This is a genomic window from Bradyrhizobium sp. Ken51 (genome assembly GCF_055807435.1).
Map to the genome: position 1 here is coordinate 57,672 of NZ_JBVVPB010000019.1, position 56,812 is coordinate 114,483.

Consider the following 56,812-nt stretch of genomic DNA (forward strand, 5'->3'; position numbering starts at 1 on the left):
TCCGGATCCACCATTGCTGTCGCTAGGATCCTGAGCCAGGGCGGGACCGGATAGACATACCAGAGCCGGCAAGAGCATCAGACAACAGTACGATCGAACCACATCGGCAAAACGTCGCTCTTGCGCCGTCCCTTTGGCGCGAGCTCGGAAAATGAACATCGTCATCCCAACCGGCCGCTTTGATCGCTACGGCAGTATGGAGCGGACGTAATAGCTTGTCCAATGTGGCTCTAATGTCTGATTCCAGCCCATCGCTGCCGTTGATGCGACCCCGCTGAATGTCGGTTGATAGGGACGGACCGGAAGCTTGCGGGGGTGGGCAAACTGGCGCTCCTGAGCCAGACGTCGGGTAGCCCGTTCTTACCTTTGTCTACCAAGGTCGCCGGCCGGTCTAGGGATGACGCTTACACCTTCGTGTCGTCGCAGTTTCGATGGCGACCAGCAGGGATCCAGGTTGCAGCGGCTTGGTAAGGAAAGCCGCGCACCCGGCGGCTTCGCAGCGTTCGCGAGCGCTGGCCTCGTTGTGAGCCGTGATGACGATGGTCGGAATCCAGATCCCTGAGCGAGTGAGTTGGTGCTGAAGCTCAAGGCCGCTCATTTCGGGCATCTGCAGGTCGACAATCAGGCACACTGGTATTCCGAGCGGCAGGCTGGCCAGAAAGTCCCGAGCGGAGGCGTATGTCCTAGCCTTGAGCGCGCGAGCCCTTAACAAGCGCTCGAGAGCCCTCAGCACGAAGGGGTCGTCATCCACAATCGCGATGCAGCCCGAGTTGTCTCCCATAGCGACACTATCGGCGTCAAGGTTGTGGGCTGTCGAGTTGGCCCTTGGACCAACATCACTTTGGTACCACTCGGCACTAGATCCGCGCTTTTTCTGTCAACCTTACGAGGTCCGCTACCGAGCGTACCCCGAGTTTCATCATCACCCGCCCGCGGTGCACCTTGATCGTCTTCTCCGCAGTACCGAGGTCCCCCGCGATCTGCTTGTTGAGGCGGCCGGCGACTACCTCGGTCAGAACTTCGCGCTCCCGCGGTGTCAGCATCGCGAGGCGTACCTTGATCTCGTCGATCTCAGCAATAGCGACACGGGTCGTCGCATCCTGTTTTTCGGCTCGTGCGATCGCAGTCAACAATTCTGTTTCCTTAACCGGCTTGGTCAGGAAGTCGATCGCACCCGCACGCATCGCGCGGACGCTGGTCGGTATGTCGCCCTTGCCAGTTAGGAAGATGATTGGCCTTTGCGAACCTGCTGCAGTCAAGGTCTGCTGCAACTCTAGCCCACTTAACCCCGGCATCGACACATCAAGGATCGCACAGCCGGGTACCGACCCATCGTGTTCGGCCAGAAACATCGGCGCAGACGTGAATGCCTTAAGGCTGAAGTTTCGCGCCCGTAACAGCCGCGACAACGCATTCAGCACCCTCGTGTCATCATCAACAAGAAAAATCGTGAACGCCGGATATTTCATTCAAGCCTCCGCAAGGACTTCTTGCGTTGGGAGCAATATGGTGGCGACGACGCCACCAGTACTGTCATTGGCCACGACAATCTTTCCTCCATGCGCTTCAATGATGCTGGAGCAGATCGTCAATCCAAGTCCAAGGCCATGGTTTTTTGTGGTGAAGAACGGCTCGAACAATCGGCCTGCCTGGGCAACCTCAATCCCTGGCCCCCGATCTCTGACAAAAACCTCAATGCATCCCTGCGTTGCCCGGCTGGATACCGTGATCATCCGCGTCCCCTCGGTTGAAGCCATCGCGTCCATTGCGTTCACGAGAAGGTTTAAGAGAACCTGCTGCAATTGGATGGCATCGCCTAAGAGATGAGGCAAAGCGGCCGCAAGATCCATGTTGACCACAATGCGGCGATCGATCATTTCGCTCCGAAGCAACGCGACCGTCTGATCGATCAATGCGTTCATACTGACAGATTCCAGTTCCGCCTGGCCCTTTTTCAGCAGGTTTCGCAGCCGATGAATGACTTCGCCCGCCCGGTTGACATCTTGCACAATATCCTGCAGCGCGTCTCCAACCTCCGCGACGTTGGGGGGATCGTCAGCCAGCAGATAGAGCGCCGCCTGCGCGTTCGATAAGATCGCCGTGAGTGGCTGGTTGACTTCGTGCGCGATCGCGCCGGAGAGCTCACCCAGAACGGAAACCCTCATCAAGTGCGTGACTTCCTGTCGTTGCAACTCCGCTTCGGCCTCGACGGCCTTCTGTTCGGTGACATCAACGAAGATTCCGCTAAATCGGTTCGGAGCTCCATGATCGTCTGGGCGCACACGCGTCCGGATGCTGATCCACCGGACCCGCCCTTCTGATATAACACGAACTCGCGTTACGGCAGGTTCCCCGGGATTCCTAATTTGGCGGATCGCGGCGAGTGCGACATCGCGGTCGTTAGGGTGTACGACCTCCAAAAACGCATCGCGAGTAAGCGGCAGGTCACCCACGAGTCCGAACATTGCTCGGCAATGCTCAGTCGTCCACATTTCGTTGGTACTTCCATCAAACTGCCATAGGCCCACATTTACCGAAGCCGCGGTGAAGCTCATTCGCTCCTCGCTTTCCTTGAGCGAGATTTCAGCTTGATGGCGCCGGCGTCGTTGGAACAGCAATGCGACGACGAAGGATGCCTGCAATCCGACAATCAAGATCGTGCTCAGTACGAGGTAGCGATGCTCACTCCAGAGAGTCGGCTCCTTGAAGAGCACAATGCTGCCGAGCGGAAGGTCACTTTCTTTGAGGCCCCACTTCTTCATAGCCCGCGCGTCAGTACGGAAGGCGGGCTTGGGATTGGATTTTGGAGGTACCTTTGTCACCTCGGTACCCGAAAGTATATCAAGCGCCATGTCAGCGGCAGTTATGCCCAGAGATTCGAATGTGTCTGTGTACCCTCCAACGATCCCGGCGCCGATATAGGTATCGAAGATCCCGTAGACCGGAGCGGCGGAAGCTTTCGCCACAGCGGCGGCCACGTCTCTTGGGATGAGGCGTTTGCCTTCGCGATCTGCAAAAAAGGTAAGAATCATGACAATGCTGTCTCTTGGCAGCTGCGAAACATCGCGGAGCAATTCCGCGTATGTGAGGTTGGACCAGTAGAGCACCTCAGGCCCGGCATTTTGGCTTTCGATCGCCGTGCGTGCGATTTCACGCCAGCGGAGATCAACGGCATCGGTCCCGCTAATCACCACTAAGCGACGTGCCTGGGGCTGAAGCCTTTCTGCAAGCTCAAGTGTCTTTCCGGGGTAGGAGTTATTGATCACGCCGGTGATGTCCGGCGGCAGCTGCAGCGCTTCGTAAGTCGACCGGGTGACATCCGAGAATACGACGGGAACCGCCGGGCCGACCACGTCGCGATACTTCAGGATGAAAGGTATCGCCGAGACGCCGATTACGAACAGAAGGTCAAAATGTACGCCGTCGTATTTTTCGCGAAGGAAATTGGCCATTCGTGAGGCGTGGGCCTCATCCGGACGTCGGGCCAAATCCAAATATTCGGCGTCGATTTCGATCCGCTCGGCAGAACGTTCCAGAAAGCGCTTCCGGACCGCATCCGAAACCATTGCAGTAGCCGGGAACGTATAATTGTATGAGTGAAGAACTAAGACCCGCCGCGATGCATCTTCAGCCTGAGATTGCGCGATGAGAATCCAAGGCGCGAAAAAAATCAGCAAAAATACGCCGCGCCAAAAGCGCGCGTACCTAGCAGCCGGCCAATCACCCCGATCGCAGGCTTTCACGGAGTTCGTCCATTCGAAACTTGGGCGAGAATAGAGCATTCCTTCGGGAACTGATGTGACAATCCTGAATTCTATTGCTTTTAATGCAATTTTCGGTCCGGTGGTCTGTTTTGTGAGGCACTCTTGGGTGGCGCTTGTTAGCGAATATACATCAAAATCGCTGCAGCTTCCAACGAGGGAATGTAGCCTCTAACTGAACGACTACCACGTTACGTTCAGCCGAAACTGTCCTTTGAAATTGTAGACCGGATAGTTCTTGATGATCGGAACGCCGACCTCGAAGGAGGTTGCGACATTGTCGGACAGCTTTTTGCCGACGCGGACATCCAGCGGCAAAAACAGACGGCCAGTCTGCCCGGTGATCGAATCCCCGAAATTGAAGCGGATGTCCTGGCTCGGGTAGAAGGTGACGGACCATCGGTCGGGAAGACCAAGGTTTAACGCTGGACCGAATTGCAGGTTGCTAATGTTCCTTCTGGTCGGATCGCCGGCGACGCTGACGTCGTATCGAAAGATTGGTTCGAAGTAGCTCGACGAACTGATTTCCGGCAACGCGACCCGAAAACCCACGATCGGCATCACGCGCCACTTTCCGGAGCCGAGAGGGTCTTCGCCTGTCGGAACGAACATTCGAGCTCCGAACCCGACCGCCCAGCGCTTGTCCAGATCGTGGATGACGGCCGCCTGAATGTCGGCGTCTCCGATGCCGTACAGATAGTTGCCGGTCGGGTTGCTTGAGTTGATCCTATTCCTGGCGAGCAGCGGCAGATCCGCTCGTGTGACCACGCTCCAGGTGGGCGTCAGATAGAACGCATGGTCGTAGCGGAAGTTGAGCGTCTGCGTCGTCACGTCGCGAGTGCTTCCCGGCGCCATGCGGTATTCGTACTCGAGTTGGAACAGGTTCTCGGGCGGGCGGAAGAAGTCCAGACCGGAGGTGTCCGCGATCGGTGGCGATGACTGCGCGACGGCCCCGACGGGCCACAGCAGGAGCGCAATAGTGGCGGCGCCAGATGCCATGTGTTTTCGACGGCAGAGGTCCGCGGTCGTTCCGTAGCCGGCTCGTTCCGACTTGCCACTCGAGAGCTTCGGTTCGCATTCGCTACCCATCAACTCGCTCACGCGTTTGTCCCTCCGCCTCCGCTGCAGCGACCGCCCGGCTCCCGCCATTCCGGATGATCGCTGGCGTGACTGGGCTCTATAATCCTATCCGCCGAACTCGAGCTTCGGGGTCTTATACTTGCCGTCCACCACTGACTCGCCGGGCATGTAGACGCGAAAGGCGGTCCAGAACGGCGCGGTCGGAATGATCAACTCGTTTGCGTGCTTTCCCTTGCCGAATTCGTTTTCGGGAACGAAGTAGATGTCGAAGGTCTTGCCGTCGGAATTGAGCTTGAGTTCGGTGTTGCCGATGGTCGAGCCCTTGTCGGTCTTGAGATACTGGTCGTCTCCGTAGACGGTGACCGAGTAGAAGCCGAGCTTGGGATCGACTTGATCGGGCAGGTTGTAGGTGGCCTTGTAAGCCTTGCCCATCTGAACGTCGTGCTTGTCCGTCAGGTAGACGGCGTCCTTGTCGGGCAGCAGACCTGTGGCGATAGCGACACCCCGGTTCTTTGCCTCCACCGACACGGGATGATCGAGAGTGCCCATCGTCCCCTTCACGCCCTCGCTCTGGGCTTCGGCGACATACGTCTCGCGGACCTTCTGGAAGGACTTCATGTCCCAATTCGTGACCTTGAAGGCCTTCGGCTTGTACCCATTCAGATATTCAATTTTCAGCCGATCCTGGTACTGGTTGACCTTCTTGACGTCTTCCGGATCCTTGTCGTTGATCTGCATACGCACGTTGGCATAGAAGAAGTCGGTGGATTTGTCGGCGGGTACCACGTAGCGGCCGGGGCCGTAGAAGACCTTGTAGGTCACGTGGTCGTGGTTCATGACGTGCAGCGACATATAACGGCCGTCTTTCTCCGGCAACGTGATGGCCACGTCGCCTCCGCCATCGAGCACGGCGAATGAGTAGACCGTATCGCGGTTCATCAGCGGTGCCGGCTGCTCCGACAGCGCCATCGTCTTCCGATGATGGTGCCAGGCGTTCGTGGCGCCTTGCTCGACCTCCTTTTGCATGGCGAGATCGGTCATGGCACGTGCGAAGTTCTCTTTGGTCACGCCCACGGGACGGTCTTGAGCTACCGCCGCGCCCGTAAGAAGCGCGCACCACAGGCTGAAGGCAGACAGATTAAGTTTCGCTCTCATGTGCTCACCTTTCTAGACAGGTTGGAGTGATAGAATCGAAACGGCGTGCCTGGAGGGCAGGAGACTAGCGTCGCGGCATTCGCACGCGACGGACGCAGTTCTGCACCCCACTTTCGGTTCGCCGAACTTGCCGCCCATCGACACGCCCTCACAAAACGTAGTTCAACCAGGATTTCATTCGCAGCAGGATGCGCCGGATCGCCGCGACCGGCGCCCAATGATCGCTATAGAGCGCGACCTGGGCGGTGGTGCCGGCGGGCAACTGATAGGAGGAAAGATCGTCGACGATGTCGATGTTGACCGATGCCAGTCCTTGGGATTTCGCCCGGTCCTCGGGGTTCAGCAAGGTGCCCGAGGCCTGCAACTGGCCTTGCGATACCGCGTCGATCAGCGCGTTGACCTTGCCGCGGAACACGCGGCCGGGAATCGCGTCGAAGGCGATCTCCGCTTCGGCGCCCGGCCGCAGGCGCTGGACGACCGTCTGCGGAAAGGAAGCCGAGAAGGTTCGGTCGTCGTTGTGGATGAAGACCATGGCGGGCGTCGATGCCGCCATCATGCCAGGACGCAGGAAGAGCTGCGTCACGTATCCGTCGGTCGGAGCGAACACCGTGGTCTGGTCGAGATCATACTGCGCGTCGCGCAGATCGGCCGATAGTCGAGCCACCGTCGTGTTGACGCCGCCGATATCGGAGGTGAAGGCGAGCCGGGCACGCTGCTCGACCGCCTGGGCTTCGGCGACGGTCTGCCTGGCGGCGTCGAGATTGCGCTGCGCGGTGTCGAGCGCCGCCTGCGCGATATCCTTGGCCTGAAAGAGCTGGTTCTGCCTGTCGTAGTTCGCCTGAGCCAGGGAAAGCTGGGCATTCGCCTTTTCGAGGCCGGCCGACGTCTGGTCGAGCGACGCCTTGAGCTGCTTGACGCCCTGCTCCGCCTCCGCCAACGCCGCCTTCTTCTGCTCGACCACGAACTGGTAGGGGGCCGGGTCGATCCTGAACAGCGGATCGCCCTTCTTCAGCGCCACGTTCGGCTTGACCGCGACCTCCACGACCCGCCCCTTGACCTGCGGGATGACGGGCGTGGTGAAGAAATAGAGCCGGGCGTCGGTGGTGAAGGGGTGGTTGTAGTTCATTCCCGCCAGCAGACCGCCGACCATCGCAACGCCTCCGATTCCGGCAGCGGTGATGGTCCACTTGTTGAGCGGGACGCGCAGGACCCTGAAAATCGCGACGCAGATCGCGGCATAGATGAGCAGGAGCAGGACCGCCATGCGTCAACTCGATTGATGAGATTGCTGCTCGAGCGCTGATATGCGCTTCTCAAGCTCCGCCGGTGCTGCGGCGGCGCCCGACAGGCCCCAGCCCCGGTCCGGTCGATAGGCCATCGCCCAGATCCACAGGAACGGCCACAGGGCGCCAAGCGTGAACAGGCTGACCCAGGTCGCTGCGCCGATGGCATCCTGATGTGGGTGATCGCGCCGTTTGGCGATTTCGTAGGGAATGCCCCAGACGGCGACAACCCCGTAGACGACCAGCAGCAACACGAGGATGAGGATGGCCAATGCGACGTAGTCCAGCGTCATGGGTGATGAATCCCTGCGTATCGCCCGCCGACGATGCTCCGATTGCTACTGGCAATAGTCCCAGAAGCCCTGTGTTCGGGACGGGTCGGTGTAGTACCAGCACATCCCTGGCGCGGGCGCCGCCCCCGCCCAGGCGGCGGCGGTCGCTGCGCTCACGAATCCGATCGCCGCGCCGGCGGCGATCGCGCCGCCTCTCGGCCAGTGGTAATAGCCGGGCCGCGCCCAGCCGCCGCGTCCTCGCGCGACCGTGGTGCTGCGAACTGCGACATTGCCCCGCGGTCCCCGGACAGCGGTTCGCCCGTGATAGGCTCCGCCGCGAGGCCCGACGGCGGCGCCGCCGCGATGGACCACCGCCCCGCCTCGAGGCCCGACCGCTGCCCGGCCGCGGTGACCTGCAGCGCGGACTTCGATGAGATTGGGCGATCCTGCGGCGTGTTGCCCGATCGCAAACTGGCTTAGTGGTGCCACCGGTACGGCGCCTGACGGCCTCGTAGTGATAAACATGACTGCGAGGATCGAAGTCGTCAGCCTGGCTATTCGTCGACCGTAGCTCATGTTGAACTCCTCGTTCGATCTCTTGCGTATGCTTTCGGCTCCATCGCCTCCGCACCGCGCAGATGCGGAGCGCGATGTTACACTGCGGGCTAGGGCGTCACGATGTTGAACCAGAACTCGAAGTCGTCGAGAGCGGCGACGACCTGATTGAGCTTCGCCCGGTCTCCGTCGATCTTGACCGTCCCCGACGAAATCGCCTCGTCGAGCTTCGTCTGCTGAAGGATGATCTTGTTTAGAGTGTCCCTCGACAGGGTCAGACTCGCATCGGCCTTGTCCGACTTCATCTTTGCCGTGTGGTTCAGAACTCCGTTCTCCAGCTCGACAAAATAGGTGCCGTCCTGGCCGAAATCGAAGTTCAGCTTCGCCTTGGCGCTGCCTGCCTTTTCGGCGTTCAGACGAACTCCGAGGTAGTCGAAGAACAGATCGGCGGACATCGCGCGCACCGTATCTGGGCTCGCGGTGTTCGGGGTCGGCAGCTTCGCGACCCCGTTGCGCAGCTCCTGAGCGCCGCTCAGATAGAAGTTGCGCCACGGCCCTGACTCGGCCTGGTAGCCGAGCTGCTCGAGCGCGTCGGCCTCCAGGTTCTTGGCGGCCTGGTTGTTCGGATCGGCGAACACGACATGGTAGACCACCTGGGAGACCCACCGGTATTCGCCTTTGTCGTAGGCATGCTTGGCCTTCTTCAATACTTCATCGGGGCCGCCCATGAATTCGACGTACTTCTTGCTTCCTTCGACCGGGGGCAATTCGTGCAGAGTCGCGGGATTGCCGTCGAACCAGCCGAGATAGAGAACGTAGGTCGCTGCGACGTCGTGGTACACGGACCCATAGTAGCCACGGTTCGCCCAGACGTTTGCGAGGCTGTCCGGCATCTTGAAGGTGTCGGCGATCTCGCGCATGGTCATGCCCTTGTTGACCATGTGCAGCGTCTGGTCGTTGATATAGCGATAGAGATCTCGCTGGCTCTTCAGGAGCCCGGTCACCTTGTCGTTGCCCCAGGTCGGCCAGTGGTGCTGGGCGAAGACGACTTCGACTTTGTCGCCCCACATGACGAGGGCCTGGTTGAGATACTTCGACCAGGGCAGCGGCTCGCGGATCTTGGCACCGCGCAGCGAATAAGTGTTGTGCAGGGTGTGGGTCGCGTCCTCGGCGCTCTCCATGGCCTTCTTCTCCTCGATGAACCACATCATCTCGGAAGGAGCTTCGGAGCCGGGCGCCATCAGGAATTCGTACGTCAAACCGTCGATTTTTACCTTTTGACCTGTCTCCTTGACGATGTCGGTCGGTGCGATCAGCGTCACGGTCCCTGCGGACGTCGTGGTGCCGAGGCCGGCGCCGACCTGCCCTTTCGGATCGGGCTTGAGCAGATTGCCGTACATGTAGCTGGCGCGCCGGCTCATGGCGTTGCCGGCCATCACGTTCTCCGCCACGGCGGCTTCCAGGAAGCCTTCCGGAGCGTAGATCTTGACCTTGCCGGCCTTGACGTCGTCTTCGGTCGTGACGCCGCGCACGCCGCCATAGTGGTCGACATGGCTGTGAGTGTAGATCACGGCCTTGACGGGCTTGTTCCCGCGCTTGGAGCGGTAGAGATCGAGCGCGACCTTCGCCGTCTCCGCCGAGACGAGCGGATCGACGATCGTGATGCCTTCGCTGCCCTCGATGATCGTCATGTTGGACAGGTCCTGATTTCGGACCTGATAGATGCCTTCCACTACCTCGAACAGGCCCGAGATGTTGATGAGCCGGGATTGCCGCCACAGGCTGGGATTGACCGTGTCGGGCGCGTTGGCGTCCTTGATGAAACCGTACTGCTGCGGATTCCAGATCGCGTTGCCTGCGCTTCCCTTGATCAGTTCGGACGGGAGCGGAGCCAGCAGACCCTTGTTGGCGGCGTCGAAGTCGGAGGTGTCGCTGAAGGGTAGTTGTTTCAGTAGAGCCGAATTGGCCTGCTTGGTCGCGTCGGTCGCGTCCTTGCGTTGGTCTTGGGTCTGCGCTGCGGCGCCTTGAAGGAAGCCAGCGGCCAAGATGCCAACGATCGATAGTTTCGCGAAAGAGTTATTTCTCATACTGCGTCTCCGGTCAGTCTTCTTGTGAATTGTCACGCTCAGGCTTGGGGTCGCTTAGATGCGATAGAATTTCCTGTTCCAACTCGAGCAGTAGGTCAGCGTAGTCTTCGACTTTTCGTTCTCCCGTGAGGTCTCCGCGTTTCGCGGCTTGTCGCCAGTGGTCTCGCGCCTTCGCGGCCTCCTCATAATCCGAGCAGATCGCTCTGAAGGAAGCGTCGCGGGCGAAACGTCGGCGGATATCCAGTTCGCGCTCCGGAAGGCGCTCCACAATGTATCGAAGTTCCTCCATGCGACTCGACCGAATCGATGAGTGATGACGCGCTGCATTCGGCGCTCAAGCGAGCATTCGATTGCGACAGCAGGACTGACGCTTCCGAAATCCATTTGGGTTTAGCTTCTTGGGTTTAGCTTCGGTTCGCGTCGTGAATTGCGCCAGCATTGAGCAGCTCTCGCTTTGCCCGCGCAAGGTTCGAACAGGTTCGAACCGGTCGAGCAGTCGAACGACCGAGCAAACGGGCCGATAAAGGGCGCTCGACCTCCAATTGTCTGAGCTGGTACTTGCTCGCAGTTCCTGGCATGCCAACGCTGCGACGAATTGCCTGATCTCACTCTAAACAAATGTGAACTGTTCGGAAGGCGGTGTTCTGTTACTGATACTACGTCGCATGCAATCAGTATGAGGCGTCTTGTGACGTCCAGTCGGTCTAGTTTCCCAAGTGGAGGCGACGCTGAGCTTCCGGAAGCCGCGTATCGCAAGCCCGAGGGGATACCTCCGGAGATTGTGCTTGCTCAGCTCAAGCAAATCTGTTCCAGCCAGCACTTCCACGTGAACGAACGACGGCGCGGATTTCTCCGTTTCATCGTCAAAGAGACGCTTTCGGGACGTGCCTTGAGTCTGAAGGGCTACACGATCGCTCTGGCTGTATTCGGTCGCGACCAGTCATTCGATCCTCAAGCAGATCCCGTCGTGCGCCTCGAAGCCAGACGGCTTCGACGTGACCTCGACAGCTACTATGTGGACGCTGGTCGAAATGACGTGGTCCGCATCTGGATTCCGAAGGGTTCGTACGTTCCGAAGTTCGAATGGCTCAACATGCCGCCGGTTGCCGGTTCGTCGGATGACTTGGCGCACGATGTTCGAACCGTTCCGGCCCAGAACGATGCGGCAGATGTCGCACCATCCGGCAAGGATGTCGCACCATCCGTAAAGTCCAGTGTCTTCCGTCGGCTGTTGATAGGCGCCGCGCTTGTGGCAGCGGTTGCTGCTGGCCTGGCCATCTGGATGTCTCCATTCGATGCGAGTCGATCTCCCTCGAGTGCGACGAGGGAGCCCGGCGTCCTGGTGATGCAGTTCGACTCTTTGAGCTCTGGCGAAAGTGCCCGCTATCTGGCCATCGGGATGGAGCAGGAACTGATCGCCAACCTTTTCCATCTTTCCGGCTTTCGGCTGTATACGTCGGCGGCATTAGCGAACCAGGAGCCGCGGCCGGCGGCACTACAGGTCGCACGCGACCGGGGTTTTGCGTATATCGTAAATGGAAGCGTCCAGGCCGATGGCGGCGAAGTGCGCGTCACGACTTCGGTCGTGAACGCGGCGAGCGGTTTGATCGTATGGACCAAATCCTACAGTCGGCCACTCGACCCGCAGGCTCTTGTGGGCATTCAGAGAAATCTCGCCGAGGAGATCGCTGAAGTCATTGGCCAACCCTATGGTGTGGTCAGGAGCGATATGAGCAACGGCTCGTCCATGCCTGCGGTTTCGAACATGGACAGCTACATGTGCGTGCTTCGCGCCTATGGCTACAGGCGCACCTTCCTCCGGGCGGACTTCGATCCGGCGATGCGATGTCTCGAACAGAGCGTTCAGCGAGACCCCGGGTACAGCGATGCCTGGGCGATGCTCGGATGGCTTCATGTCGACGCCGGCCGCTTGGGCTTCGCCGGTGATGACCGACAAAAACGGTATGAAAAGGCCCAAGAGGCCATATTTAACGCCCTCAGACTTCAGCCGAAGAACCCGCTCGCCCTGAAGGCATTGGCCGCCGCATACCACTTTACTGGCCGCTATGAAGAGAGCCAGCGCCTCACGCGCCAATTGGCCGAACTCTATCCGAATGATCCGGAGATCCTGGCTCAACTCGGCTGGCGGTTATCGGTGAGAGGCAATTTCGAGGAAGGCGTTCCCATCCTCAAGCGTGCGATAGATCGTACGTTGAACCCGCCGAACTGGTACTTTCATTTCATCGCCGTCGGCCTTTGTCTGAAGGGGGATTGGGAGCAAGCCCGCAGGATCGCGGAGCGATCCGCGCTCGGCGATTCAGGATTCAGTCAATTGGTGCTCGCGACCGCCAATGCCGAGCTTGGAGACCGGGAAGGTACGCGGCAGGCCTTGGAGAACCTGGCGCGCTACGACCCCCTGGCTCGCGACCCCGAAGGATTTCTGCGTCGCCAAGGCATTGCGGATCAGACCGTGGGCGCGCTCGTCGCAGGTTTGGGAAAGGTCCGCGCTCTGGCTTCCCGATAGCGATCCAGCCCGAAACTTCACGTTCCGGCACCGGGCTCGCTCGGGCCCGTTCAAATGATGCAAGCGAGGAGGCCGGAATGCCAGACAAGTCGACGGTCCGATCCGTTTGGCAAGGATTTGATCGCAAGACCTATCCAGCGGGCGCAACGATCTTCGCGGAAGGCGACACGGGATCGGCCGCCTTCATTCTGTTGCGCGGCGACGTCGCTCTCGAAGCCGGCAGGCAGCGCGCATTAATCGAGCTGAAGCCCGGCCAGATGTTCGGCATCCATGCGCTGATGGCGGACGCCCGGCGCGGCGCCACGGCCTCGACCCGGGAGGGATGCGAAGTGATGATGGTAAGCGAGGAGAAGTTGAAGCAGAAGCTGGAGGAAGCCGACCCCTTCATCCGCTACTGGGTCGATTATCTGTCGAAGCGCATCGTCGATTTGTCCTCCTGACAGAACATCGTCCGCAATGAATATCTCCGCAGACCGCAGAACCCGCTTGACGCTGTTCGTCACGATCCTGACGCTGTTCCTGGTCTCCGCGCTACTCGTGGGCATCGGCGTCACGACCGCCGATTACATCCAGAACCGCAGCAACGCGCAGCGCGTAGCAGCCGATGCGTTCAAGGAAAAAATCGGCCGCATCAACGAGCGACGGCTTGCCTTCTTCGCTGCGCCTTTTTTGGTGCTGCAGCAGTTCTACGGCCATCCGGCGCTTCGCGACGCAGTCGAATCCAGGGAGGACATCCTGAAACCTCTCCTGCCGAGCCTCATGATGAATCCGCAGATCTCGGCGGTCTATGTCGGCTAAGAGAGCGGCAATTTTTTCCACGTCCTGTCGATCTCCGAGGCGGAGAAACCGTTCATCGAGCAACAGGGCGGTCCACCTGCCACCCGGTTTGCCCTCCACGAAATCCGCGTGGTGGACGGTGTCCGCGAGACCTCATGGACATTCCTCGATGCCCGCGGCCAGCAAATCGGAGCGCTTGCGGACCGGGCGGCCACCTACGATCCTCGCAGCCGCGACTGGTATCGCGAAGCGCGTGCGCAGCCCGAGAAGATGATTCGCACGCCGCCGTACATATTCGCGGCCACCTCGCAGGCGGGAATGACCCTGTCGAAAGCAACCGAAGACGGCGTCGTGGGCGTCGACATCACTCTCGATCGGCTGATGGAGTACGTGCGATCCGTCAGATCGAACCAGGATCAGCGCTTCGTGGCGTTCGACGAGCAGGATCGCCTGCTGGCCCATTTCGATCCAGAGCGGATGTTCAAGACATCTGGCGCCGGCGACGCCAAAAAGACCGAGCTTGCAACGACCGCGGACCTCGTGGACCCCATTGTCCGCGAGGCGGTGCGGATTTTCGTGCGCCAGGGCCCGTATGAAATGGCACGCATCGATGTCGGCGGCTCGGAGTATCTCGCCACGGTCGTGCATCAGGTCGGCAGGGACGGCAGCGGTTTTCGAATCCTATATGCGGCGCCTCTGTCGAACTTCATGGGACCACTGGCCGACGCCGCAGCGCGCAATATCCTCGCCGCGTCGCTGGTCTTCCTGCTCGCGCTGCCAGGCATCATCTACCTCGCGCATTCGATTTCGAAGCCCCTGAGCAAGCTGTCTGAGGAGGCCGAACTGATCCGGTCATTCCAGCTTGCCGAGCCCATCCGGCTGGAGTCGCGGGTGCGCGAGGTCAACGCACTGATCCGATCCATGTCAGGCATGAAAGGGACCATCAGGGAGATCACCAAGTTCGTGCCGAAGGCGCTGGTCAGAGAACTCCTGCAAAGCGAGGGTACCCTCGAGGTGGGCGGCGAAACGCGACTGGTCAGCATCTTGTTCACCGACATCCGAGATTTCACCGAAATGGCCGGGCAGATGCCAGCCGAAAAGCTGATGATCAACCTGTCTGAATATTTCGACGAACTGGCGTCGCTGATCATCCGGGAGAGCGGAACCGTCGATAAGTACATCGGCGATGCCGTCTTCGCCTTCTGGAATGCGCCGCTGCCGGTCGCTCGCCATGAGCACGCGGCTTGCGCTACGGCCCTCAAATGTCGCCTCGCTCTGCGGCGGCTGAACGAGCGGTGGATGGAACGCGGCCTGGCGCCCTGGCAAACCCGGTTCGGGGTTCACGTCGGCCCGGCGGTATTGGGCAATGTAGGCTCGTCCGACCGGATCGACTACACGGCGATCGGCAACACCGTGAACATCGCCTCCCGACTGGAGGGGCTGAATAAGCATTACGGCACTGGCATCCTGGCGAGCGGCGACATCGCAGACGCATGCTCGGAAGAGTTCCTTTTCCGACGCGTCGACCGCAGCCAACCCAAAGGGGCCGGGCAGCCCCTCGACGTCTTTGAGCTTCTTGGTATGCGTGAAGGCCCGGAGGAATTGCGCGTCACGCTGGAAATGACGCGCCTCGTCGAAGACTGGAATCGCGTCTATGCGCGGAGTATTCCCGTCAGGACTGGCTTGGAACCTTGGATGCGCTGCAGGCATTTGCCGCGCAGCACCCCGAGGACGTGGTTGCCGGCATCTATCTTTCTCGCGTAATCGGATTTGTGCTCGAGCCGCCGCCCCAAAATTGGGACCGGATCATTCACTTCGACCAGAAATAGGCGACTTCGAAAAAGGCCCCGACCGGAGGAGGCGGAAGTTGCCGCCTGATTGGCCGGCCGACTCTGAAGAGCCGCAACCCAGGTCGCGCCGGCATATCTGGAGCCGTCGACTGAACACCTCCTTCGCCTCTCGCGACACCTTGATCAGCAAACTTCCGAGCACAGGGCAATTAAGGCTGCGCTTTGCGGACGAGCTTGGTTCGCGTCGGCAAAAGACCGCCCTACGGCGGCCTTCTGTCGGCCATTGGGATTGGGGTGGGCGGTTACGGGCGAATCCCGTTTTTGCGCGCGCAATCGCGGTAAGCGGAATAGCCTGCGGAGTTTCGGGCGGCCGTGGCTCCGCTTGTCATACTACCAGCAGCAGCCGACGCAGCTTCGTTCGCCTGTCTGAAGCATTCGGCACGGATTGCGTTGGTATCTTTCTTCGGCGCCGCATCGGCTGGAATGGCACTGCCAAGTGCCAGGACAAGAAGGCCTGCGGTGCCGATTAGTCTTGCATTCAACATCATTATCTCCCTTGGTCTGCTTGACGGAAAGACGCATTCCACCGGCTCAACCGGCAGCTCGGCCCTCTAAGTTTCGCTCAAGAATGGAGGCGATCAAGGTACGAACATGTTCGCACACGTGCCGCAGAACCCTCCAGGGAGGCGTCAACCGGCGGTGGTCATCTCGAAAACGGCGTCCAAGAAGAACCGGGTCGTCGGCTTGCCGAGGAATTCGCTCCAGAGGGTAGACGCATCAAAGCGGTGATCCTGAGGTCATTGTTGTCGATCGAGTCCACGTCCGGCCGAACCGCGTGAGGATCCGCGCAGCGAGCGACGTCGCGTCGGCATAGCGGATCAACGCGGCGACGTGGCTGGCGTCTGCGTCGTCACCTGTCCCGCGTCGCTTTATCCCGCCACCCTCCGAGTTCGAGAAGATATCGTTCAACCAATTCAACCGGCAGACCGGCCATCGGATCAAGTACCTGAAGGTCAATGCCAACATCGGCGATCAGGTGCCCAACGAGGACATCGTCAAGTGCTACGAGCTCGATAAGGGGCAGTACATCGAGGTCTCGAGAGAGAGCTTGAGGAGATCGCGCTGGAGTCGACGCGGGCGATTGAGATCGACGACTTGGTTCAAGGGCACGATCCGCTCGAGCGGGCTCCTGCAGCCTGGACGGATTGGGTGCTCAGCGGGCGATCTCAACCGCTCAAGGCGGTGAGATCGATCGTGCACCGAAAGCGCCACGAAGCAGCTACCCGCCGCCTCGGGCGAGTTGGCAATGATCTTGCCCTCCACGACTTCTTCCGGGCGAGGCCTCACGATGTTGTGCGGCGGGCCTTGCGAGGACGCTGATCCCCGAAATCGTCGCCGTAGTCATCACTGGACACGTTCGCGGCGAACTGTCGAGTGGTGAACTCGGCTTGGGGCCGTGGCGGAACTAAGCCGCACCGGATCAGGGCCCAATTTCATGCGCCTCATGTCCTTCGGCTCTGCCAATGTGGGACCTTGGTCCAATTCAGCGGGGCGGTTTGGCCGCATATCTTCCTCACGTAGATACCTTCGCTGCGGCGCGGCGGCACACCCGCACTCCACAACGGGCGCGAAGATCCCTACCACTCTTGATCCATCATTCACGTTCCCGGCCGCCAAACGCTTCATTTCTCCCACGATGGGGACAGCAATGCGCCAAATCACTATTTCTAGTTGTTCTTAACCGGCCAGCACACCGGCAGCTTCTTCGGTCAGTGCGTCGACGAGTCCGTCGCACTCGTCCGCTGTCACACACGTGTGCCGAAAACTGCGGAGGAGAAGATGGATCGGAGTGCGACGCTCAGTTTTGACGATCCACTTTGTTACCAGGCGGCGATCACTATTGCCGATTTTGAGGTGCTACCCACGTCAGGCTGTTCGTTCAAAGCGGAACTGACCAAGGTTCGCCTAGGCGAGCTATTGCTCCAACGCTTCTTCCACAATTTGCCCACGATCAACTCCGGGTTCATCAAGCCCGGACGCAGCGTACTTACATTCCTGACGTCCTCGTCCCCAGCTAGTATGCGGCACTGCGGGATGGACGTTTCGTCTGGGACCATTATCGTCAATGACAGTGACGAGATACACCAGCAGACCGAGGCCGAGTTTCGTCTAGGATCGATATCTCTTGAGATGCCCAGACTTGATGCGGCTTGCCAAGTCATAGCCGGTTGCGATTTGTTTTCGAGCTCTTCGCAAAGGCAGCTTGTTCGGCCAGATGCTGCTATGATGTCGCGGCTGCTGAACCTGCATGAGATAGTGGGCCAAATCGCTGAGAACGCGCCCGAGATTCTTGTCGTCAACGAGGCGGCGCGCTCTTTGGAGAACCAGTTCATCCATCTATTGGTCAGGTGTCTCACCGAGAGCGCCTCCAGTCGATCCATTAACTGCGGCCTGCGTCAGGCTCGGATAATCGCAAAATTCCATGAATATCTCGAAGCTAACCCAAACGTGCCGCTTTATTTAGGAGACATATGCGGAGCGATCGGAGCTGCGGAGCGCAGCCTTCGCGCCGCCTGCGAAATACATCTCGGTATGGGTCCTATCCGCTACCTCGCGCTGAGGAGAATGCACCTTGTTCGCCGTGCACTCTTGCAAGCCGGTTCTTCCACGACAACGGTGACAAGAATTGCCATGGAGCACGGATTCTGGGAGCTGGGGCGCTTCTCGGTGAATTACCGCGCGATGTTTGGGGAAACACCTTCGGCTACGTTGTTCCGAGCCACCGCGCGACCGAGCCTACGGATGGCCGATGTGGCGTGAGCGCTCCCAGCAGAATGCATCTGGTAAGTGCAACATCCTTGAAGGAGGCGACTAGCGCCATCTCCAGCTTTCCCGTCCTGTCGCGATGTTGATCCCCGGCCTGTTCTGACGCACAGTCGGGCATCCGCAACGTTGCGGTGACGGATTCGTTTTGGCTCCGACCTCTTCAAGATCCCGGTTTACTGGCCGATGGCTGCTCATGTAATTGGTCAGCTTCGAGCCACACCAGAATATTCTCCGACGGGATTGACGCTCTTGGCTGGTGCGGGAGGATAGTCCCTGCCGTAACGATCAATCCGCCGTTCAACTTGGCTCGTGCAAACTCCTTGGCTTCTGATTCGGTTTCAAATGTCTTGGTTAAGCGGGGATGTCGCCGTCTTGAGACCGTGCCAATCGGCGGAACTTCAAAAGTGACGTACCAAGTGTGTTTCATTCCGTCATACCGCCAAGGGGCTGTCAGTAGCCTAACTCCGCGCTGAAGAAAAAAGCGGCCACCCTGCGCTGAGTTCTTCGCATTTCGACCCGCAGCAGATAATTTTCTATCGACGCATGACTTCCATCAGACACGCTTCACACCGGGCGGCCTCCACGTCCCTTCGCCAGCTGGCAGGATCGACGGCGGCATAGGGTTTGGCCAGTACAGGCGCATCACGAGATAGATCCTGTCATCGGGCGCAGGGAGCCAATTCGCCTCCTTGTCCGCGCCGGGACTGTCCTTTTGAATGTACAGCGTCAGGGAGCCGTCCGCGTCCTTTTTCATTGTCGACATCATTGGAGAGTTGATGAGGTACCGATTGAGCCGGTTCTTGACCAGTAGCTGGCTCTTGCCATCGTACATCGTAACTGACCAGAACGCATTTACTGGCGGCAGCTGGCCGGACGCGAAGGTGATTGTGTAGTTGTGCTTGCTGCTGTCGAGCGGCTCACCACTCGCGTCCACTCGGGTATAGGGATACATGGCTTCGACAGCATCATTGCCGTATAGGCCGCCCTTGGCAGCGCCCGCTCGCATGACCCAATCGCCGTTGTAGAAGGTCTCGTCGCCAAAGAACGAACCAACATTCCAGCCGTCGATGTTTTTGTTTCCGGCGGACAGCCATGAGTCTACCTTCTCGTCACCCCGCTTCATCCCCAGAAGGATTTCGGCTTTGTGTTCGACCGATAGATCTTTGAACGCGAAAGTCTTGCCGGGCCCGATGCCGATCTTTGCAAGTTTCGCACGGATCGATTTGTCTCTCGCTGTCTCGGGGACAAATTGCAGCGCTGCGTCGAGATATTGGAAAAAGTTACCTTTGATGCCAGCCGTGGTGGCAGGAAGAAAGTCGATCGGGGGCGCGGCGGGCGGCGCGGGTTGTCTACGGTATGCAGAAAGCGGCTGCGCCTTGTACCCGGACTGAACCTTCTCGACGTTCGACATATCGCCAGGATTGAAGAGCTGAGTACGGAAAATCGCGAGCGCGAACGGGGTCGTTGATTGAAAGACCTGCTTGACCCCGCTGGGCGTTTCACCCTTCCAGCCCGGAGCAACCAGCAGATAGTCACCCGCCTCGCTCCCAGTGGCTCGTGTGCCGATGTAGCCAAAATTGTAGGTATTGCCGTCGATGAACTGGACCGAGTAGTAGCGGTCCTTTTCAGTCATCGGGACCGAGACAACGATTGCTTCAGCGCGGAGATCCAGCCAGAGCAACGAGTAAGGAGTGTCGCTGTTCGGGGTAATGACAGCGGTGTCCTCCGGGGTAGCGACGCGATGCTGGTTGTTGATTTCGTTGAAAGGCGCCTTGAACTGCCCCGAATTCCTATCAACCGCGAATTCCTGCATCACCGCATAGTTCATCACGAGCGGCAAGCCGAAGATGAAACCTTCTTCGGCGATGTCCTTCGCCTCAAAAATACTCGGCCATTCCGGTCTGTTTTGGGCATGCACGTCGGTGGATACCAACGTAGCGGACGCGAGCCCCGCGATTGCAGCAGAGCGGAGCAACTCCCGTTTTGTAAGCATCTAACAACTTCCTTCCGTCTCTCGCCTCGTCAATGACGTTCGGACAGGAAGCACAATAACCAGGGTTTTGGAGTGCTGACTATGCGAAATCGGCGAGCTCAGGCTCGCTTCTGGTGGCGCGAATGACCCTGGAGTGTGAACTCGAAATTCGCGCGATGCCCGGAGAATATCTCAACAACCGGTTTTTGACTGGTTCAGCGCTCTCATCAGTCGTCCGGGCCCGGCGAAGGTCAAGATGAAGGCGCGCGAGCGCTTCCGCGCGGCGTCCGCCAACCAAAAGACGGGATCATTATCGAGGGGGCCGCCGCCTCTGGATCATGACCTCGGTAGCCTAAGCCGAGGCAACCGCGTCGCCGAACGCGCCTTTCGCCCGTTCGTCTTCTCATCTGCCACACCATTTTCCATGGTGCCTCTCGCAGTGCCTCTCGCAGTTCATCCGCCCTCGCCAGGCGTGGGTCCTTGTTTGCAGCATCGTAGGCCGGCAACCTCGCTTCCATCCACAGCAGCATGCCTGGATTTCACTAAACGACAGCAGCCTTCCACGATTGTACACCTCCGGCTGACGTTCCATAGGAAAGGTAATTAACTTGCGACCGGAGCTGATTGCTCCTTTGTGGACGCGCGGCAACTCCTCGCTAAAGCGCTGCATTCAGAATTTGTTCATCGCCATTTGAGTCAATTCGGCGCGCAGTTGTCCTCTTTCGGCGGGAAACCTTTCCCAGTCTCCATCCGGATCGCGACTGGTAGAGGTACGCATCTTCGAAGGCGAAGACTCTGCTCCAAGGCACTTTCATCTCCGCTAGATAATGCTTCGCACTCGCCCCCAGAGTGAATGGGATGCGTTCACCCTTCGAGCAGTGTTGAAATGACTACGCAAATTCGGCCGTGGGAAAAATCCTAGCAACCGCAGATTGGCTCGCCGCGGCCGGGAATTCGATACCGGGAATTACGTTTGGCCGTTTTCGCATAGTCGCGATTACCGAGAGGCATTATCGAACAAGAGGCCTGGCAAGAGACAGTAACAAGCTCGAATATACACCCCGCTCATTGCCGGTGACTGCGTTGAGCAACTTTGGAAAAGGGGAGCCTCCGGTGATCAAATTTGCCAAAGTGCCCTTGGTTCTGGCGATCCTGACCTTCGCACTCGCATGTGCCTGCGAGACTGCTGCCGCTTCGGTGCGCGTCGCGGGCCAGGTCCAGGCCGGCGGTGGACCGTTCGTAAGCTCGACCATCACCCTGTGGGGTGCGAGTGCGGGCGAACCCAAGCAGTTGGCTCAGGCAAGATCGGACAGTGACGGCCGATTTGAGCTTCGAACTGACGAAACAGCCGGCAAGGACGTAGTCCTGTATGTGATTGCTAAAGGTGGCGCAGGTACTAAAACCGGCAGCGGCGACAATCCGGCGACCACTCTGTTGAGTGTGCTGGGCAACAATCCTCCCGCGCAGGTCGTCATCAACGAGATGACTACCGTCGCGTCGGCGTTTACTGCCGCCCAATTTATCAAGGGCGACTCCATCTCTGGCAATCCACTCGGTTTACGCATCGCCGCTGGAAATGCTCCAAACTTGGTTGATCCGACCACCGGGGCATGGGGCAAGGTGCTCCTTGATCCGCTCAACAGCACGCAAACCACCACACTTGCAAGCCTAAACACTCTAGGCTCGCTGATTGCGGCGTTTGCGACCGCAGGTAATGATGATTGGCGAGCCCGCTTCCTCAAGGCCGCCACCACCAGCAGCGGCGTGACGCCGAAGACCACGCTCGAAGCGATGGTAAGCATCGCCCGCGAGCCCTGGGCAGACCCAAAGACACTTTACGCGTTGTTCGATGAAGCCTACCCGCAACCCAAGGACGGCGCCCGACGCAAGGCGCCGTTCGTGCCGTACTTGGCTTACGTCCCCGATGACTTCGCTCTCTCGCTTTGCTTCGCAGGCGGCGGGGTTTACTCGGCCGGTCGTCTGATGTTCGACCCCGAGGGCAATCTTTGGAGTGGACAAAATTGGATGGCCGGTTCGCAGTCTGGCGTCAATCAAAGTACCGGCGGCGGTGTGGCCAAACTCTCGCCCGCCGGAACGGCGCTCTCGCCACCAATCACGGGCTTCACCGGGATGGGTATTGATGGAGTCGGCTGGGGCACCGCTGTGACGCGGGATAGGGTTTGGACCACGAGTTTTAACGGAAAGATTTTCGTGATGGATTTCGACGGTCGCCCCAGCGGCATGGAGAGCGACTTTCCTTTCAAGGAGAAATTTCTTGGCCTCATGGGCATCGGCGTCTCGGCAGGCGGTGATGTCTGGATTGCAGATGGCTCCGACAATCAGTTGCTGCACTTTCCTGGTGGGCGGGTGAAGGACGGCCGGATCGTCAAAGTCGCCGGTCTGAAGTCTCCCTTCGACATCGTCGTCGATGGCCAAAATCGGGTTTGGGTCAGCAACTCTCAGTCGGACACCGTCGTCCGGTTTGACGCCGGTGATCCCTCTAAAACGGAAACATTCCGCGCCGGGATTGGTGTTCGTGCTCTCGCGCTCGACAGTAAGGGGAACGCTTGGGTGGCCAGCAATATGTCGCTCGACTTCCCCCCGCCGGTCATTCCCGACGGCGCGTCTATCATGGAGCAATTCAAGATCGCCGCGGGACACATGCTCAAGGTCCTCGAGACCAACCCCAAGATGGTCACCGGCGTCGTCAACATGATCCGTCCCGACGGCTCCCAGCCTGCTCCGATGGGCTTCACCGGCAACAAAGCAGTCAGTGTGCCGTGGGGTTTGAATATTGACGGTAACGACGACGTCTGGATCGGCAATTTCTGGGGCCGTGGTGTCGTGTTGATGGCGGGTGACAACACCACGAGTCATCCGGCGGGTACGAAGACTGGCGATGCCATCCACGTTTTCAGAGGCGGCAGCATCCAAATGCTGACCGATGTATCGATTGATGCGGCCGGCAACGTTTGGGCGGCTAATAACTGGAATGATCTCAACGGAGCCGCCGCGCCTGACCCTCTTCGTCCCACTTCGACATGGGGTGGAGGTTCGGGCATCACGGTCATTTACGGAGTAGCGGGCCCGGTAAAGCCGCCGCGCATGGGCAAGGTCCAAAGGTACTGAACGAGATGAATTGAAAGATCCATTTTTGTGGGTGCCCCAGAAAATGTGGTGCCCACTTCTGGATCAGGGATGGAAAGATCACCCGCGCCTGGCGACTACACCCACACCGCAAGGATTTAGGCAAGCGCCCTCGCGGAACGCGCCTTGGCTCGCCCTCTCGTCTTTTCGTCCGGCAACCTCGTCGCCAACGCGGCCTTTCGCATTTCGACTGCCTTCGCCAAGCGGGGGTCCTTCTTTGCAGCTTCGTAGGCCGGCAACACCGCTTCCATCCACATCAGCATGCCTTCGGCCTTGAACACGACGCGGTCGGCGGCGCTGTAGACGGTCTGGGTAATGGCAGCGACCTCCCGCGACATTTTGTCTGCGCCGCTCACGCGATGATCCAGAAGCGCGGATGCATATGCACCTTCCCCGAAATTCTCAAAGAAGCTCGTGACCGACCGACGCTCGTCATGAGGGCCAATCCGGTTCGGCAGCCCGACAACAGTAAGCAGATCCGGCCATCCCGGTTTGCGACCTTCCAGGGCATCAAGCGCGTGATTGAGGGAGGAAGGGGTAATCGCCTTATCCAGGTGGGCCGGTACGCGATTGTCGTTACGTTGTTTAGCGGCGAGAGCGCGCACAAGGTACTTGTTGCGATCCTGCGGAAACGCCCAGGTCGACACTGCGCCTAACTGTTGTTTCGAGTACCGCGCAACTCTTTCGAGGATCTCGATCGCAATAGACGGAACGCTCAGCTTGATTTCGCGCTTGTTTTTCACCTCGTCCGGTTTCCAGGTATAGACGCGCCAACCGACACGTTCCGGGGCGGGATCAGGAACCCAGCGATCGGAGCGCAAGGCGAGCATATTCACCAGCGCGGAGCTCCGTTGAGGGATCATCCATGAAACCTGCAGAGCCCCCAGCACTGCGTCGTTGTTATTGCCTCCCAAAGGCCTGACGGCCTCCAGAAGGGCAATGAGCATCCCGATCTGCGCCGGGGTGAGATAGCGCCCTGAGCGATCCTCCATCTCGTACTCGTGGGATAACGCCTCCCACAAGTCGCAGTCGGTTCGAGACCGGTGAAGCGACGCTTTTGCTTGAGTCCCCAGCGTAGAACCCGCTTGGCAAGATCAGCATATTTTGCGGCAGCTGAAGGACCTGAACCACTGGCCTCAATCAGGTCGCGAACCTCTTCAAGATCCTCAAGCCGAAGCTCCTTGACGAAACGCTTCTTGAGGTCAGCGTTCTCCGGCCGATCCCGCAATCGCGTCTCAATCTCGGTGATTGACGAAGGTGCAAGTCGCAGCTTGGGTGCTTCATTGCGACCACCATTTTTCGAGCTTTTCGTACGTTGCGCATACTGAGTGATCAGCATCTCGAACGTCCACAGTTCGCCCTTCAAAGCTTCAGCGCGATCTACAGCGACAGCGACGGACTTCTCGTCTCCACCCATAAGCCTTGTTTCAATGACTGCATCCGGATCGCGCCCATTCTTGATCGCGAAAATCGTTTCAGTAGCGATCTTCTTTACCTGGGCGAAGGTGAAATCTCCTGCCGCCCCAAGCCGCCGCTTTACAACTGAGGATTTTTGGCCGGGGACGCGCGTGCGAGCCTGCACATAGTATGCAACCTCTCCGCCCCTGACACGGATGCTTAGACCCCTTGGATTATCGATGGCGAACTGACATTCGGCGCTCACGTCGCGCTTGGCACTAGCCTCGCTCAGCAACTCCTTGGTCAACGCGTAGCGCCTGTTCGCCATTTTCCTAGCCTTTTGGGATACATGGGGCTACAACGATATGGAGGTCCAAGGCCCATTCCACAAGCGGTCGATTTAGGCTGTCCGTTTAACCTCCTATACCGTCAACAAATTTTGCCATTCTTGGTTCGTTGAGAGATATCCTGTTTACAGACACGCGGTTTTGTAAACCGAAGGTCGGGGGTTCAATCCCCTCAGCCGGCACCATTCGCCGCCGGAATCGACAACTTAGCGGGCCCTACCCAGGGTAGTCGGCGAAACTTTCGGTTATTTGTCGATGCACCAGCTTTCACGACGGGGCAGCCGTGGTGCATTACAATTGTCCTCACCGTGAAGCTTGGGTCCAGAAGTCGTATACGTCAAACGTTGTCGCGCATTTGCTTTCGTCCAATGCGATGGCCGATCACGCCAAAGACTACCGCCAGGAAGAGCATCACGGGGAACTTGCTCCAACCTGGTCCGTCGAAAACAAATTTGTTCACGACGAGTGCAAGCATCACGCCGTGGCCAGCAAAGATCAGGCCCTTCCACCGAATCGTCCAGTCGCGGCTCATTACCGGTCCCCTTTTGAGAGTTGGACATCAGTGCCATACGGCCATCGCGCCATCTGTGAGCAACCGCACGCAAGAACTTCGTTGCAATGAGCCCACTTAAACTGCAACGCCCCGCAAATCAGGCGCGGTATACGATTGTTTGAATCACGATGGTCCTGTCACTCACAAACAGGAACATCTAAAATGACCAAGCCCATCACCTTTGCGCTCGTGGCAGACCCCTGTTCGTCCTTCAGCCATTTCATCGTCAGCAGCGGCCCAAGGGTCTCTTGAACGTCCTTAGGGGCTAACGACGCCTAGAATCGATTTCCGACGCAATCACGTCAGAGCTTTCCGAGCGACCGTCACACTCAACTCGAGCAGCGGGTGCTTCTCGTTCCTGACTGTAATAAGGACCTGCGTCCCCTTTGCCGACGCGACGTCTCTAGCAATGGAGGTCGCCATCGCGATCGCCTCTTTTTCGGCGGCTTCCGGGCCGGGCAAATCCATCCCATCCTCGTCGACCGCAGCAAAGAAGTCGTCCTTGATGTCGAAGTAAAACTTCATGGCTCACAGCGAAGGATTGAGATGAAGGTAAAGCACATCGAAGTCTGCTATTTCGCGCAGCCTGGCTTCATCAAGGATCGATATTCGTCCCCGCTCCAAGTCCAACACGCGCTGAGCACGCAGCTGCTGAACGACCCGATTCATGTGAACCACACTCGTGCCAACGGCGTCGGCGAGGAGTGCCTGCGAGGCCGGAAAATCGAAGGACAGGCCGTCCGCTCGGCCGATCGCTTTCAATCTGGTGTAAAGCTCAAGCACGAGGTGCGCCACGCGGCTTGTGGCTTCGCGTTGACCGACGTTGCAAATCCACTCCCGGAAAATCGCGGCGTCAGTCAGTGTATCGCGCCAAAGCGCTTGAGCCACGTTGGGCCGCTTTCTTATCAGCGAACGCACCGCTGCATGCGGAATGAAGCCGAGAACGCTATCGCCAAGGGTGCTGACGTCATGGTCCATCACATGGAGAAAGAGACCCTGCAGATCGGGAATGTCGCCGGGTTGGTGAAAGGCCATGATTTGGCGGTGGCCATTGCCGACGATCTTGGATCTCAGGATGAAGCCATCAACGACAAGGCAGCATGCCGAAGGTCGATCTCCGAGAGAAACGACCGGCTGACCGCCAGCCATCCGCTTCACCGTGATTGGCAGATCACGGATAGCGACCTCGTCCTCTTCATCAATTTCGGTGCTGACCCGCAACCGCTTCAAGAAAGGTTCGAAAATTTTCGCGTTATTCATCGTTAGCTCCGGTCGGCAAACGAGTTTTTGTGACGTTCGTTCCAATCCGGACCGCTAGCTATTGTCTCACGCGAAGCAGAGGGGCTGCCGCAAATTCCAACGCCTCTCGGCGGGAACCGAACGGGAACGGCGTTAATTCATCCCGCCGCGAAGCATTGGCGCAAAATTTGACGCGCAACTCTCACTTCGAATGCTTCGGCGCGCTGCCTTGGTGGAAGTGCTCAGCACCTGATATCTCCACCCAGGCATGTTTCGACTGCTCGAAAACCGATCGGATGGGGGCCGGGTAGTTCGGAGCCGCGATCGCGCCGACGGCAACGCCGATCATCGCAGGCAGATTGTCTGCCTTCCAATAGACCGTCGAACCGCACTCGAGGCAAAAATAGCTACGGACCTGGCCGCCGCTTGCGGCTGTCCGGACGTACTCCTTCGACGCCCCCGAGATCGCAACGCCCTCCGCCGGATAGAACGCACCGACTCCGAACGGCGCGCCGGTTCGACGCTGGCAGTCAATGCAGTGGCAGGCGACGACGAGGCCGGACGGTCCCGGAAGCGACAGTGTGAGCGCGCCGCAACGACACCTCGCGCCGATCATCGAAACTCCTTCCTCTCAGTTGGCTGACGGGTTCTGTCGCTCGGCTGGAGCGCAGGGCGATCCAGGACGGACCCTCACTCCTTCGCAACCTCGAACGCCAGCAGTGCGTTGCCGGCGACGCCGCCCCATTGTCCGTAGCCGGAATTGGTGTAGAGCATGCCGCCAGCGATGATCGGCCCGGGGCCGTCGATCGCGCCGCCATGCGCAGGGGCGCCGTTCACCGTCGTATAGTCTCGCGCCGTGTCGTATTCCCACAACAGCTTTCCATCGGCTGTCGCGTAGGCGCGCAGGAAGCCGCTGACGCCGCCGGAAAACACGACGCCGGGGATCAGGCTCACGGCAGCCGAGAGCGCAGGGCTGCATTGGAGGCGATCGCCACAGGCGACAGGAGATACTTCCATCGCAATTTTTCCACTGGCGAGGTCGAGGCCGAACAGGCCACCGCCCTGGGTGGAATCGAGCCGCCGCGTACCATCGCGCAGGAACCGCACGTCGGAGTTCGCGACATAGATGCGATCCTGGTCGGCGGCCGAGCCCCACTCGCTGCCGCCGAGCGCACCGCCCTTCCCGATCCGCGTCTGCCACAGGATTTTGCCGCCATCATCAGGATCGAGCGCGTGCACGACGCCGGACTTCTGCGCGATGGCGAGAACGCGCCTGCCGTCACGCAAGGTCACGAGGATCGGCGACTGGCCAAAATCGTGGTCAGGCCCGTGATCTTCAGGACAATTGGTCTTGTCCGCGCCGAAGCACGCGACGATGAAGGCGTCGCTCGGGGTCGCTTGCTGCTTCCAGAGCAGCTTACCGGTCGCAAGCTCGAAAGCGAGGACCGCATCGGCGGTTGCGGCCGGCGGATTCGAATAGGAATTGCTGGTCGCGACGTAGACGGCGTTGCGTTTCGGATCAATCGTCGGTGCCGACCACACCGCCGCGCCGGACGGGCCGAACAGCTGCGTGCCTCTTGCATTCTTGCCGGTCGGGTGCGGCACCTCGGGGATCGTGTAGGCCTGCCACACCGGCTTGCCGGTCATTGCCTCGAGCGCGACCACGCTGCCGCGGAAAGTACAGCATTCGTAACTGGCCTGCGAACCGGCGGCCTCCTCGAGCGAGGAGACCGGGAGATAGAGCACGCCGGAATGCAGCGTCGGTGCTCCGGTGATGCGCGCTGCCGGATGCTCCTCGATCTTCGCCTTCCAGATCAGCGCGCCAGTCAGTGCGTTCACCGCATAGGCATTGGCGCGCAAGTCACCGAAGAAGATCGCGAACTGATCGGTGCCGGGAAGCGGCCCGAAGCTGATCGCCGCGCGCACCGCGGCATCGGTCGGCAGCGTCCACAACGTGCAGCCGCTTCGCGCATCGAGCGCGTGCACCTTGCGGTCGGTGCCGCCGATGAACAGCAGACCGCCCACGATGGTCGGCGGCGCAAACGACACCGAGGCGCCGGGAAAGGCATAAGCCCATTTCAGCCGCAGGCGCGGCACCTCTTCCGCGGTCAGGCCGGCCATGTCGGCCGGCTGGAAGCGGCTGTTGCCAGCGTCGACGCCCCAGCCATTCCAGCGCGGACCATCGAGCGGCTGCGGAAAGAAGTTGACCTGCTGCGTGCAGCGTCCCTCCGCATCGACTGCATTGTCGCCCACCGCGGCCTTGCCGGTGACGAAGGCAGCAATCGAGCGCCGTTCCGAGTCGCTGCGGTCCTTCGCCATCGCCGCCATGCTGCCGGAAGTCAGCGTTCCCAGCACATGATCGAACGACATCGCCTGCATGGCGCCGCGGCCGGGCACACGGCTCTGGCCATCACCGCCGTCGTGACATTGCGCGCAGTGGCTTGCGTAGAGCGCAGCGCCGTCCTGCTGCGCCAGCGCGGGCGCACAGCACCAGACCAGCATGGCGACCACGACAACACTCGGTCTCATGGCGTGCTCCGGCATCGTCACCGCAATGCGAGACGGCATCATGCAACCCAAAGTATAGCGCGACGGCAATCACTGACGCAACGGACGTTCCGCTCGCGTCCGTCATATCCCCCGGGCAGTGAGGACACCATCGGGCAGTTCATCCATCGCCCACAGCCCGAGGCTCTTGTCCCGCCAGCCGCCGTCGCCTTCTTCGCAACGCTCGTTGATCAGCGCGCGCGGTGCCGGCCAGTCGAACGGCGCCTTCTCCATGTTCAGCGCCCGCCAGTCGCCGTCCTCGCAATCGCGATTGCCGTCCCATTCGGGAAACGTCGTGACCAGCAGGAAATGCGCGCCGCTGGCGCGAAAGTTCGCCATGGCGCGAGAGATGTTGTCGAAACTCAGATGGACCAGACAGTCCCGGCAAAGAATGACATCGGCCTTCGGCAGCGCATCGCGCGTTATGTCGGCAACGCGGAAGCGGCCGACGAGTTCTCCCCGGGCCGCGCGCTCGCTGTTGGCCGCGATCAGCGACGGCACGATGTCGATGCCGGTATAGTCGATATCCAGCTTGATGCGGCCGATCCAGCCCGCGTCGCCGCAGGGCGCATCGAGCAGCGAGTGCGCGCCGAGCCGTTGCAGCAGTGCAGGAAGCGCCTCGCGGATCGCGGCGGTCGCGGGATCCTCGGAGCCGAGGCCCGACACCGAACTGGCTGCGCCCCACAGGTTGGTCTGCTCGATCCGCTCGAACCGCGCGGCGAGATCGAGGCCCGCGAAATTATCGCGGTCGGCGGCGAACCGCTCATGGGCGAGCACGGGTGGACGCTTGGCGGTCATGGGCGGGATGTGAATTCCGGCGCAGCCGCACTATACAGGCAAAGCGAGCGGTCCGAAATGGTCCGCAAGCGAACCTGCTTACGTCATCTGTCGCGTCCGGCCCCGATGCGCCCCACCACAGCCAAAGAGAAGGCCAGGATCGCCGCCGGCGCGGCGGCGGCCGTCGTCATGACGGCCGTGCTGTTCGCATTCGCCATGGGATTTCTGCTGGCGCGATGAGTGCGTAGCGCGGCGGACGAAAGCCGCCGCGCTGACTCAAGCGGCGCGCACCGTGTGGAGGAATTTCCCGACTTGGTCCTTCAGCCGGTTGCTGTCGGTCGCCAGCATCTTGGCGGTGGAAAGCACCTGCGAGGAGGCCGAGCCGGTCTCGGCCGCACCGCGCTGCACGTCGGCGATGTTGGTGGAGACCTTCTGGGTGCCGTGGGCGGCCTGCTGCACGTTGCGCGAAATCTCCTGGGTTGCGGCGCCCTGCTCCTCGACGGCCGCGGCGATGGTCGAGGACACCTCCGACAGCCGCTCGATCGTCGCGGAGATGTCACGGATCGCGTTGACGGATTCCTGGGTCGCGGTCTGGATGCCGGAAATCTGCTGGCTGATCTCGCCGGTCGCCTTCGCCGTCTGCTCGGCCAGCGTCTTCACCTCGGCGGCGACGACGGCAAAGCCGCGGCCGGCCTCGCCGGCACGTGCCGCCTCGATCGTGGCGTTGAGCGCCAGGAGGTTGGTCTGGCCGGCAATGGTGTTGATCAGTTCGACGACATCGCCGATGCGCGTCGCCGCAACCGAGAGCTCGCTGACGCGCTCCGTCGTGGTGCGGGCCTGGGTGACGGCCTCGCCCGCCATCCGCGCGGATTCCTGCACCTGCCGGCTGATCTCGTTAACCGAAGAGGACAGTTCTTCCGTGGCGGTCGCAACCGACTGCACGTTGACCGTGGCTTCGCCCGAGGCGACCGCGACGACGGAGGTCAGTTCCTGCGCACGTTGCGCGGTGGTGGCCAGCGTCGAGGACGACGCTTCGAGCTCGGTGGACGCCGAGCCCACCGTCTCGATGATCTCGCCGACCGCGCGCTCAAAGCCGTCGGCAAGGTTGACCATGTCGCGCTTGCGCTGATCGGCGGCCTGCTTCTCCACTTCGACCTGCGCAGCCTTGAGGCGCTCGACCTCGATCCCGTTGGTCTTGAAGATTTCGACCGTCCTGGCCATGTCGCCGATCTCGTCGCGACGGTCCTTCTCGGGCACTTCGGTCTTGAGATCGTTGCGGGCAAGGCCCTCCATGGCGAGCTTGAGGCGGGCAATCGGCCGGGACATCGCGTTGAGGCCGATGAACAGCGCGATCGCGATACCCAGGATCGGGCCGCCGGCGCTGACGCCGATCACGGTCCAGGTTGCGGATCTGGCGTCGCGGTTGATGGCGTCCTTGCGCTTGGCAACCGCCTGTGCGGTCTCGCCCACGAACTGGGCAATGCGCCCCAGGGCCGCATCCATCACCGGGTCGCACTCCTTGTGCGCGCGTTCGGATGCCTTCGCGTTCTCTTCCGGGCTGCTTGCGAGCGAGCCTGCCTTCAGCACCGGATCGCAGCCGGCGAATACGGCTTTCAGCTGGTCGCCGATGCTCTTGATCTGGCTCGCGCGCGCGGGATCGTCCTGCTCGGCTGCGTCGAGGTATTGGCGGATTTCATCGCGGTTCTGGGTCGCGGCCTTGAGGCGGTTGGCGTTGCCCGCCTCCGTCGCCTCGGTGAAGACCGCATAGAGCGCGGCATGATAGGTCTCGGCGCGGCGCTGGGCTCGCGTCAAGTTGAGCGCTGAGGATTGCGCGGCGGAAAGCTCGGCGAAGCCGTCGACAGTCGCCGAGAGTTCGCGCGTGCCGAAGCCCGCGACGGCGACCATGGCAAAGCCCATCACGGCCACGATCAGCGCGACCTTCCACACGATCTTCAGATTGTTCAAAACGCTCATTGCAGCCGCCCCAGTGATTTCCGCCGGCGCATATTCCCAGCACCGTGCATTGGAACCAGCTGACGTTAAGATTTGATGCCAAACATCCCGTGTAGTCTTACGGAAAACTAACTATTTAGGCTTTCGCCGTAAGCTTCGCGTAAGCTTCGGACTATTCGGGGTGCGAGCCTGGCGTGGAAAACCGGAACCGGTCGCCGGCGTCAGTCGTTGTCGGTCCATGCGGATCAGGGAAGAAAACCGAAACATATTTCTGCTGGCGACCGTTACGCTGTGCTGTAGCGCACTGGCTGGAGCAATTGCGCTGTTCGAACCGGCTCCGGCAAAGCAGCAGGCAGAAGCGTCGGCGATCGGCATGATCGCTCCGACGCCAGTTCGGGTGGTCGGGGCCCCGTTCGAGCCCAACCTCAATCCGCGGGAGCGCTAGCGCTCACACCGGCGAGACGTCGGCGCCCTCCTCGGGACGGCGTTTGGCGCGGGCCAACTCCTCAACGATCGCGATCACCTCCGCCCGTTTGTCGGGCGGCAGCGACAGGAACGCGCGGACGAGTCTCAGGCCCTCCGCTTCGGTCGAATGGTCTGCTTTGGCATCCATTCCCCACTGTCGGGCGGTCGGGAAAAATATGCAATCCCCCGCCCAACACCTTCTTGATTCGGCTGGCCAGCTTTGCTGGAATAGCCCCAACAGGGGTGCACCATGAAGTGGATCGCGGAACGCGACGCGCTGATTGCGCAGACAATGGCCTTCGTCCAATCGGTAACCGGCAAAAAGGATGACTTGCATCCACCGGAGATCCCGACGGCGGCAGTGGCCGTGTCGGTGCAGATCGTCCCCGCCAACACCGTCGTCGAGACCGAGCCACTTCAGGCCGCTCCGCCGCAGCCCTTACCTCTGCCTCCGCCGCGGATGGCGAGCCACGACGTCCGCACCGAGATGCAGGCCCGCATCGCAAATTTCCGCAAGCATCAGGAGCGGTTCGAGCGCGAGCGCGAGGAATATTGCGCGGCAACCCTGACCAAACTGCGCGCCGCCATCGGCGACGCCTCCCCCCGTCCGCCGGCTGACAAGTAAAGCCGGGGCCTCCCGTCGCGGGCTACAGCCAGGACCACACCAGCCAGAGATTGGCCGCGCAGGCGCCGAAAAGGGCCAGCGTGAGGGGCAGCAGCATGTGCCCGCAAGAGGTTTTCAGGTCGGTCGTCATGCCCGAAAACATCCCCTGATTCCGCCAAACGAGTCCCGGGGATTCTTTTTTTCGGGATTCAGGACTCGTTAAGGACTCAGGCCCCGGCGACTTCGATCACGGCCGCGTGATCGACCGACGAACGGAACCCCTCCCCCGCAAAGTCGTTAATGCGCTTTCCGGGAGCGGGAAGAATGCCCTACGCCCTGTTCTGCAACGACGCCCAGATCAGCAAGGCCTATCCTGACGAGGCCGACGTCTGGAGGCTCGCGCAGCGAAGTGGCCTCGTCGTGGACATCTCCGCGGATGACAACCGTCCCGGGCCCCGCCGGGTGCTCGACAACGATTATGAGATCAAGCCGTGCCGGGCCGCACAGGGTGAGGACCCGGCCCGGAACAAAGCCGAGGCCGATCGCCAGGCCAGGATGGAGCTTGAGCTCAATTCCTGAGGACAGCTCGAAGTCGGGAAGCCAGAGCTCAGGAAAATCTCAGGGCGTTGCGGTCGCGAGCGAGGCCTGCTCGCCAGCCAGAGCCACGCAGGCCTTCCGGCGATGCAGCCCGCGGATCGCGCCGGTGACCTTCAGCACCTTGCCGGAAGAGCACGAGGCATCCTTGACGAAGGCCACCTCATAGGGTGCCAGCATCAGAGGCTCGGATTTGAGGATTGTTTGGGCAGCGCACGGCAAACCGACGAAGCACGAGAGCACCACTGCCGACACCAAGATACGCATGTCCGTCGTCCCACCAGCCCGGTAATCGTCATATAACGCGTTCCGGCGCGCGAGTTCCGTAAGCGGCAAAAATTATTTTTGCTTTACCCGAGCTCCATGACGCGCGTGAGAACGCGCCCGCCAGAACGTTTGCTTGCAAATGACGCGCCAGATGGTTGACGCAATGCAAACAAAACTCGCCAACGAGGGCCGGGCAAACGAAAGGCCGGCGAGAGCCGGCCTTTGTTAGTTCGTGGTCATTGGTGGCGCGTCAGTAGCGCGAGGCTGCCGGACCGCCCCAGCCAAAGCGGTAGTTCACACCGACCTTGACGGTATGCTCGTCCTCCCGGCCGCGGACGCCGACAACGTCGACCGGACCGGAGGTGATCGTCGTGCTGCCGAAGTTGTAATACTGGTACTCGGCCTTGGCCGACCAGTTCGGCGCGAACATGTATTCGAGGCCAGCGCCGACAGTGTAGCCGTCCTTGCTGTTGCCGGTGGCGGTGAAGGTCTGCGGAACGCCGGCGATATTGACGCCAAGGCCGCCGTTGCGCCAGGCATAACCGCCCTTGGCGTAAAGCAGCGTCGGACCCCAGGTGTAGCCGATGCGGCCAGTCACCGAGCCGAGCTGGTCGGTATTGGAGGTCACCTGCGTGCCCAGCGGGAACGTGGCACCGCTGTTGTTGGTCGGCAGCCAGGAATACTGGGCCTCGACACCCATGACCCAATTGGGCGCGAACTGGTAGTCGAAGCCGCCCTGGACACCGCCGAGGAAGCGCGCGTCGCTCGACTGGAAGCTGCTGTCGCCGGCAAAGGCGCCGCCGACATGGCCGCCGATGTAGAAGCCGGTCCAGTTATAGATCACCTGCGGCGGCGTGTAGGCCGGAGCCTTGGTGTAGGTGCGCGCCTGCATGTCGGCTGCGGCAGCCGGCGCGGCCAGCGCAAGCAGGGCAACTGCACCCAGCAAAATCCTCTTCATGATCATCCCCGTTCTTTCAATTACGACACTCAGGAAACAACGTGGCGTGAATTGGGTTGCTTCGCGGCGATGCCGGAACGTTGATCGTTCGTGACTGTGACGGAGCGGCAACAACGCCGTTTTGTTCCGTCCCGCAGGCTGGTACCGACGGTTTTTTTCCGTCGGCTGCAACCTGCCGTACCGATTAGTCGCAACGCAAAGCCACCCCGTTCAAAGCTCGCCGAAATGTGATCCCGCAACTCCGGCGGGCTCTGTTCTATCACCCGGCGATGAAGGTGGGCTTTGCGCTACCGCGTCATCTTTTCAAGTTCCGGAAAGGCTACGTAAACCGCGCCCGCGCACAGCTCGTTGGCGCGATCGACGACGCGGTCCGCCCGGCCGTTGACGAAGATCACGGCGCGTTCTCTCATGGCCTTGTAGGTGCCGTCGGTCTCGCGTGGGGTGAAGTGCAGGCAGCTGACATAGAACTGCCGGCCGCCGACCTCGCGCTGCACCGGCTCGGCCATACTGGCGTCACGCACGCCGACGGGGTTGTTCAGGTAGGTGCGCATCAAGGCCAGCGTATCGCCGCGGAAATTATCCGGGAACGGTTGTGGGCCTCCGGCCTGGGTCCCCTCCATCAGAGCCGGACGATCACCGCCGCTGCCGAAACATCCCGTGAGCGCCAGCGGCAGTGCCAGCATCAACGCCAAGCTCACTGCGCGTTCCGCTAGTCGCCGCACCGCTCACGCTCTCCGCTCGATCAGTCTCGGAGACGTTCCAGCCCCAAGGTTGCAATGATGCATTGTCTACAGGTGTTTTGCCCGACAAGTCAAACGGCTTCGTAAAATCCGCAGATGAGCCACCCGTCAAACCATTGATTTATCTAGCATCGGGTACTGTGCATGGGGTTGTTTTCGAGGTTTTGGTTGCGGCCGCCAAATCTGGGACGTTGCTCGCGGGCATCATCACGGTCGTACCGGCCCGCCGCCAGCACCTCGAGCTTTCGCGCAAGGCGTGACGAACGGGCCGGCCTGAATTCCTCACGCGGCGGCTGGGGCAATGCTAGGACGCCGCCGCGCAGGATCAGTGGTTAGCTGCGCTTGTCCATCGTCGCCGGCTTGGTCACGTCCGGCTGCGTCTTCAGCGACTTCTTCGCTGAGAGATGCTTGTGGTGGTGGCGATGCGTGCGCACGGTCTTGTGCTCGTCGGGTGTGACCGCGGCGTTGGCATTCATCGCCTTCGACTTCGCGTCCACCTTGGCGTCGGCCTTGACGTCCGAAGCCTTGACGTCCGAAGCCTTGGCACCAGCCTTGAGGCCGGCGTCGGGTTTCGCGGCGGTGGTCGACACCTTGGTCTGGCTCTGGTCCGCCTTGATCACCGGCGTGGTCGTCGTGGTCTTGCCGGTCTCGGCTGCGAAGGCCGGGGCCGCGATTACGGAAGCTGCGAGCAAGGCTGCGGAAATCGTCTTCAACATGGTTGGTCTCCTCTTGGAAGGATCTTGAGGCGGGCGCCCTCTCGCCAACCCTTTGATCGTAGGTTGGAGGCTAGAGGGCACGCACTGAACCCAATCTGAAGCCCGCAGCAGGCTTCCGTTCATCTGGATGACAAGTTTGTCATCCGGCCGCAGGACGAATAGGCCGGGATGCCGGGAATGTTTTTGCCTGATGGGTGTTCCGGTCTTTGGGCAATCGTGTAGGATCGCCACGTTCCATACCGGAGAACTTCGATGCGCAAACTCTCAACGCTTCTTGTGCCGGGACTTGTCGCCATGACATTGGCGGCCGGGCCGGCTCTGACCAGCGCCTATGCCGCAGGTGGCGACACCCCCTCGTCACCGCCAGCGTCGGACACCTCGACCAAAAAGGGCAAGAAGAAGAGCTCCTCCATCAGCGATCCGAAATTCCTTGCTGCCTATCGCACCGCCTACACCACGATCTATGACAATCACGACTACACCGGCGCGATCGGCCAGCTGAAGTCGCTCAAGCGCGACGACGTCGCCGACGTCGCCAATCTGATCGGCTATTCCTATCGCAAGCTCGGCGACTACCAGTCGTCGAAGGTCTATTACGAGCTGGCGCTGAAGGACGATCCGAACCACGTCCGCACCTGGCAGTATTATGGCCTCTGGCAGCTCGAGCAGGGCAACCGCGAGCAGGCGCAGTATCACCTCAACAAGCTCGCCTCGCTCGCCGGCACTGACAGCTCCGAATATCGCTCGCTCGCCGCCGCGCTCGACAAGCCGACCGGCGCGACCCTCGTCTATTAGCGCATCGCATTTTCGAATGAGGCGACCGGGCACAACCGCAGGGTTGTGCCCGTTCTGCGTTCTCGGCTAGCTTGCCCACCAATCCTCCCCTCGCAAATCGGTGCGCAATGGACAAGTGGCTGCGATCCGCGATCGACTACATCGGCTCCTGGATTGAATTCCAGCACACCACAATCCAGCAGCCGGGCGTCATGGTCGCCTTCGTCCATCGCGGCGAGGTCGTTGCCGAGCATGCGTTCGGCCTCGCCAATCTCGACACCGGCGAGAAGCTCACCCCGCGCCACCGCTTCCGCATTGCCTCGCACTCGAAGAGCTTCACCTCGGCCGGCATCATGAAGCTGCGCGAGCAACGCAAGCTCCGGCTCGACGATTCCGTTGGCCAATATGTCGCCGGCCTGCATCCGCGCGTCGCCGAAACGACGATCGCGCAAGTGCTCTCGCACAGCGCGGGACTGACGCGCGACGGCGCCGATTCCGGCCAGTTCATCGACAGCCGTCCCTATCTCGACGCGAGCGAGCTGCTCGCGGAATTGAAGCTGCCGACTGCAATCGAGCCGGGCACACGCTTCAAATATTCCAATCACGGCTTTGGCCTGATCGGTCTCGTCATCGAGGCCGTGACGAAGGAGCCCTACCCGGTCTGGATCAAGCGCGAGATCATCGAACCCGCGGGCCTGCGCGAGACCGAGCCGGATGCACCGCTTCCCAAGGGCGCGTCGTTCGCGCGCGGCCACACCCGCAAGCTGCCGTACGGGGAGCGATGCGTGATCCCCGGCGACAATCCCGCGCACGCGATGGCCTCCGCCGCCGGCTTCATCGCGACCGCCGCCGATACCGCCCGCTTCTACGCGCAGCTCGCGCCCAATGCGAAGAAGAGCGTGCTATCGGTCGCGAGCCGCCGCGAGATGACGCGAAACCATTGGCGCGTGCCGCAAAGTTTCGAGACCTATTACGGCCTCGGCGTCAACGCCGGCAAAACCGACGGCTGGGATTGGTTCGGCCATGGCGGCGGCTTTCAAGGTTACATCTCCCGGACCTGCTCCATCCCCGCTTGCGAGCTCGCGATCAGTATCCTCAGCAACTCCATCGACGGCGCGGCGCCGTTCTGGATGGACGGCGCGATGCAGATCCTGCGCGTCTTTCAGTCCCGTGGTGCACCCGACCGCCGCGTGCGCGACTGGACCGGCCGCTGGTGGACGATCTGGGGCGCGAACGACCTCGTGCCGGTCGGCAACCGCGTGCTGGTCGCCAATCCCCAGTTCAACAACCCGTTCATGGACGCCGCCGAGATCGAGGTCACCGGCCGCGACACCGGCAAGCTCGCCTGGGCCGCCGGCTACTCCAGCCACGGCGAGCCGGTGCGCCGCATCCGCGACAAGCGCGGCAAGGTTAGTGACGTCTGGATCGCGGGCGCCAACATCAAGCCTGCGGCCGTCGTGGCGCGCGAGATCGCGCGGAGATACAAGCCGCGCAAGCGCCCGCCTACTCCCGAATGAGAGTCTCGACCTCGCTCCGAAGGGCCTGCCGCGAGCCGTCGCGCGAATAGAACATGTGGCCGCCGGGATAGACCACGAACTTGACTCGCTGTGTTGCGAACGCCGGCAATTGGTCGAGCACCCGCTTCGAGCCGAAATAGGGCGTGGCGAGATCGAACAGGCCGTGCGCGACCAGCACGTTCAGCTTCGCATCCGTGGCGAGGATCTGGCGCAGCTCGGAGACGGACTGCGGCGGGTTGATGCCGCGCCCGAAATCCCAGTGACCCTCGACGGCGCCGTTCAACACCTCGTAGGAGCCATCGGGCCGCCAGTTGAGCTTGCGTGTCAGCAGCTCAACCGCGGCGCTCGTCAGCGGCGCTTGCAGCGCATCGCCGGAGGGATCACCGAACCGCGAGCTGCTCGAATCCGGATAGGGATCGAAGCCGCGCACCGAGGCATCGTAGCGCCCTGTGACCTTGCCGTTCTTGCGGTCGAACTCGCGGCGGAATTCGCCGACATCGAAGCGGCCGGCAAGCCGGCGGCTGACCGCCTGGTCGATGCCGGTGAGTTCGGCGACCTTATCGGCAAGACGATTGGTCGCCTCCTTGTCCGCCTCGCCCTTGACGAGGTCGGCCAGGAATTCGCCGCGTGCGTAAGCCTCGACGTCGGCGAGATCGGCACGCTTGACCGGGCCTTTCGCCTCGCGCGCCACCGCGACATAGCTCGGCAGCGTCGCGACATATTGCAGGAGGCTGGTGCCGGTGAACTCGCGGAAGTCCAGGAGTGGCGACACCAGGATCAATCCCCTGACGCCGACGCCGTGCTGGAGCTGCAACTGGCGCACCACCTTCGGCCCGCGAATGCCGCCATAGCTTTCGCCGGCGACGTATTTCGGCGAGGTCAGCCGGTCGTGCTTCTCCAGCCAGCGGCGGATCACCAACGCGATCGAATTGACGTCGCCGTCGACGGAGTAGAACGATTTGCGCGCGTCATCGCCGGTCGCGACAAAGCGGCTGTAGCCGGTGCTGACGGGATCGATGAAGACGAGATCGGTGAAATCGAGCCAGGTCTCCGCGTTCGGCTTCACCTCGGGCGAGGCGGACGGCGACAGCGCTTCGCCATCGAGCGGTAGCCGCCACGGCCCGGCCGCGCCGAACTGGAGCCATGCCGAGGACGCTCCGGGCCCGCCGTTGAACAGGAACGTGACGGGACGCGTCGCACGGTCGGCGCCATCGAGCTCATAGGATGTATAGGCGATGTCGGCCAGCGGCTCGCCCTTGCCGTCGAACACGCGGATCGATCCGGCGGTCGCTGCGAAGTTGAGGGTGCGGCCGGGAAGATCAAGCGTCTGCTTCGTGTTCGAATCCGACGGAAGACGGTGCGGCTCGGCGGATGACGATGCATTCTGCGACGCGCTTTGTGCGCCGCCGCGACCGCCCTTTTGTCCGGCCGCCGCCTCGGCGCGCGGCTGCGGCGGATCGTCGGCGCGCGCAAATCCTGCGAGCGCGACTGCCGACACTGCCAGCACCAGCACCAGCACCAGCGTCGCACGGCGGAGCGCCGGGATCTTCATGTTCATGATCGTTCTCCCTGCCCGGCTGCAAGAACCGGCGCGGACGGTGAGGCTAGCTCGGAATTGCGACGGTTTGGGGGATCACAGGCCCGGCCGCGCCTGAAGGGCCCGGTTAGGCATAAATCGACCCGGTTTTGTCTTCAGGCCGAGATGGCCAGTTGCCAGTCTCCTTTGAAGGGCGGTCCTCCTCGACAATCGAGGTCGAGATCGTTAGACGAGCCCGGCGGAACTTTCTCCAGCCAGCGGCCCTGCCCGGAAGCCATGACCAAGCCAGCGCGATACGACCGGATCGCCTTCGTCGCCAGCCCGAGCAGCGAGGCGCAAGCCGCCTTCGGCCAGCTCACCAGGGACTTCGGCAATTGCGATCCGAAGGACGCCGACATCGTGGTCGCGCTCGGCGGCGACGGGCTCATGCTCCAGACGCTGCATCAGCACATGCATACGGGCAAGCCGATCTACGGCATGCACCGCGGCACCGTCGGCTTCCTGATGAACGAGTACTCGACCGTCGATCTTCGAGCCCGTCTCGAGGCGGCGCAGGAATCCGAAATCCACCCGCTCCTGATGCGCGCGACCGACGCCAACGACCGCGTCCACCTGCATCACGCCATCAACGAGGTCGCCCTGTTCCGCCAGACCTACCAGGCCGCGCGCCTGCGGATCCTGATCGACGAGCGCGAGCGCATGTCCGAGTTGATCGCCGACGGCATCATGGTGGCAACGCCGGCCGGCTCGACCGCCTACAATCTGTCCGCTCAGGGACCGATCCTACCGATCAACGCCGCGCTCCTGGCGCTGACGCCGATCAGCGCCTTCCGCCCGCGACGCTGGCGCGGCGCGTTGCTGCCGAACACGGCTTACGTCGTGATTGAGGTGCTGGAGGGCGACAAGCGCCCCGTGGCGGCGGTCGCCGACCACGACGAGGTGCGCGATGTTCGCCGCGTCGAGGTGCTGTCCGACAGGACCATCTCGATGCGCATGCTGTTCGACCCCGGTCACAGCCTGGAAGAGCGTATTCTGCGCGAACAGTTCGGCTCTTGAGCCGCCTCGCCGGACTGCAGATCGCAACCCTTCATTAACCCCCGGCGAGATATGGTTAACGAAAGTTGACCGCTCCGGCCCGGGCTCCATGTTCCGCATCGATTTCAACAAGCTGCGTTTCCTCGTCTGCGACGACAATCCGCACATGCGCCGCATCCTGCGGACGCTGCTGCATTCCTTTGGCGCGCGCGAAGTCTACGAGGCCGAGGACGGCGCCACGGCGCTGGAAATGTACAGCCATTATGTGCCCGACATCGTCATCACCGACTGGGCGATGCCGATCTTCGACGGGCTCGAGCTGGCGCAGATGATCCGGCAGCCGGAATCCAAGGGCAATCCCTACGCGCCGATCATCATGCTGACCGGCCATTCCGAGAAGCGCCGCGTCACGGTGGCGCGCGATGCCGGCGTCACCGAATTCCTGGCCAAACCGATCTCGGCCAAGGGGCTCTACCAGCGCATCCTCAACGTGGTCGCCAGTCCCCGCCCCTTCATCAAGACCAAGACCTATTTCGGCCCGGACCGGCGCCGCAACATCAACTCCGCCTATATGGGCCCCGAGCGCCGCGTCGGCGAAAAGCACGAGGTGCTGCAGCAGCCCTCGCTGCTCGACAAGGCCCGCTCCACCATCTAGCGCAACGTCTCTCACGATCGAGGCCGACCATGGCGAAGAACAGCGCAAGAGACATCGAGATCACGGCCTTCGCCACGCATCAAATCATCACACAGCCCAACCCGCTGCGGTCGGTCCTGCGCCGTGTCGAAGAGAAGGACATGGACGATCCGGTCGGCCGCGCCGAACAGGCACTCGCGGGCCTCGCCGGCGAGTTCAAGGACTGGATGGCGACCGAGATCAATCGGCTATCGGCCGCCTACGTCGCCATCCGACACGACGGCTTCACCAAGGACAGGCGCGACGAGTTGTTTCGCGCCGCGCACGACATCAAGGGCGATGCCGCGACCTTCGGCTATCCGGCGGCGGCGGGCGTAGCCGAGAGCCTGTGCCGCGTCATCGAGCACGCGCCCGATCTCGAAAAGGTGCCGGCCGAGTTGTTCACGCACCACATCAACGCCATCCTCGCCATCGTGCACGAGAATACCAAACTCGACAGCATCAGCGTCTCCGCCGAGCTCGGCCGGCGCCTGCGGAAGGTCGCCGACGACTATCTCGCCCACGCCAACCGCGACCGCCCCGAGCATCTCGAGGTGATCCTGGCGCCCAGCATCGCGCCGGCGGGGTAGCTTTTCCCTCTCGTCATTGCGAGCGTAGCGAAGCAATCCAGACTGTTCCCGCGATGGGATTCTGGATTGCTTCGCTACGCTCGCAATGACGGAGTTTTTCGGAACCGGCTCGAACTACGCCGCAATCAGCTCGCCATACACCGGATCAACCGTCTCGTCCGCGACCAGCTCGTCGCAGAACAGCCTTGCCTCTTCGCGGGCGGATTCGGTGGCGAAGCGGCGCAGCAGGACCATCAGCGGCTCCGTCGCGCCGCGGTCGGTCTCGCAATGGGTGAGCACGCGCTCGACCATGCGGCGGCGCAGCCGCGCCGCATTGTCGTCGCTGTCGACGAAGCCTTGCTCGTGGCAGGCATCGAGGGCGACTTGGAAGGCCGCAAACGTCGTCTCGGGAAGCCCGGCGCGACGGAGCAGCGCGTGCAGGCTGTTGCCGCCGCGATCGTGCAGCAGCGCGGACACGCGCGCCAGCGGCAACTCGGCGAGCTCAGCCAGCGCCGCATCGAACAGGTCGAGATTACTCGACAGAAGCGCGCGCAGAATGAGACCCGCGGTGAGCTGGCCGGTGATGCGCAGGTGCCGAACCAGACCTTCCATGTCTTCGCCGCGCGAGCGCGCCGCGATGTTCATGGTGGAGCGGTCGCGCGCCTCCGTCGCGATGCGCTCGGCGCGGTTAGCAGTCAGCCAGTTCCGGGCCACGACGAATTGAGCCAGCGTCTCCGAGAGTTTTGCCACCAGCGCGGCGCGCGTTGCGGACGGCAGATCCTCCAGCACCAGCATCGCCTCGCGGATCGCAGCGAGATGGCCGTGACGCTCGACGATGCGATCCCAGGAGAACGGCGCAAGCTCGGCATGAGGATTTTCGATCAGCTCGAGCGCTGCCGCCGCGCAGCCGACTTCGGCAATGGCGGCGCAGACCGATACCGGTAGCGCGATGCGGCGCGCGACGGCGCACTGCACCTCGTCGTTGCCGGTCGCGACGATGTCGACGAGATCGGCGTCGATCAGCAGCGGAGAATGTTCGAGCACGGGCAACGCGACGGTCGGCTGGTCCGCCGACAGCGCCCGCACGATCGACGCCGGCGCCTCGGTGCTGCGCGCAAACGCCTCGGCCATCGCCTGCCGCACCAGCGGCGAGGCATCGTCGAGCAGCATCAGAAGCGCGCCTTCAGCAGCAACACGGTCGTCATGGGAAAGGTCTGAGATCAGCCAGGCCCGGGCCAGCGCCCGCGTTGCCTCAGCCCGCTCGCCAGCGGGCGCCGTCCTGATCCAATTGATGAACTGCCGAACGATCATGGTGCTTCCGGCTACGCAACGAAGACGAAGCGGTGACGGCTTGTCACCTGCAACACAAAATAAACCACGACGCTTAACAAAGCGTTCACCATAACTGGCTGGTTTTATTGACGTTTTGTTAAGGGAACAACGGCGACCCGCACGCGCCGGGACGTGCGCAGCAGCGTTCACGCTGCGACGCGTCCGAGACACGGGGTGCGTGTTAGCTTGAGAACGTGCCGCTGCGATCGCTGAAGAGATCAAGCGGCTGCGGCGGCCGGACGTCGGGCGTCGCCGATGCGGCCGAGGTCGCGACCGAGGTGAGCGAGGCATTGTTGCCCCACAATTTCTGCACGGTCGTCGAGACCGGCTGGGTGGTGTCGCCGGGCTGATAGATCGAGCGAAACACCGGCGTGCTCGGTGCATTGTCCGCGACCGTCATTGGCGCTGTCGCGCTGACCGGCGTTACCGCGCGCGTGTTCGGAAAGGTCTGGAGATACGCGGCATTGTCGATCAGCGGCGCGGCAGGCTGTACGCCGTTGGCGCTCGCGACCTGCGTGGCCGACGGCGTGCCGCCATACATCGCCATCGCGCTGCGGGTGGCTTTCGAATTTGCCGCGCTGGCGTAGCGTGCATCCAGCACCGAATAGACCTCGGAGACGCTGCGCGCGCGGCCGTCCTTGGCGTAGAAGATCGAGCGATTGGCGGAGGCCGCGTTAGGAAACAACCGCGCGCCGACCGCTTGCGGATTGTCCTCGGCATTGGCGATCAGTTTCGCGGCGCCGCCGACCCCCATGAAATGCGCCATGTAGAGTTCGCTGTCGGACGGCCTGCGGCCGAGCAGGCCGGTGAGCTTGAAGCTGTTCGACTGCGTCAGCGCAGCCGCCATGCTAGACGCGGCCTCCGGATCGTCGCGCAGCTTCATGATCGACCGCTTCATCGCGGGATCATCGACGGTGTAGGTGCCCGACGACGTCCTGGTGATGGCGTCGGAATAATTGCCATAGCCGAGCTGGGTGCCCGCTTCCTTCACCGTGCCGAGCCAGGTCTGGTCGATGAACTGGTAGAGCCCGTGCGCCGATGACGTAGTCGCCCCCGCCGTGGGATCGAAATCCGATTCCATCTTGGCGGTGGTCAGCATGTACTGGAAGCTGACGCCGCCGACGTTCGAAGCCTGCTTGATCGCACCGGCGACGCGTGCCCGCGACGGATCGAGAACCGCCGTCGGAGAGGCACTGGAATTGTCGACCGACATGATGAAATGCCCGCCCCGCGCGGCGTTGAGGGGCGCCGGCAATACGGCGCCCTAATCGTCTCACCGTGGGACAGGTATGGTTAATGCGGGGTTAATCCGGGCCGGCACCTCCGCATGACGGAAGGACTACTTCTTGTACACCGCGTCCGGATCGAACAGCCTGTCTGCATCGACGAAGACGAGCCTGGCGCCGCCGTCTTCGGCCTCGACCTTGCGGTAGAAGCAGGAGCGGCGGCCAGTGTGACACGCGGCACCGATCTGCTCGACACGGAGCCAGACCGCATCCTGATCGCAATCGGTGCGGATCTCGACCACACGCTGGGTCTGACCTGAGGTCTCACCTTTTCGCCACAAGGCATTGCGCGAGCGGCTGAAGTACCAGGCCTCGCCGGTCGCGATGGTCTTGCGCAGCGCCTCGTCGTTCATGTGCGCGACCATCAGCACGTCGCCAGTGGCGACGTCGGTCGCAACGACGGTCACGAGGCCGGCCGCATCGAACCTGGGAAGGAAGGCGAGACCTTCCTCGGTTTCATGAGAGTGAGCGGACACAACGCCCTCGCCGGTCTGTTCGCGAGGTCAGCGCTGCAGGCCTCGCACCAGGGACAGAAAACGGGCCTGCTCCGCCGGATTGTCGCGGAACATGCCGGTGAAGCGGCTGGTGAAGGTGGAGGCGCCATGCTTGGCGACGCCGCGCACCGACATGCAGGTATGCTCGGCCTCGATCAGCACGGCAACGCCGCGCGGCTTGAGGATCTCGTCGATCGCCGCCGCGATCTGCGCGGTCATGTGCTCCTGGGTCTGGAGCCGGCGGGCGAAGATGTCGGTGAGGCGCGCAAGCTTCGAGAGGCCGACCACGCGTTCCACCGGCGTGTAGGCGATGTGCGCCTTGCCATAGAACGGCATCATGTGATGCTCGCATTGCGAGGTGAACTCGATGTCGCGCACAAGGACGAAATCATCATAGCCGGCGGTCTCGCCGAAGGTGCGATCGAGCACCTCGGCTGGGCACTGGTGGTAGCCCTGATAGAGTTCGTCGAAAGCCTCGACCACGCGGCGCGGCGTGTCGAGCAAACCCTCGCGGTTGGTATTCTCGCCGATATAGGCGAGCAGCGTCTTAACCGCCTGCTCGGCCTCGGCGCGCGCGGGGCGCGGCTGGTCGGCGCGGACGGCGGCTGCGAGGAATTCGGAAGGATCAAGCTCCGCCGGACGGCTCTCGGGCTGCCGGTCGGAGGGCTTGTTGGGGCGGATGGATTTGATGGTAGCGTCCATGTCTACTCCGTTCGACGGCCTTGCGGCCGGAGTGTCACCGGCAGACGGGGCGGCGAACCGCCGGACGCCTGAGAGAACAGTTTCGGCGAAAAGATCTGCAAGTTAGAACGCCGACAGCACGGTTCTGGATCACACCACTGCCGCAGCGCTGGGCTGTTTTTCCGCCAGTTCCGACCCTATATAGGGCCGTGGACGGCGCACGCCAAGGCCGATCCTGCTGGACTCCATCACATGCTGAACGACATTTATAACAAGCGGATCATCGAACTGGCCGGGAATATTCCGCGGCTCGGACGGTTGTCGGACCCGGATGCCACCGCCACCGCCCATTCCAAGCTGTGCGGCTCGACCGTCAAAATCGACCTCAAGATGGAGGGCGACAAGGTCACCGACTTCGCCCACGACGTGAAGGCCTGCGCGCTGGGACAGGCGTCTTCATCCATCATGGCAAGTCAGATCGTCGGATCGACTGCGAGCGAACTCCGCGAGTTACGCGAAACTGTTCGCAGGATGCTGAAGGAGAACGGCGCGCCTCCTGAAGGCAAATGGGAAGAGATCAAGTTCCTCGAGCCGGTCCGCGACTACAAGGCGCGCCACGCCTCGACGCTGCTGACCTTCGATGCCGTGGTCGATGCCATCGGCCAGATCGAGGCGAAGGCGAAGCAGCCGGCTGCGGCGCAAGGCTGATTCCGGAGGCTGATTCCGGGCTCGTCGCTGGGCCCGAAATGAAATCGGCAATTCGAGGCTACTTCTGCGACGCCGCAACCGGCGTGGCCACGCTGCCCGTCGGGACCAGCGCTTCCGCCGTCTTGGTCGATTTGGCAGGCTGCTCCGGTTCCGCACCGAACCTCGCCTGGGTCTTCGGTGCAAGCTCCGCCATTGCCGGCGCCGAGATGTCGACATGCGGCAGCACGTCGGCCACGAGATCCGTCGTCACGAGATTGGTGAGCTTGAGCTCCCCTGCATCGAGCTCGTGCAAATCTTCCCAGGGCGGGACGCTGAGCGCGAGCGACAGCAGATCGCCGGCACCGCCCATGTCGAACGTGTATTTGGCGAGCCGGCCGATGTCGCGCTCCACGATCATCAGGTCCTGCGCGCTGTAGCTCGCCGCCTTGGCATCATCGGCGCGATCGCCCATCCAGATCTGGTGGACCCGCACATGGGCCGCTTCCGGCACGTAGCGCTTCTTGCCGGCCAGCAGCAGGAATACGCACATGGATTCGCAATAGGCCTGAGGCGCGACCGCCGGACGAACCGTCTGCCCGCCGCGGCTCTGAACGCTGATGCCGACGGTGGTCAAAAGTCCGAGATTGCGGAAGCGCCGGCCGAGCGTGATCGCGTCGTTGACGGATCCGCCGCTGGAATCGAGCACCACGGTGGCGCCACCGAGCTGGCGTCCGCGGGAAAACTCTTCGAAGTCCCTGGGCGTATCGGCGGTGATGATGCCGACCGCGCTGACCCAACCGCGGCAATTCGGCTCGCAGGCGACCCAACCGAACTTCATCGGCAGCTTGCGCTCTTCGAGGGCAACACCGGCCCGAGCCGACGACCCAAGGGTCGCGACGGCGCCAGCCAACACGACTCCACAAGCAGCGGTTCCCACCAGCAACCAGCCGCGAAGTTTGAGCAACTTCAGAAGTTTCAAACTGGTCCCTTCCCCAAGTCCCAAGCTTTAGCCCAAGCCTTACAGCGAGCCGACTCAGCCAAGCCCCGTTCTGACGTTCCAATGAGTCTCACATGAACGTCACAAAAATGGTATCCGGGGGAATACAGCTCGTCCATAGGCACTTGCTGCACTGCTCCCAAAAAGCATGCAAAATATGACGTACAAACAACAGCTTACAGTTCCCTGCACCGGAACCGCGCAGAACCTCGCCCAGGATCTCAGCAAAGCGCCCATGAAGCAATCAGCCTGCGAGCACTGTTCCAATCCCGTCGCGGGCGCGCTCCGGCTTCCGCGCAAATTCGGCCGTGCGCTGATCTGGCTCTACCGCCACACGCTCTCGCCGCTGGTTGGCTACAATTGCCGGCACCTGCCGACCTGCTCGGTCTATGGCGACGAGGCGATCGAACGGTTCGGGCTGTGGGCCGGCGGCTGGATGACGCTCGCGCGCCTGCTCCGTTGCAACCCATTCGGCACCTCGGGCATCGACAACGTGCCCCTCACCGCGCCACAGGGCGCACACTGGTACTCGCCTTGGCGCTACGGCCGCTGGCGCGGCGTCAACGCATCCCAAGACTGATGCGGCGCCTTAGGCGTCGCTCCCCTGAGTGGAACCGAAATTCTCCCCTCGCGTTGATGTGATGCTCCCGCGGGAGGAAACAACAATGCGCTGGAAAATCAGCCCTCATTTTCACGTCAGGTCTAGACCGGATTCGCGGGGTGGTTCGCGAGGCCACGATCCCAGAACCCTCGACATGCTCGCCATCATCGCTCTGCTAATGCTCGTCGTCGGCTCCGGCTGGTATTTGGCGACGAGCACTGCCACGCCGCCCAGCACAACGGCATTCATCGTGCCGAGCCAGAGCGTGCACTGGTAGGGCTAGACTTCAGAGGTCCAGCACCAGCCGGTCGGCGTCCGATCCGGCGACGCAGATCATGAGAAAGCGTTCGCGCTCATAGGGCGACAGGACGCGATCGCGGTGCACGGGCTTGCCCTCGATCCAGCCGACCTTGCAGGCGCCGCAGATGCCGCCGCAGCAGGACGTCGATATGTCGATGCCTCGTTCCTGCAAGGCGGCCAGCATGGTCTGGCCGGCGCGAACCGGGATTTCCGTCCCCGTACGCGCCAGCGACAGCACGAATGGCTTTGCGTCGGGGTCGATCACCGGCCGCGGCGCCACGAAACGCTCGATGTGAACGTTGGCTGCGGGCCAGGCTGCGGTCACCCCCTCGAACTCTTCGGTCATGCCTTCGGGCCCGCAGCAGGCGACCATCGTTTGCACCTTAACCTCTCCGACCAGCGACGCCAGATCCGGACGCCCGGCGCAGGACGTGCGGTGCACGACGACACGCCCCGCTTCCATCAGCGGCGCGAGGTGTGCGGCAAGCGGCACCTCCTCGCGCACGATGAGGTGCAGCACAAAGTCTGCATTGCCAATCTGCAGGAGGTGACGGGCCATCGACAGGAACGGCGTCACGCCGATGCCACCCGCGACGAACACATGGCGCGCAATGTCCGCACCCGGCTCCAGCCCGCCGCGCGGCAGTGACACGCCGATGACGTCGCCTATGCCAACCTCGTCGTGAAGCGCGCGCGAACCGCCGCGCCCATCGGCCTCGCGTTTGACCGCGATGACGTAACGTGAGTTGTCGGCGGGCTCGTTGCACAGCGAATAGGTCCGCACGAGACCGTTCGGCAGATGCAGGTCGATGTGGGCGCCAGGCTTGAACGGCGGCAGGGTCCAACGGTCGGGATCGGCCAGCGTGAACACCTTGATCCCCGCACCGGCCCCTTCGATGCCGGCGACAACCGTCTTGATCGTCGTGATGGGCCGTACGCTCATACCGCGTTCCGCACGGTGTCGCCGACCCTGACGATGCCGCCTTGCAATATCCTGCAGTTCAGGCCCGAGCGGTTGATGAGCGGATCGAAGATCGCCTTGCCGGTGATCTCCTCGATATGCCGGCATGGAATCGATAATCTGGTTGCTTCCAGCAAGGTCTCACCTAACCAGAAGCGGCGGCCGACCAGATGATTCAACGGCACGCCCTCGACCGTCACGTTGCGGCGATGCTCCTCGGGACCGAGTTCGATTCCCGCGTCGCGCTTGAGCGCGATCAAGGTTTCGAGCTCGAACAGGGTGACCTGCCGGCCCTCCTCGGGCTTGTGCGAATAAAATCCTTCCTCGCGCCCGATCATGTAGCGGTCGCCCTCGATCCCTTGGCCGGCGACGAGAACGAGCTGCTCCATCGCGCGCATTGGCAGGAACGCGCGTGGAGCGAGATGGAGGAAGCGGACTAGGCCAGTCCAGCCGAGGCGTGCTGTGCTATCAGCCGAGCCGGCGCCTATCTCATCGAGCATGACAAAATCCTTGTGAGAAGCGATGGCGCGCCGCCAGCAGCGGCGCGCCGCGGGATCAGGTCAGTTCCTTGTTCGCCATTTCCGGCGCGAACATGGTCGCGGTCGCCGTGATGGCGGCGCAGCCGATCAGCAGCAGTGAAACCGGCCAGGTGGCACCGCCACTCCAGGCCATCAAAGCCGCCGCAATCAGCGGCGTCAATCCGCCACTGATGGCCGCCCCGACCTGAAACCCGAGCGAGGCGCCGCTATAGCGCAGCCGCGCGGAAAACAGCTCGGAGTACCAGGGCGCGCCGATACCGAACATCACCATCTGCCCGAAAGTAATCGCGACCACGATGGTGCAGATGACGAGGGTGGGATCGCGGGTGTTGAGCAGCCAGAACAGCGGAAAGGCAAACAGCGCCGAAAACAGACAGCTTGCATAGAACATCTTTTTGCGGCCGACGATGTCGGACAGCCAACCGAACAGCGGAATCGCGAGCAGCGCGACCAGCGATGCCGCGAAGGCGCCGTTCAACACCACCGTACGAGACAAGCCAAGATTCGCCGTGGCATAGGACATCACGAACACGCCGCCGATGCTGGCGTAGGCGATCTCCGAGATTTTCAGCCCGACCGCGGTAAAGAAAGGCCGGCGGTGATGCCTGAAGATCTCGACCAGCGGCAGACTTGCGACCTCCTTTTTGGCCTGGACCTGACGGAAGGCCACGGTCTCTTCCATGTTGAGGCGGATGTAGAGACCGACGCCGACCAGCAAGATCGAGATCAGGAACGGAATGCGCCAGCCATAGGACATGAACTCACTTTCCGGCAGGCTCGCCACCAGCGCAAACATGCCGATCGCGGCGAGATTGCCGATGGGATTGCCGACCTGCACCATGCTGCCGAGCAGGCCGCGGCGGTGCGTCGGGCAATTCTCCACCACCATCAACACCGCACCACCCCATTCGCCGCCGAGGCCAATGCCCTGGAGGAATCGCAGGCCAATCAAGAGCAGCGGCGCGGCGATCCCGATCTGCTGATAGGTCGGAAGCAGGCCGATCAGGAAGGTGCCGATGCCCATCACCATGATCGTGATCGCGAGCATCGCCTTGCGGCCCACCCGGTCGCCGTAGTGACCGAAGATCGCGGCGCCAAGCGGTCGCGCCAGAAAGCCGACCGCATAAGTGCCGAAAGCCGCGATGGTGGCGAGCGTGGGATTACCGGCAGCGAAGAAGACCTTGTTGAAGACCAGGGCGGTCGCCGTGCCGTAGATGAGGAAGTCGTACCATTCGACGGCGGTGCCGATCACGCTGGACCACACGATCCGCCGCAAGCTCGCCGCTTCGTCCGGCGCTACGTTCAGGGTTACGTCGTCTGCTACGGTCATCGATGTCTCCAAAAGTACCGGCGCCAGGGGAAGCAGTTGGTTCTGTCCACGGAGCCCATCGGCAGCCAGGACGTAAAAATCGATCATGTTTACTGTTGGAAATCAACGGCGCGGAACGCGGCAATTGCCGTGCGGAGGGGCAAAACACGCTTGCTGCACTGTTTCTGAGCTATTTTTAGGCGATATTCCATTGCTTCTGCTTACAATATCCGCGCCCTTGCTCTAAATTTCTGCGCATGAGTTTTCCTTTGGAATACACTTGCACGCTGGCGGAAGCGACAGCGCCCCCCGACGGACTGGCAGTCGGGCGACATCTGTTGCAAAAGAGACATCAGCAGTTCGGGAGACTCATGCGTGCTTGATGTCAGCAAAGCGGCAGCCGTCGGGGCCAATATTCGCCAGGCGCGGATCGCCAAGGGCCTGACACTGGACCAGTTTGCCAGGCAGAGTGATCTCACGCGCGGCTATATCTCGCTGGTCGAACGCGACCTGAAGATCCCTTCGCTCGCCGCCCTGCTGCGGATGGCAGCCGCGCTCGAGGTCAACGTCGCGACTTTCTTCGACCCGAACGCCGAGCCGGCGCCGCGCTACACGCTGTTCCGCCGTGAAGGCGGCAACGTCCCGCTGTTTCAGGACACCTTTGGCGTGGTACCACTGGCAACCGGCCGCACCCGCAAGATGATGGAGCCGTTCCTCCTGAGCCCGCCGCACAAATCGGCGACGCGCGCCTCGCATGCGGGTGAGGAGTTGCTGTTTGTCATCAACGGCAAGATCGCGATTAAGCTCGACGGCGAAGAACTCGTCCTCGGCAAGGGCGATTGCCTATATTTTTCAGGCGAGACACCACACGAGGTCAGGAGCCTCGGCCGGCAGAAGGCGGAGGTCCTGGTCGTCGTCGCCCAGAGCCCGGCGGCATAACGCCGGGCCTGGCACCAGGCTTAACGGGACCAGAAAAAGCGCCCGGGCGGCGGGACCGGCTCGGGCCGACGTGGCCGCTTCGGACGCGGCGGTTTCGGCGACGGCTCGGCGGACGAGGTGGTCTCCGCGCCCGGCGCCGTCTCGCTTCCCGGCACCTTCACCGACAGCAGCAAGTTCGACTCGTGCATCCGCCAGCGGTAGCCGACGCCGAAATCGATTGGCTGGGCGCGCGTGAACAGCGCGGCGTAGCGTTCCTGGTAGCGGCCGGGAAATTCGCCGATCGGTCCGAGATAGCGGCCGAACGGGAAGAACCGCCATTGCCGCGAATTGTAGTTCGAAAGCGGAATGCCGGAATCGTCCTGGACGATGGTCGCGCTGTTGGCGAGCAACCAGTCGCGCGCGACGGTGAAGTTGCCGGAGTGCAGCAGATAGGACGCACTCTTGATCAGACTGTTGCCGGGACCGAGCGTCTCGCAGAATTTCAGGAAGCCGGCGGCGCGCGCACCTGAATTGGAGAGATCGGTGGAGAAATAGTACAGCGTGCGTGCCTCGCCGTCGGGGCCGGCGAAGGTGATGCGGGCGCCGCGCGTCGCGTTCGGTCCGGGATTGTCGTTGCCGACATGCACGCCGCCCTTGTCGTCGAGTGCGATCATCTCGACATTGCGGATGGTCTTGCCGGAACGGACGAGGAAGACATAGAGGATCGGCAAGGTGCCGTTGACCTGGTTGGTGTGCAGGTCGACCTTCATTTGCTTGGTGATGAAGAAGGAAAAACTCAGGATCGAGCCGAGCGAGCGCTCGACATTGTAGAGCGCGGCGCCGACCGAATTGCGCGGCAATCGCGTCAGGTCAGCCACCGCACCGACCGGCTCCAGCGCGCCGAGCACGTAGGTGCTGGCCTTGGGATAGAAGGCGTTGGCGTAGAGGAAGTCGGGGCCGCTGAACAAATAAAACATGGTCGGCCTGGGCGCCGCCAGATTGACGTCGGCCCAGTTGCGGATCTTCGAGAGCTGCCGCTCCTCGAGCTGGGCGAAGGCGCCGTCGAAGAATCTCGCATGGCGCTGCCAGACCGGGTCCTTTGTCAGCGGCACCAGCGGCGAATCCGCCGAAGGCTGCATGCCCGCGAGGAAGCGCGCTGTGTCGTCGAAGGTTGCCTCGGCGGCACGTGCGGACGGGACGGCCGCAGCCAGCAAGGCGAGAGCCACGGCCGCAATTCTCATGGGTCGAAACATGTCTATTCGCGATTGTGTGACGTGCCAGCGGCGACCGGCCGCTTGCGGAAAACAGCATAAATCAACAGGCCCGAGACCATGACGAGCATCCCCAACAGCGATTGCACGGGCCGCTCGGTCAACAAATAGTACATCATGAACCCGGTCACGAGCAGGAAAACGAGCGGCGTGAACGGGTATCCCCAGGCACGATAGGGCCGCGGCAAGTCGGGATCCGTGATGCGCAGCTTGATGACGCCGGCGACCGTGAAGAACGAGCAGAACAGCAGTGCGAACTGGATGAAATCGAGCACGGCCTCGAAGCTGCGCGTGAACAGCAGCAGATTGGCGACGGCGAGCTGAAACAGGATGGCATAGGCCGGCGCGCCACGCACCGAGCGCTTCGAGAACACGCGCAGCGCCGGAATATCCTCTCCCATCGTCATCATCACGCGCGGGCCGATCCACATCATCGCGCTGATCGAGGAGATCAAGCCGAAACAGATCATCGCGCCGACGATCCGGCCGCCGAGATTGCCGAAGATCGCGCTGCCGGCGACGCTGGCGACGTCGAGCTGATCCGCGAGCGCGCCGACCGGCGTCGAATGGAGAAACACCGCATTCAGCGCAACGTACAGCACGAGCACGATCAGCGTGCCCGCGAGCAGCGCACGCGGCAGGTCCCGCTGCGGCATGTTCATCTCGCCGATGATGTACGTTGCGGCATTCCAGCCCGAGAACGAATACATCACGAATACGAGCCCGATCGCAAAAGGCGCGCTGACGATATGCGCGAGATCGCCCGCCTGCGGCGTGAAGGCGATCGGCTGCGGCACGCCGACGATGAAGCCGGCAACCAGGAAGGCAACGATCAGCACGACCTTCAGGATGGTCGAGATCAACTGGAACGTCGAGGAGTGCCTGACGCCGGTCAATTGCACGAGCGAGACCAGCCACACCACGGCGATGGCAAGCGGGATCGGCGGCACACCGGGGACGACCGATTTGGCGTATTCACCGAACGCCATCGCGGCGAGCGCGACGGGTGCTGCAAAGCCAACCGTCGCCGACACCCAGCCGGCGAGAAAGCCGAAGGCGGGATGATAGGCACGGCCGAGGAAATTGTATTCGCCGCTTGAGCGCGGAAACATCGCGCCGAGCTCGCTGTAGGAGAATACCCCGCACAGCGCGACGATGCCGCCGACGGTCCACAGCAAGAGGATCGAGAAGCCTGAGGGAATGTCCTTGACCTGGAAGCCGAGGCTGGTGAAAACGCCGACCCCGATCATGTCGGCCACGACGATGGCGGTTGCGACCAGAACGGAGACCCCCGACCCGCTTCCGGTTAGCCGGCCGGTCCAGGGTGCAGTACCCGCATCTGATGCCGTCATCGCCGTCCTCAACCTCAGGCGTCACGCCTCGTGGGAAGCATCGTGCAGTTCGGTCCAGTCAATTCAAGCAGGGTTAACAAGGGTTAAATGAGGCGGGCAAAATCGGTACTTAAACACCATTGTTGCACGGTCCGAGGCAATAAAGCTTCGCAAACACCGGGACTTCCCGTCTCCCTCCCCCACAATCAGGACACGATTGCGTGGTCCCTTTGAGCGTTCCGGATGTGGGGAAGTTTCTCCGGACACTTAACGTCGCCTAAAGGCCCATCGGCTCAATTGCCTTAATGACTGCCGATGGACTTGTGGTCATGACTTGGGGTCATGGGTGAATGGTCGGGGCCGTTCCGAAACCGAGAGCTGACATGCGCGCCGACCGGACGACGTCCGGCGCGCGCGGTCGTGCGCTCCGGATCGCCCTGATCTCAGCCTTGGTGCCGTTGTCGCTGACCCTGGTTCAATGCGGCAAGGCACCCAATCCGGCAGCGCTCGCGGCGAACTCGCAGGCCAACGTTCAAGGCAACGCCCAAGCCAACGTCCAGGTCGTTGCGAAGACAAACCAGCAAGTCGCAAGCAACGACACGTTCGAGGATCGCTTCCCGGCCCCCCAGTTCAGGGAGCGCTTCCCATCCGCCAGCGAGGGTTTTCTGCAACGGCAGATGTCGGACTTCGCACCCAAGCGCGCCGTGCAACCACAGCCGGAGCAGGCGCCTTACAAGGTCGCTTCGCTCGCCCCGCAGGCCCCCTACCAGCGTCCGCCGCGCGAGGACCTGACAACGCTCGTCAGCATGAAGTCGTCAGCCTTCCCCTATTTCGGCAACAACCCCGCCTCCGACGCGCCGTTCCTCAACATCTCCAAGGGCGACCGCCGCGGCCACCGCAGCTATTCCGGGCGCGTGTTCTGGCAGGACGAGACCTACAACGATAATCGCGTTCTGATGCACGTGCCCGAACATTTCGACGTGCGGAAGCCAGGCGTGATCGTGGTGTTCTTCCACGGCAATGGCGCAACACTCGAGCGCGACGTCCGCGATCGACAGCTGGTGCCGCAGCAGGTCACTGATTCCGGCGCCAACGCCATCCTGCTTGCGCCGCAAATGGCGGTTGACGCCGCCGATTCCAGCGCAGGCAAATTCTGGCAGGCCGGCGGCCTCAAGCGCTTCCTGGACGAATCTGCGCACCATCTGGCCCGGCTCACCGGCGATCCCAACAGCGCGCGTGCCTTCGCCAATATGCCGGTCGTGATCGTCGGCTACAGCGGCGGCTTCCTGCCGACGGCCTGGAGCCTCGAGGTCGGCGGCATCAGCGATCGCGTCCGCGGCGTCGTGTTGCTCGACGCCGTCTATGGCGAGATGGACAAGTTCGCCTCATGGATCGAGAGCCACCGCTCCGGCTTCTTCGTCAGCTCCTACACCCGCTACACCGCGCGGCGCGACCGCGAACTGATGAGTACGCTGCGGCAGAAAGGCATCACCGTCTCCGAAGACATGGACGGCCCCTTACGTCCGGGCAGCGTGGTGTTCGTCGAAACCGGGGACGGCATCACCCATCGCGACTATGTGACCCGAGCGTGGACGCGGGACCCGCTCAAGGAC

General features: G+C 61.9%; 55 protein-coding genes and 1 pseudogene (2 of these 56 only partly in view). 19 read left to right on the top strand and 37 right to left on the bottom strand.

Going from position 1 to position 56,812, the window contains the following annotated elements; genetic code table 11:
* The 11 genes from AC0L27_RS27915 to AC0L27_RS27965 all read right to left on the bottom strand — a co-directional run.
* On the bottom strand, window positions 1-78 hold the beginning of the coding sequence (locus tag AC0L27_RS27915; protein WP_473321008.1) for a hypothetical protein. 813 nt of this gene lie to the left of the window's left edge; the window shows 78 of its 891 coding nt (coding positions 1-78); its start codon is at window positions 76-78; the stop codon falls past the left edge of the window.
* A gap of 313 nt (window positions 79-391) precedes the next feature.
* Window positions 392-781: a response regulator transcription factor gene (locus AC0L27_RS27920; protein WP_354058613.1), complete on the bottom strand. Its 390-nt coding sequence runs from the start codon at window positions 779-781 to the stop codon at window positions 392-394.
* 76 nt (window positions 782-857) lie between these two features.
* On the bottom strand, window positions 858-1,469 hold the full coding sequence (locus AC0L27_RS27925) for a response regulator transcription factor (protein WP_354058611.1): 612 nt from the start codon (window positions 1,467-1,469) through the stop codon (window positions 858-860).
* Entirely contained in the window at window positions 1,470-3,743 is a 2,274-nt protein-coding gene (locus tag AC0L27_RS27930; protein ID WP_473320960.1) for a sensor histidine kinase, read from the bottom strand.
* A 201-nt stretch (window positions 3,744-3,944) separates the two neighbouring features.
* A complete protein-coding gene (locus tag AC0L27_RS27935; RefSeq protein WP_354129726.1) occupies window positions 3,945-4,760 on the bottom strand; it encodes a transporter in 816 nt (271 codons plus the stop codon).
* Between the two features lie 186 nt (window positions 4,761-4,946).
* Window positions 4,947-5,996: a DUF1254 domain-containing protein gene (locus AC0L27_RS27940; RefSeq protein WP_473320962.1), complete on the bottom strand. Its 1,050-nt coding sequence runs from the start codon at window positions 5,994-5,996 to the stop codon at window positions 4,947-4,949.
* Window positions 5,997-6,144: 148 nt separating this feature from the next.
* The gene (locus tag AC0L27_RS27945; RefSeq protein WP_354058603.1) at window positions 6,145-7,260 is read right to left on the bottom strand and encodes an HlyD family secretion protein; all 1,116 of its coding nucleotides are present in this window, start codon (window positions 7,258-7,260) and stop codon (window positions 6,145-6,147) included.
* Between the two features lie 3 nt (window positions 7,261-7,263).
* Window positions 7,264-7,572: a DUF3302 domain-containing protein gene (locus AC0L27_RS27950; protein ID WP_354058601.1), complete on the bottom strand. Its 309-nt coding sequence runs from the start codon at window positions 7,570-7,572 to the stop codon at window positions 7,264-7,266.
* A gap of 45 nt (window positions 7,573-7,617) precedes the next feature.
* Window positions 7,618-8,127 (bottom strand): hypothetical protein, encoded by a 510-nt coding sequence (locus tag AC0L27_RS27955; protein ID WP_354129725.1) that lies wholly within the window; start codon window positions 8,125-8,127, stop codon window positions 7,618-7,620.
* Window positions 8,128-8,216: 89 nt separating this feature from the next.
* Entirely contained in the window at window positions 8,217-10,193 is a 1,977-nt protein-coding gene (locus tag AC0L27_RS27960; protein WP_473320964.1) for an alkyl/aryl-sulfatase, read from the bottom strand.
* 13 nt (window positions 10,194-10,206) lie between these two features.
* Entirely contained in the window at window positions 10,207-10,482 is a 276-nt protein-coding gene (locus tag AC0L27_RS27965; RefSeq protein WP_354058595.1) for a hypothetical protein, read from the bottom strand.
* Between the two features lie 492 nt (window positions 10,483-10,974).
* On the opposite strand from AC0L27_RS27965, the gene AC0L27_RS27970 reads away from it, so the two are divergent.
* The 6 genes and pseudogenes from AC0L27_RS27970 (at window position 10,975) to AC0L27_RS27995 (ending at window position 18,104) form a co-directional block, all read left to right on the top strand.
* On the top strand, window positions 10,975-12,717 hold the full coding sequence (locus tag AC0L27_RS27970) for a tetratricopeptide repeat protein (RefSeq protein WP_473320968.1): 1,743 nt from the start codon (window positions 10,975-10,977) through the stop codon (window positions 12,715-12,717).
* Window positions 12,718-12,794: 77 nt separating this feature from the next.
* Window positions 12,795-13,157, top strand: coding sequence for a Crp/Fnr family transcriptional regulator (locus tag AC0L27_RS27975; RefSeq protein ID WP_354058591.1), 363 nt, complete (start codon window positions 12,795-12,797; stop codon window positions 13,155-13,157).
* A 16-nt stretch (window positions 13,158-13,173) separates the two neighbouring features.
* A complete protein-coding gene (locus tag AC0L27_RS27980) occupies window positions 13,174-13,515 on the top strand; it encodes a hypothetical protein (RefSeq protein ID WP_473320971.1) in 342 nt (113 codons plus the stop codon).
* A 108-nt stretch (window positions 13,516-13,623) separates the two neighbouring features.
* The gene (locus AC0L27_RS27985; RefSeq protein WP_473320973.1) at window positions 13,624-15,258 is read left to right on the top strand and encodes an adenylate/guanylate cyclase domain-containing protein; all 1,635 of its coding nucleotides are present in this window, start codon (window positions 13,624-13,626) and stop codon (window positions 15,256-15,258) included.
* 896 nt (window positions 15,259-16,154) lie between these two features.
* Window positions 16,155-16,457, top strand: a pseudogene (locus tag AC0L27_RS27990) (Ku protein); the annotation flags it as partial.
* A gap of 666 nt (window positions 16,458-17,123) precedes the next feature.
* The gene (locus AC0L27_RS27995; protein WP_354058587.1) at window positions 17,124-18,104 is read left to right on the top strand and encodes a helix-turn-helix domain-containing protein; all 981 of its coding nucleotides are present in this window, start codon (window positions 17,124-17,126) and stop codon (window positions 18,102-18,104) included.
* A 559-nt stretch (window positions 18,105-18,663) separates the two neighbouring features.
* Here AC0L27_RS27995 and AC0L27_RS28000 read toward each other — a convergent pair.
* Window positions 18,664-20,103 carry a DUF1254 domain-containing protein gene (locus tag AC0L27_RS28000; protein ID WP_354058585.1) on the bottom strand — a complete coding sequence of 480 codons (1,440 nt, stop codon included), beginning with the start codon at window positions 20,101-20,103 and terminating at the stop codon, window positions 18,664-18,666.
* A gap of 1,092 nt (window positions 20,104-21,195) precedes the next feature.
* Between AC0L27_RS28000 and AC0L27_RS28005 the strand changes: the two genes are divergently transcribed.
* On the top strand, window positions 21,196-23,211 hold the full coding sequence (locus AC0L27_RS28005) for a hypothetical protein (RefSeq protein WP_473320974.1): 2,016 nt from the start codon (window positions 21,196-21,198) through the stop codon (window positions 23,209-23,211).
* 116 nt (window positions 23,212-23,327) lie between these two features.
* On the opposite strand, the gene AC0L27_RS28010 is transcribed toward AC0L27_RS28005, so the two are convergent.
* The 10 genes from AC0L27_RS28010 to AC0L27_RS28055 form a co-directional block, all read right to left on the bottom strand.
* Window positions 23,328-24,065 (bottom strand): hypothetical protein, encoded by a 738-nt coding sequence (locus tag AC0L27_RS28010; RefSeq protein ID WP_473320975.1) that lies wholly within the window; start codon window positions 24,063-24,065, stop codon window positions 23,328-23,330.
* 23 nt (window positions 24,066-24,088) lie between these two features.
* Window positions 24,089-24,934 carry a hypothetical protein gene (locus AC0L27_RS28015; RefSeq protein WP_473320978.1) on the bottom strand — a complete coding sequence of 282 codons (846 nt, stop codon included), beginning with the start codon at window positions 24,932-24,934 and terminating at the stop codon, window positions 24,089-24,091.
* A 377-nt stretch (window positions 24,935-25,311) separates the two neighbouring features.
* Window positions 25,312-25,506, bottom strand: a complete 195-nt coding sequence (locus AC0L27_RS28020) for a prolipoprotein diacylglyceryl transferase (RefSeq protein ID WP_275168345.1) — start codon at window positions 25,504-25,506, stop codon at window positions 25,312-25,314.
* 318 nt (window positions 25,507-25,824) lie between these two features.
* Window positions 25,825-26,052 (bottom strand): DUF6894 family protein, encoded by a 228-nt coding sequence (locus AC0L27_RS28025; RefSeq protein ID WP_275168346.1) that lies wholly within the window; start codon window positions 26,050-26,052, stop codon window positions 25,825-25,827.
* Window positions 26,053-26,055: 3 nt separating this feature from the next.
* Window positions 26,056-26,787, bottom strand: a complete 732-nt coding sequence (locus AC0L27_RS28030; protein ID WP_275168347.1) for a Crp/Fnr family transcriptional regulator — start codon at window positions 26,785-26,787, stop codon at window positions 26,056-26,058.
* A gap of 181 nt (window positions 26,788-26,968) precedes the next feature.
* Window positions 26,969-27,382: a GFA family protein gene (locus AC0L27_RS28035; RefSeq protein WP_275168348.1), complete on the bottom strand. Its 414-nt coding sequence runs from the start codon at window positions 27,380-27,382 to the stop codon at window positions 26,969-26,971.
* A 74-nt stretch (window positions 27,383-27,456) separates the two neighbouring features.
* Entirely contained in the window at window positions 27,457-29,295 is a 1,839-nt protein-coding gene (locus tag AC0L27_RS28040) for an outer membrane protein assembly factor BamB family protein (protein WP_473320983.1), read from the bottom strand.
* A gap of 102 nt (window positions 29,296-29,397) precedes the next feature.
* A complete protein-coding gene (locus tag AC0L27_RS28045; RefSeq protein WP_473320985.1) occupies window positions 29,398-30,111 on the bottom strand; it encodes a class I SAM-dependent methyltransferase in 714 nt (237 codons plus the stop codon).
* A 255-nt stretch (window positions 30,112-30,366) separates the two neighbouring features.
* Window positions 30,367-32,064 carry a methyl-accepting chemotaxis protein gene (locus AC0L27_RS28050; RefSeq protein ID WP_473320986.1) on the bottom strand — a complete coding sequence of 566 codons (1,698 nt, stop codon included), beginning with the start codon at window positions 32,062-32,064 and terminating at the stop codon, window positions 30,367-30,369.
* 427 nt (window positions 32,065-32,491) lie between these two features.
* Window positions 32,492-32,656, bottom strand: coding sequence for a hypothetical protein (locus AC0L27_RS28055; RefSeq protein WP_275168354.1), 165 nt, complete (start codon window positions 32,654-32,656; stop codon window positions 32,492-32,494).
* A 102-nt stretch (window positions 32,657-32,758) separates the two neighbouring features.
* On the opposite strand from AC0L27_RS28055, the gene AC0L27_RS28060 reads away from it, so the two are divergent.
* Window positions 32,759-33,133, top strand: a complete 375-nt coding sequence (locus AC0L27_RS28060; RefSeq protein WP_275168355.1) for a hypothetical protein — start codon at window positions 32,759-32,761, stop codon at window positions 33,131-33,133.
* A 303-nt stretch (window positions 33,134-33,436) separates the two neighbouring features.
* Window positions 33,437-33,691 carry a hypothetical protein gene (locus tag AC0L27_RS28065; RefSeq protein WP_275168356.1) on the top strand — a complete coding sequence of 85 codons (255 nt, stop codon included), beginning with the start codon at window positions 33,437-33,439 and terminating at the stop codon, window positions 33,689-33,691.
* A 39-nt stretch (window positions 33,692-33,730) separates the two neighbouring features.
* On the opposite strand, the gene AC0L27_RS28070 is transcribed toward AC0L27_RS28065, so the two are convergent.
* From AC0L27_RS28070 to AC0L27_RS28085, 4 genes are all read right to left on the bottom strand, one after another.
* Window positions 33,731-33,973, bottom strand: coding sequence for a hypothetical protein (locus tag AC0L27_RS28070; RefSeq protein ID WP_354058567.1), 243 nt, complete (start codon window positions 33,971-33,973; stop codon window positions 33,731-33,733).
* 250 nt (window positions 33,974-34,223) lie between these two features.
* Window positions 34,224-34,931, bottom strand: coding sequence for an outer membrane protein (locus tag AC0L27_RS28075; protein WP_354208633.1), 708 nt, complete (start codon window positions 34,929-34,931; stop codon window positions 34,224-34,226).
* 287 nt (window positions 34,932-35,218) lie between these two features.
* Complete coding sequence (locus AC0L27_RS28080; protein WP_354208677.1) at window positions 35,219-35,614, bottom strand: hypothetical protein; 396 nt, start codon at window positions 35,612-35,614, stop codon at window positions 35,219-35,221.
* A gap of 389 nt (window positions 35,615-36,003) precedes the next feature.
* Window positions 36,004-36,387: a His-rich protein BRANT gene (locus AC0L27_RS28085; RefSeq protein ID WP_473320990.1), complete on the bottom strand. Its 384-nt coding sequence runs from the start codon at window positions 36,385-36,387 to the stop codon at window positions 36,004-36,006.
* A 252-nt stretch (window positions 36,388-36,639) separates the two neighbouring features.
* Here AC0L27_RS28085 and AC0L27_RS28090 point away from each other — a divergent pair, with 252 nt between their 5' ends.
* On the top strand, window positions 36,640-37,182 hold the full coding sequence (locus tag AC0L27_RS28090; RefSeq protein WP_354058561.1) for a tetratricopeptide repeat protein: 543 nt from the start codon (window positions 36,640-36,642) through the stop codon (window positions 37,180-37,182).
* Window positions 37,183-37,289: 107 nt separating this feature from the next.
* Complete coding sequence (locus tag AC0L27_RS28095; RefSeq protein WP_354208631.1) at window positions 37,290-38,678, top strand: serine hydrolase domain-containing protein; 1,389 nt, start codon at window positions 37,290-37,292, stop codon at window positions 38,676-38,678.
* Here the strand turns inward: AC0L27_RS28095 and AC0L27_RS28100 are convergent.
* Window positions 38,665-40,236, bottom strand: coding sequence for a S10 family peptidase (locus AC0L27_RS28100; RefSeq protein ID WP_354255055.1), 1,572 nt, complete (start codon window positions 40,234-40,236; stop codon window positions 38,665-38,667). The two genes, AC0L27_RS28095 and AC0L27_RS28100, sit on opposite strands and share 14 nt — an antisense overlap.
* Before the next feature lie 255 nt (window positions 40,237-40,491).
* Here AC0L27_RS28100 and AC0L27_RS28105 point away from each other — a divergent pair, with 255 nt between their 5' ends.
* The 3 genes from AC0L27_RS28105 (at window position 40,492) to AC0L27_RS28115 (ending at window position 42,513) form a co-directional block, all read left to right on the top strand.
* Complete coding sequence (locus AC0L27_RS28105) at window positions 40,492-41,271, top strand: NAD kinase (RefSeq protein ID WP_007602648.1); 780 nt, start codon at window positions 40,492-40,494, stop codon at window positions 41,269-41,271.
* An 88-nt stretch (window positions 41,272-41,359) separates the two neighbouring features.
* Complete coding sequence (locus AC0L27_RS28110; RefSeq protein ID WP_007602647.1) at window positions 41,360-41,905, top strand: response regulator; 546 nt, start codon at window positions 41,360-41,362, stop codon at window positions 41,903-41,905.
* 29 nt (window positions 41,906-41,934) lie between these two features.
* Window positions 41,935-42,513 (top strand): Hpt domain-containing protein, encoded by a 579-nt coding sequence (locus tag AC0L27_RS28115; protein ID WP_354208630.1) that lies wholly within the window; start codon window positions 41,935-41,937, stop codon window positions 42,511-42,513.
* Window positions 42,514-42,627: 114 nt separating this feature from the next.
* On the opposite strand, the gene AC0L27_RS28120 is transcribed toward AC0L27_RS28115, so the two are convergent.
* From AC0L27_RS28120 to folE, 4 genes are all read right to left on the bottom strand, one after another.
* A complete protein-coding gene (locus tag AC0L27_RS28120) occupies window positions 42,628-43,803 on the bottom strand; it encodes a DUF2336 domain-containing protein (RefSeq protein WP_354208629.1) in 1,176 nt (391 codons plus the stop codon).
* Between the two features lie 202 nt (window positions 43,804-44,005).
* Window positions 44,006-45,037, bottom strand: coding sequence for a lytic transglycosylase domain-containing protein (locus AC0L27_RS28125; protein WP_354208627.1), 1,032 nt, complete (start codon window positions 45,035-45,037; stop codon window positions 44,006-44,008).
* A 126-nt stretch (window positions 45,038-45,163) separates the two neighbouring features.
* Entirely contained in the window at window positions 45,164-45,586 is a 423-nt protein-coding gene (gene hisI / locus AC0L27_RS28130; RefSeq protein WP_275168366.1) for a phosphoribosyl-AMP cyclohydrolase, read from the bottom strand.
* A 27-nt stretch (window positions 45,587-45,613) separates the two neighbouring features.
* Window positions 45,614-46,306: a GTP cyclohydrolase I FolE gene (folE, locus tag AC0L27_RS28135; RefSeq protein WP_007602630.1), complete on the bottom strand. Its 693-nt coding sequence runs from the start codon at window positions 46,304-46,306 to the stop codon at window positions 45,614-45,616.
* A gap of 231 nt (window positions 46,307-46,537) precedes the next feature.
* Here folE and AC0L27_RS28140 point away from each other — a divergent pair, with 231 nt between their 5' ends.
* On the top strand, window positions 46,538-46,993 hold the full coding sequence (locus tag AC0L27_RS28140) for an iron-sulfur cluster assembly scaffold protein (RefSeq protein WP_354058546.1): 456 nt from the start codon (window positions 46,538-46,540) through the stop codon (window positions 46,991-46,993).
* Window positions 46,994-47,051: 58 nt separating this feature from the next.
* Here AC0L27_RS28140 and AC0L27_RS28145 read toward each other — a convergent pair whose 3' ends face one another.
* On the bottom strand, window positions 47,052-47,951 hold the full coding sequence (locus AC0L27_RS28145) for a COG3904 family protein (protein WP_354208626.1): 900 nt from the start codon (window positions 47,949-47,951) through the stop codon (window positions 47,052-47,054).
* A gap of 253 nt (window positions 47,952-48,204) precedes the next feature.
* Between AC0L27_RS28145 and yidD the strand changes: the two genes are divergently transcribed.
* Entirely contained in the window at window positions 48,205-48,549 is a 345-nt protein-coding gene (gene yidD / locus AC0L27_RS28150; protein ID WP_275168369.1) for a membrane protein insertion efficiency factor YidD, read from the top strand.
* Window positions 48,550-48,634: 85 nt separating this feature from the next.
* Window positions 48,635-48,847 carry a hypothetical protein gene (locus AC0L27_RS28155; RefSeq protein WP_354058540.1) on the top strand — a complete coding sequence of 71 codons (213 nt, stop codon included), beginning with the start codon at window positions 48,635-48,637 and terminating at the stop codon, window positions 48,845-48,847.
* A 9-nt stretch (window positions 48,848-48,856) separates the two neighbouring features.
* On the opposite strand, the gene AC0L27_RS28160 is transcribed toward AC0L27_RS28155, so the two are convergent.
* From AC0L27_RS28160 to AC0L27_RS28170, 3 genes are read right to left on the bottom strand one after another with little or no spacing between them, the layout of a single operon-like run.
* Window positions 48,857-49,813, bottom strand: coding sequence for a PDR/VanB family oxidoreductase (locus AC0L27_RS28160; protein ID WP_354208625.1), 957 nt, complete (start codon window positions 49,811-49,813; stop codon window positions 48,857-48,859).
* A complete protein-coding gene (locus AC0L27_RS28165; protein ID WP_354208624.1) occupies window positions 49,810-50,331 on the bottom strand; it encodes an MOSC domain-containing protein in 522 nt (173 codons plus the stop codon). Before AC0L27_RS28165 ends, AC0L27_RS28160 begins: the two co-directional genes overlap by 4 nt.
* Window positions 50,332-50,386: 55 nt before the next feature.
* A complete protein-coding gene (locus tag AC0L27_RS28170) occupies window positions 50,387-51,700 on the bottom strand; it encodes an MFS transporter (RefSeq protein ID WP_354255056.1) in 1,314 nt (437 codons plus the stop codon).
* Window positions 51,701-52,054: 354 nt separating this feature from the next.
* On the opposite strand from AC0L27_RS28170, the gene AC0L27_RS28175 reads away from it, so the two are divergent.
* Window positions 52,055-52,618 carry a helix-turn-helix domain-containing protein gene (locus tag AC0L27_RS28175; RefSeq protein ID WP_354208622.1) on the top strand — a complete coding sequence of 188 codons (564 nt, stop codon included), beginning with the start codon at window positions 52,055-52,057 and terminating at the stop codon, window positions 52,616-52,618.
* A gap of 20 nt (window positions 52,619-52,638) precedes the next feature.
* On the opposite strand, the gene AC0L27_RS28180 is transcribed toward AC0L27_RS28175, so the two are convergent.
* On the bottom strand, window positions 52,639-53,850 hold the full coding sequence (locus tag AC0L27_RS28180; protein ID WP_354208621.1) for a hypothetical protein: 1,212 nt from the start codon (window positions 53,848-53,850) through the stop codon (window positions 52,639-52,641).
* Window positions 53,851-53,852: 2 nt separating this feature from the next.
* Window positions 53,853-55,220 carry an APC family permease gene (locus AC0L27_RS28185; RefSeq protein WP_473320996.1) on the bottom strand — a complete coding sequence of 456 codons (1,368 nt, stop codon included), beginning with the start codon at window positions 55,218-55,220 and terminating at the stop codon, window positions 53,853-53,855.
* A 362-nt stretch (window positions 55,221-55,582) separates the two neighbouring features.
* Between AC0L27_RS28185 and AC0L27_RS28190 the strand changes: the two genes are divergently transcribed.
* Window positions 55,583-56,812 carry the 5' portion of an alpha/beta hydrolase gene (locus AC0L27_RS28190; protein WP_354255058.1) on the top strand. It continues 81 nt past the right edge of the window, so only the first 1,230 of its 1,311 coding nucleotides appear in the window; it begins with the start codon at window positions 55,583-55,585; the stop codon falls past the right edge of the window.

Coding starts and splice junctions, on each gene's coding strand:
- AC0L27_RS28085 (WP_473320990.1), bottom strand. CDS start 36,387: ATGTTGAAGACGATTTCCGCAGCCTTGCTCGCAGCTTCCGTAATCGCG.
- yidD (WP_275168369.1), top strand. CDS start 48,205: ATGAAGCAATCAGCCTGCGAGCACTGTTCCAATCCCGTCGCGGGCGCG.
- AC0L27_RS28030 (WP_275168347.1), bottom strand. CDS start 26,787: ATGAATAACGCGAAAATTTTCGAACCTTTCTTGAAGCGGTTGCGGGTC.
- AC0L27_RS28160 (WP_354208625.1), bottom strand. CDS start 49,813: ATGAGCGTACGGCCCATCACGACGATCAAGACGGTTGTCGCCGGCATC.
- AC0L27_RS27940 (WP_473320962.1), bottom strand. CDS start 5,996: ATGAGAGCGAAACTTAATCTGTCTGCCTTCAGCCTGTGGTGCGCGCTT.
- AC0L27_RS28120 (WP_354208629.1), bottom strand. CDS start 43,803: ATGATCGTTCGGCAGTTCATCAATTGGATCAGGACGGCGCCCGCTGGC.
- AC0L27_RS27965 (WP_354058595.1), bottom strand. CDS start 10,482: ATGGAGGAACTTCGATACATTGTGGAGCGCCTTCCGGAGCGCGAACTG.
- AC0L27_RS28040 (WP_473320983.1), bottom strand. CDS start 29,295: ATGAGACCGAGTGTTGTCGTGGTCGCCATGCTGGTCTGGTGCTGTGCG.
- AC0L27_RS28185 (WP_473320996.1), bottom strand. CDS start 55,220: ATGACGGCATCAGATGCGGGTACTGCACCCTGGACCGGCCGGCTAACC.
- AC0L27_RS28050 (WP_473320986.1), bottom strand. CDS start 32,064: ATGAGCGTTTTGAACAATCTGAAGATCGTGTGGAAGGTCGCGCTGATC.
- AC0L27_RS27975 (WP_354058591.1), top strand. CDS start 12,795: ATGCCAGACAAGTCGACGGTCCGATCCGTTTGGCAAGGATTTGATCGC.
- folE (WP_007602630.1), bottom strand. CDS start 46,306: ATGGACGCTACCATCAAATCCATCCGCCCCAACAAGCCCTCCGACCGG.
- AC0L27_RS28080 (WP_354208677.1), bottom strand. CDS start 35,614: ATGCTGGCACTGCCGCTGGCGCTCACGGGATGTTTCGGCAGCGGCGGT.
- AC0L27_RS28000 (WP_354058585.1), bottom strand. CDS start 20,103: ATGCTTACAAAACGGGAGTTGCTCCGCTCTGCTGCAATCGCGGGGCTC.
- AC0L27_RS28090 (WP_354058561.1), top strand. CDS start 36,640: ATGCGCAAACTCTCAACGCTTCTTGTGCCGGGACTTGTCGCCATGACA.
- AC0L27_RS28045 (WP_473320985.1), bottom strand. CDS start 30,111: ATGACCGCCAAGCGTCCACCCGTGCTCGCCCATGAGCGGTTCGCCGCC.
- AC0L27_RS28095 (WP_354208631.1), top strand. CDS start 37,290: ATGGACAAGTGGCTGCGATCCGCGATCGACTACATCGGCTCCTGGATT.
- AC0L27_RS28155 (WP_354058540.1), top strand. CDS start 48,635: ATGCGCTGGAAAATCAGCCCTCATTTTCACGTCAGGTCTAGACCGGAT.
- AC0L27_RS28140 (WP_354058546.1), top strand. CDS start 46,538: ATGCTGAACGACATTTATAACAAGCGGATCATCGAACTGGCCGGGAAT.
- AC0L27_RS27960 (WP_473320964.1), bottom strand. CDS start 10,193: ATGAGAAATAACTCTTTCGCGAAACTATCGATCGTTGGCATCTTGGCC.
- AC0L27_RS28110 (WP_007602647.1), top strand. CDS start 41,360: ATGTTCCGCATCGATTTCAACAAGCTGCGTTTCCTCGTCTGCGACGAC.
- AC0L27_RS28075 (WP_354208633.1), bottom strand. CDS start 34,931: ATGAAGAGGATTTTGCTGGGTGCAGTTGCCCTGCTTGCGCTGGCCGCG.
- AC0L27_RS28055 (WP_275168354.1), bottom strand. CDS start 32,656: ATGGATGCCAAAGCAGACCATTCGACCGAAGCGGAGGGCCTGAGACTC.
- AC0L27_RS27925 (WP_354058611.1), bottom strand. CDS start 1,469: ATGAAATATCCGGCGTTCACGATTTTTCTTGTTGATGATGACACGAGG.
- AC0L27_RS28165 (WP_354208624.1), bottom strand. CDS start 50,331: ATGCTCGATGAGATAGGCGCCGGCTCGGCTGATAGCACAGCACGCCTC.
- AC0L27_RS28170 (WP_354255056.1), bottom strand. CDS start 51,700: ATGACCGTAGCAGACGACGTAACCCTGAACGTAGCGCCGGACGAAGCG.
- AC0L27_RS28125 (WP_354208627.1), bottom strand. CDS start 45,037: ATGTCGGTCGACAATTCCAGTGCCTCTCCGACGGCGGTTCTCGATCCG.
- AC0L27_RS27935 (WP_354129726.1), bottom strand. CDS start 4,760: ATGGCATCTGGCGCCGCCACTATTGCGCTCCTGCTGTGGCCCGTCGGG.
- AC0L27_RS28020 (WP_275168345.1), bottom strand. CDS start 25,506: ATGAGCCGCGACTGGACGATTCGGTGGAAGGGCCTGATCTTTGCTGGC.
- AC0L27_RS27950 (WP_354058601.1), bottom strand. CDS start 7,572: ATGACGCTGGACTACGTCGCATTGGCCATCCTCATCCTCGTGTTGCTG.
- AC0L27_RS28180 (WP_354208621.1), bottom strand. CDS start 53,850: ATGTTTCGACCCATGAGAATTGCGGCCGTGGCTCTCGCCTTGCTGGCT.
- AC0L27_RS28105 (WP_007602648.1), top strand. CDS start 40,492: ATGACCAAGCCAGCGCGATACGACCGGATCGCCTTCGTCGCCAGCCCG.
- AC0L27_RS27980 (WP_473320971.1), top strand. CDS start 13,174: ATGAATATCTCCGCAGACCGCAGAACCCGCTTGACGCTGTTCGTCACG.
- AC0L27_RS27955 (WP_354129725.1), bottom strand. CDS start 8,127: ATGAGCTACGGTCGACGAATAGCCAGGCTGACGACTTCGATCCTCGCA.
- AC0L27_RS28100 (WP_354255055.1), bottom strand. CDS start 40,236: ATGAACATGAAGATCCCGGCGCTCCGCCGTGCGACGCTGGTGCTGGTG.
- AC0L27_RS28060 (WP_275168355.1), top strand. CDS start 32,759: ATGAAGTGGATCGCGGAACGCGACGCGCTGATTGCGCAGACAATGGCC.
- AC0L27_RS27945 (WP_354058603.1), bottom strand. CDS start 7,260: ATGGCGGTCCTGCTCCTGCTCATCTATGCCGCGATCTGCGTCGCGATT.
- AC0L27_RS28070 (WP_354058567.1), bottom strand. CDS start 33,973: ATGCGTATCTTGGTGTCGGCAGTGGTGCTCTCGTGCTTCGTCGGTTTG.
- AC0L27_RS27920 (WP_354058613.1), bottom strand. CDS start 781: ATGGGAGACAACTCGGGCTGCATCGCGATTGTGGATGACGACCCCTTC.
- AC0L27_RS28025 (WP_275168346.1), bottom strand. CDS start 26,052: ATGAAGTTTTACTTCGACATCAAGGACGACTTCTTTGCTGCGGTCGAC.
- AC0L27_RS28115 (WP_354208630.1), top strand. CDS start 41,935: ATGGCGAAGAACAGCGCAAGAGACATCGAGATCACGGCCTTCGCCACG.
- AC0L27_RS28035 (WP_275168348.1), bottom strand. CDS start 27,382: ATGATCGGCGCGAGGTGTCGTTGCGGCGCGCTCACACTGTCGCTTCCG.
- AC0L27_RS27995 (WP_354058587.1), top strand. CDS start 17,124: ATGGATCGGAGTGCGACGCTCAGTTTTGACGATCCACTTTGTTACCAG.
- AC0L27_RS28065 (WP_275168356.1), top strand. CDS start 33,437: ATGCCCTACGCCCTGTTCTGCAACGACGCCCAGATCAGCAAGGCCTAT.